The sequence below is a fragment of the Streptomyces sp. NPDC002680 genome, from assembly GCF_042889145.1.
Taxonomy (GTDB): Bacteria; Actinomycetota; Actinomycetes; order Streptomycetales; family Streptomycetaceae; genus Streptomyces; species Streptomyces adonidis.
This window is the reverse complement of sequence record NZ_JBIAQP010000006.1, coordinates 226298-283968: the sequence shown is the minus strand read 5'-3', so window position 1 is coordinate 283968 and position 57671 is coordinate 226298. Positions and strand designations below refer to the sequence as shown.

The 57671-nt window shown below is 71.0% G+C and carries 49 protein-coding genes and 1 pseudogene (2 of these 50 running past the window's edge); 29 read left to right on the top strand and 21 right to left on the bottom strand.

Features of this window, described 5'->3' with window-relative positions; genetic code table 11:
- The 3 genes in view from ACFYXF_RS18330 to ACFYXF_RS18320 are tightly spaced (each overlapping or abutting the next) and all read right to left on the bottom strand, a layout consistent with a single transcriptional unit that may run on beyond the window.
- Positions 1-145, bottom strand: the start of a protein-coding gene (locus ACFYXF_RS18330; protein ID WP_389350613.1) for a zinc-binding alcohol dehydrogenase family protein. 824 nt of this gene lie to the left of the window's left edge; the window shows 145 of its 969 coding nt (coding positions 1-145); the start codon lies at positions 143-145; its stop codon lies off the left edge, out of view.
- A complete protein-coding gene (locus ACFYXF_RS18325; protein WP_389350612.1) occupies positions 142-963 on the bottom strand; it encodes an ABC transporter permease in 822 nt (273 codons plus the stop codon). The genes ACFYXF_RS18330 and ACFYXF_RS18325 overlap by 4 nt, the downstream gene beginning before the upstream one ends.
- Entirely contained in the window at positions 960-1802 is an 843-nt protein-coding gene (locus ACFYXF_RS18320) for an ABC transporter ATP-binding protein (RefSeq protein WP_389350611.1), read from the bottom strand. Before ACFYXF_RS18320 ends, ACFYXF_RS18325 begins: the two co-directional genes overlap by 4 nt.
- 361 nt (positions 1803-2163) lie before the next feature.
- Here ACFYXF_RS18320 and ACFYXF_RS18315 point away from each other — a divergent pair, with 361 nt between their 5' ends.
- The 7 genes from ACFYXF_RS18315 to ACFYXF_RS18285 all read left to right on the top strand — a co-directional run bounded on the left by ACFYXF_RS18315 (position 2164) and on the right by ACFYXF_RS18285 (position 8589).
- Positions 2164-3408, top strand: a complete 1245-nt coding sequence (locus ACFYXF_RS18315) for a Rieske 2Fe-2S domain-containing protein (protein ID WP_389350610.1) — start codon at positions 2164-2166, stop codon at positions 3406-3408.
- Positions 3409-3520: 112 nt separating this feature from the next.
- The gene (locus ACFYXF_RS18310; protein WP_389350609.1) at positions 3521-4855 is read left to right on the top strand and encodes a M20 family metallopeptidase; all 1335 of its coding nucleotides are present in this window, start codon (positions 3521-3523) and stop codon (positions 4853-4855) included.
- Entirely contained in the window at positions 4852-5808 is a 957-nt protein-coding gene (locus tag ACFYXF_RS18305; protein WP_389350608.1) for a catechol 1,2-dioxygenase, read from the top strand. Before ACFYXF_RS18310 ends, ACFYXF_RS18305 begins: the two co-directional genes overlap by 4 nt.
- Positions 5805-6665 (top strand): alpha/beta fold hydrolase, encoded by an 861-nt coding sequence (locus ACFYXF_RS18300; protein ID WP_389350607.1) that lies wholly within the window; start codon positions 5805-5807, stop codon positions 6663-6665. The genes ACFYXF_RS18305 and ACFYXF_RS18300 overlap by 4 nt, the downstream gene beginning before the upstream one ends.
- A gap of 108 nt (positions 6666-6773) precedes the next feature.
- Positions 6774-7610, top strand: a complete 837-nt coding sequence (locus ACFYXF_RS18295; protein ID WP_389350606.1) for an IclR family transcriptional regulator — start codon at positions 6774-6776, stop codon at positions 7608-7610.
- The gene (locus tag ACFYXF_RS18290) at positions 7607-8170 is read left to right on the top strand and encodes a MaoC family dehydratase N-terminal domain-containing protein (protein WP_389350605.1); all 564 of its coding nucleotides are present in this window, start codon (positions 7607-7609) and stop codon (positions 8168-8170) included. The genes ACFYXF_RS18295 and ACFYXF_RS18290 overlap by 4 nt, the downstream gene beginning before the upstream one ends.
- Entirely contained in the window at positions 8167-8589 is a 423-nt protein-coding gene (locus tag ACFYXF_RS18285; protein WP_389350604.1) for an acyl dehydratase, read from the top strand. The genes ACFYXF_RS18290 and ACFYXF_RS18285 overlap by 4 nt, the downstream gene beginning before the upstream one ends.
- Here ACFYXF_RS18285 and ACFYXF_RS18280 read toward each other — a convergent pair.
- Positions 8558-9547: an ABC transporter substrate-binding protein gene (locus ACFYXF_RS18280; protein WP_389350603.1), complete on the bottom strand. Its 990-nt coding sequence runs from the start codon at positions 9545-9547 to the stop codon at positions 8558-8560. The genes ACFYXF_RS18285 and ACFYXF_RS18280 overlap by 32 nt on opposite strands.
- A 138-nt stretch (positions 9548-9685) precedes the next feature.
- Here ACFYXF_RS18280 and ACFYXF_RS18275 point away from each other — a divergent pair, with 138 nt between their 5' ends.
- Positions 9686-10714, top strand: a complete 1029-nt coding sequence (locus ACFYXF_RS18275) for an NAD(P)/FAD-dependent oxidoreductase (RefSeq protein WP_389350602.1) — start codon at positions 9686-9688, stop codon at positions 10712-10714.
- 1 nt (position 10715) lies between these two features.
- Entirely contained in the window at positions 10716-11057 is a 342-nt protein-coding gene (gene fdxA, locus ACFYXF_RS18270) for a ferredoxin (protein ID WP_389350601.1), read from the top strand.
- On the opposite strand, the gene ACFYXF_RS18265 is transcribed toward fdxA, so the two are convergent.
- Positions 11029-12165 (bottom strand): sensor histidine kinase, encoded by a 1137-nt coding sequence (locus ACFYXF_RS18265; RefSeq protein ID WP_389350600.1) that lies wholly within the window; start codon positions 12163-12165, stop codon positions 11029-11031. The two genes, fdxA and ACFYXF_RS18265, sit on opposite strands and share 29 nt — an antisense overlap.
- Entirely contained in the window at positions 12162-12848 is a 687-nt protein-coding gene (locus ACFYXF_RS18260) for a response regulator (RefSeq protein ID WP_389350599.1), read from the bottom strand. The genes ACFYXF_RS18265 and ACFYXF_RS18260 overlap by 4 nt, the downstream gene beginning before the upstream one ends.
- 277 nt (positions 12849-13125) lie before the next feature.
- On the opposite strand from ACFYXF_RS18260, the gene ACFYXF_RS18255 reads away from it, so the two are divergent.
- The 5 genes from ACFYXF_RS18255 (at position 13126) to ACFYXF_RS18235 (ending at position 18939) form a co-directional block, all read left to right on the top strand.
- Positions 13126-15234, top strand: coding sequence for a molybdopterin cofactor-binding domain-containing protein (locus ACFYXF_RS18255; protein WP_389350763.1), 2109 nt, complete (start codon positions 13126-13128; stop codon positions 15232-15234).
- Between the two features lie 44 nt (positions 15235-15278).
- Positions 15279-15740: a (2Fe-2S)-binding protein gene (locus ACFYXF_RS18250; RefSeq protein WP_389350598.1), complete on the top strand. Its 462-nt coding sequence runs from the start codon at positions 15279-15281 to the stop codon at positions 15738-15740.
- Between the two features lie 297 nt (positions 15741-16037).
- Positions 16038-16565 carry an RNA polymerase sigma factor gene (locus ACFYXF_RS18245; protein ID WP_389350597.1) on the top strand — a complete coding sequence of 176 codons (528 nt, stop codon included), beginning with the start codon at positions 16038-16040 and terminating at the stop codon, positions 16563-16565.
- Between the two features lie 91 nt (positions 16566-16656).
- Entirely contained in the window at positions 16657-17283 is a 627-nt protein-coding gene (locus tag ACFYXF_RS18240) for a hypothetical protein (protein ID WP_389350596.1), read from the top strand.
- 96 nt (positions 17284-17379) lie between these two features.
- Positions 17380-18939, top strand: a complete 1560-nt coding sequence (locus tag ACFYXF_RS18235) for an ABC1 kinase family protein (RefSeq protein ID WP_389350595.1) — start codon at positions 17380-17382, stop codon at positions 18937-18939.
- A 10-nt stretch (positions 18940-18949) separates the two neighbouring features.
- Here ACFYXF_RS18235 and ACFYXF_RS18230 read toward each other — a convergent pair whose 3' ends face one another.
- The 3 genes from ACFYXF_RS18230 to ACFYXF_RS18220 are packed head-to-tail and all read right to left on the bottom strand — an operon-like array spanning position 18950 to position 22577.
- Complete coding sequence (locus ACFYXF_RS18230) at positions 18950-20266, bottom strand: aspartate aminotransferase family protein (protein WP_389350594.1); 1317 nt, start codon at positions 20264-20266, stop codon at positions 18950-18952.
- On the bottom strand, positions 20263-21381 hold the full coding sequence (locus ACFYXF_RS18225; RefSeq protein WP_389350593.1) for an SDR family oxidoreductase: 1119 nt from the start codon (positions 21379-21381) through the stop codon (positions 20263-20265). The genes ACFYXF_RS18230 and ACFYXF_RS18225 overlap by 4 nt, the downstream gene beginning before the upstream one ends.
- A 56-nt stretch (positions 21382-21437) precedes the next feature.
- Positions 21438-22577 carry an acyl-CoA dehydrogenase gene (locus ACFYXF_RS18220; protein WP_389350592.1) on the bottom strand — a complete coding sequence of 380 codons (1140 nt, stop codon included), beginning with the start codon at positions 22575-22577 and terminating at the stop codon, positions 21438-21440.
- A 198-nt stretch (positions 22578-22775) separates the two neighbouring features.
- Here ACFYXF_RS18220 and ACFYXF_RS18215 point away from each other — a divergent pair, with 198 nt between their 5' ends.
- The 5 genes from ACFYXF_RS18215 (at position 22776) to ACFYXF_RS18195 (ending at position 26771) form a co-directional block, all read left to right on the top strand.
- Positions 22776-22895, top strand: coding sequence for a putative leader peptide (locus ACFYXF_RS18215; RefSeq protein WP_369037878.1), 120 nt, complete (start codon positions 22776-22778; stop codon positions 22893-22895).
- A gap of 89 nt (positions 22896-22984) precedes the next feature.
- Positions 22985-23854, top strand: coding sequence for a glutathione S-transferase C-terminal domain-containing protein (locus tag ACFYXF_RS18210; RefSeq protein ID WP_389350591.1), 870 nt, complete (start codon positions 22985-22987; stop codon positions 23852-23854).
- Entirely contained in the window at positions 23776-24117 is a 342-nt protein-coding gene (locus ACFYXF_RS18205; protein WP_389350590.1) for a putative leader peptide, read from the top strand. Before ACFYXF_RS18210 ends, ACFYXF_RS18205 begins: the two co-directional genes overlap by 79 nt.
- A gap of 47 nt (positions 24118-24164) precedes the next feature.
- The gene (locus tag ACFYXF_RS18200) at positions 24165-25373 is read left to right on the top strand and encodes an LLM class flavin-dependent oxidoreductase (protein ID WP_389350589.1); all 1209 of its coding nucleotides are present in this window, start codon (positions 24165-24167) and stop codon (positions 25371-25373) included.
- Positions 25374-25394: 21 nt separating this feature from the next.
- Complete coding sequence (locus tag ACFYXF_RS18195; RefSeq protein ID WP_389350588.1) at positions 25395-26771, top strand: NtaA/DmoA family FMN-dependent monooxygenase; 1377 nt, start codon at positions 25395-25397, stop codon at positions 26769-26771.
- A 152-nt stretch (positions 26772-26923) separates the two neighbouring features.
- Here ACFYXF_RS18195 and ACFYXF_RS18190 read toward each other — a convergent pair whose 3' ends face one another.
- Positions 26924-28009, bottom strand: coding sequence for a M12 family metallopeptidase (locus ACFYXF_RS18190; RefSeq protein WP_389350587.1), 1086 nt, complete (start codon positions 28007-28009; stop codon positions 26924-26926).
- Between the two features lie 100 nt (positions 28010-28109).
- On the opposite strand from ACFYXF_RS18190, the gene ACFYXF_RS18185 reads away from it, so the two are divergent.
- Positions 28110-29951, top strand: coding sequence for a LuxR C-terminal-related transcriptional regulator (locus ACFYXF_RS18185; RefSeq protein WP_389350586.1), 1842 nt, complete (start codon positions 28110-28112; stop codon positions 29949-29951).
- 19 nt (positions 29952-29970) lie between these two features.
- Here ACFYXF_RS18185 and ACFYXF_RS18180 read toward each other — a convergent pair whose 3' ends face one another.
- The gene (locus ACFYXF_RS18180) at positions 29971-32577 is read right to left on the bottom strand and encodes a CHAT domain-containing protein (RefSeq protein ID WP_389350585.1); all 2607 of its coding nucleotides are present in this window, start codon (positions 32575-32577) and stop codon (positions 29971-29973) included.
- Between the two features lie 186 nt (positions 32578-32763).
- On the opposite strand from ACFYXF_RS18180, the gene ACFYXF_RS18175 reads away from it, so the two are divergent.
- From ACFYXF_RS18175 to ACFYXF_RS18165, 3 genes are all read left to right on the top strand, one after another.
- A complete protein-coding gene (locus ACFYXF_RS18175) occupies positions 32764-34206 on the top strand; it encodes a S8/S53 family peptidase (RefSeq protein WP_389350584.1) in 1443 nt (480 codons plus the stop codon).
- Positions 34207-34248: 42 nt separating this feature from the next.
- Positions 34249-34893, top strand: a complete 645-nt coding sequence (locus tag ACFYXF_RS18170; RefSeq protein ID WP_389350583.1) for an RNA polymerase sigma factor — start codon at positions 34249-34251, stop codon at positions 34891-34893.
- Between the two features lie 65 nt (positions 34894-34958).
- On the top strand, positions 34959-35492 hold the full coding sequence (locus tag ACFYXF_RS18165; protein ID WP_389350582.1) for a hypothetical protein: 534 nt from the start codon (positions 34959-34961) through the stop codon (positions 35490-35492).
- 50 nt (positions 35493-35542) lie between these two features.
- Here the strand turns inward: ACFYXF_RS18165 and ACFYXF_RS18160 are convergent, their stop codons facing one another.
- The 6 genes from ACFYXF_RS18160 to ACFYXF_RS18135 all read right to left on the bottom strand — a co-directional run bounded on the left by ACFYXF_RS18160 (position 35543) and on the right by ACFYXF_RS18135 (position 42391).
- Complete coding sequence (locus tag ACFYXF_RS18160) at positions 35543-36571, bottom strand: ABC transporter ATP-binding protein (protein WP_389350581.1); 1029 nt, start codon at positions 36569-36571, stop codon at positions 35543-35545.
- 124 nt (positions 36572-36695) lie between these two features.
- Positions 36696-37715, bottom strand: coding sequence for an ABC transporter ATP-binding protein (locus ACFYXF_RS18155; RefSeq protein ID WP_389350580.1), 1020 nt, complete (start codon positions 37713-37715; stop codon positions 36696-36698).
- Positions 37708-38676 (bottom strand): ABC transporter permease, encoded by a 969-nt coding sequence (locus ACFYXF_RS18150; protein ID WP_369032146.1) that lies wholly within the window; start codon positions 38674-38676, stop codon positions 37708-37710. The genes ACFYXF_RS18155 and ACFYXF_RS18150 overlap by 8 nt, the downstream gene beginning before the upstream one ends.
- 4 nt (positions 38677-38680) lie before the next feature.
- Positions 38681-39712 (bottom strand): ABC transporter permease, encoded by a 1032-nt coding sequence (locus ACFYXF_RS18145; RefSeq protein ID WP_389350579.1) that lies wholly within the window; start codon positions 39710-39712, stop codon positions 38681-38683.
- Positions 39709-41436: an ABC transporter substrate-binding protein gene (locus ACFYXF_RS18140; protein WP_389350578.1), complete on the bottom strand. Its 1728-nt coding sequence runs from the start codon at positions 41434-41436 to the stop codon at positions 39709-39711. Before ACFYXF_RS18140 ends, ACFYXF_RS18145 begins: the two co-directional genes overlap by 4 nt.
- A 58-nt stretch (positions 41437-41494) precedes the next feature.
- Positions 41495-42391, bottom strand: coding sequence for a proline iminopeptidase-family hydrolase (locus ACFYXF_RS18135; protein ID WP_389350577.1), 897 nt, complete (start codon positions 42389-42391; stop codon positions 41495-41497).
- A gap of 266 nt (positions 42392-42657) precedes the next feature.
- On the opposite strand from ACFYXF_RS18135, the gene ACFYXF_RS18130 reads away from it, so the two are divergent.
- A complete protein-coding gene (locus ACFYXF_RS18130) occupies positions 42658-43425 on the top strand; it encodes a FadR/GntR family transcriptional regulator (protein ID WP_389350576.1) in 768 nt (255 codons plus the stop codon).
- 91 nt (positions 43426-43516) lie between these two features.
- Here ACFYXF_RS18130 and ACFYXF_RS18125 read toward each other — a convergent pair whose 3' ends face one another.
- Positions 43517-45736: an NADP-dependent isocitrate dehydrogenase gene (locus ACFYXF_RS18125; protein WP_389350575.1), complete on the bottom strand. Its 2220-nt coding sequence runs from the start codon at positions 45734-45736 to the stop codon at positions 43517-43519.
- Positions 45737-45947: 211 nt separating this feature from the next.
- Between ACFYXF_RS18125 and ACFYXF_RS18120 the strand changes: the two are divergent.
- Positions 45948-47506, top strand: a pseudogene (locus ACFYXF_RS18120) (M1 family metallopeptidase).
- Between the two features lie 7 nt (positions 47507-47513).
- Here ACFYXF_RS18120 and ACFYXF_RS18115 read toward each other — a convergent pair.
- Both ACFYXF_RS18115 and ACFYXF_RS18110 read right to left on the bottom strand, forming a co-directional pair.
- Positions 47514-48611 (bottom strand): mechanosensitive ion channel family protein, encoded by a 1098-nt coding sequence (locus ACFYXF_RS18115; protein WP_389350574.1) that lies wholly within the window; start codon positions 48609-48611, stop codon positions 47514-47516.
- A 343-nt stretch (positions 48612-48954) separates the two neighbouring features.
- Complete coding sequence (locus tag ACFYXF_RS18110) at positions 48955-49878, bottom strand: YbhN family protein (RefSeq protein WP_389350762.1); 924 nt, start codon at positions 49876-49878, stop codon at positions 48955-48957.
- 213 nt (positions 49879-50091) lie between these two features.
- Between ACFYXF_RS18110 and ACFYXF_RS18105 the strand changes: the two genes are divergently transcribed.
- The 4 genes from ACFYXF_RS18105 (at position 50092) to ACFYXF_RS18090 (ending at position 56437) form a co-directional block, all read left to right on the top strand.
- Positions 50092-52041 (top strand): ABC transporter ATP-binding protein, encoded by a 1950-nt coding sequence (locus ACFYXF_RS18105; protein WP_389350761.1) that lies wholly within the window; start codon positions 50092-50094, stop codon positions 52039-52041.
- A gap of 111 nt (positions 52042-52152) precedes the next feature.
- Positions 52153-54399, top strand: coding sequence for an MMPL family transporter (locus ACFYXF_RS18100; protein WP_389350573.1), 2247 nt, complete (start codon positions 52153-52155; stop codon positions 54397-54399).
- A gap of 116 nt (positions 54400-54515) precedes the next feature.
- A complete protein-coding gene (locus ACFYXF_RS18095; protein WP_389350572.1) occupies positions 54516-55760 on the top strand; it encodes a sensor histidine kinase in 1245 nt (414 codons plus the stop codon).
- Positions 55757-56437: a response regulator gene (locus ACFYXF_RS18090; RefSeq protein ID WP_389350571.1), complete on the top strand. Its 681-nt coding sequence runs from the start codon at positions 55757-55759 to the stop codon at positions 56435-56437. Before ACFYXF_RS18095 ends, ACFYXF_RS18090 begins: the two co-directional genes overlap by 4 nt.
- Positions 56438-56439: 2 nt before the next feature.
- On the opposite strand, the gene ACFYXF_RS18085 is transcribed toward ACFYXF_RS18090, so the two are convergent.
- Positions 56440-57671 carry the 3' portion of a Gfo/Idh/MocA family protein gene (locus ACFYXF_RS18085; RefSeq protein WP_389350760.1) on the bottom strand. The gene runs 91 nt beyond the window's last position, so 1232 of the gene's 1323 nt are visible here — the last part of the coding sequence; its start codon lies beyond the right edge, outside the window — the gene reads right to left on this strand; the stop codon is at positions 56440-56442.

The window sequence follows — 57671 nt, the reverse complement described above, 5'->3', positions numbered from 1 at the left end:
GGCCCACCTGCGCCGCCAGCATCCGTACGACGGTCAGCCCGGGCGCGGGCGTGGGCACCGGCCGCTCGACCAGCCGGGGCAGGGAGCCGAACTCCTCCAGAACCAGGGCGCGTGACGTGCCCGTCGTCGCGTACTCGCCGCTCACAGCTTCACTCCGTATCGACGCAGGATGCGGGACGCGACGATCCGCAGCACGCGGTCGAAGACGAACCCGAGGATGCCCAGGGTGATGATCCCGACGAAGACCCAGTCGATGCGGCCGTAGTTGCGGGAGGTCCAGATCAGCGAGCCCAGCCCCACCTGTGCGGCGACGATCTCCGCCGAGACGATGGTCAGGAAGCTGTTGCCCATCGCGAGGCGCGCCCCGGTGACGATGTGCGGCACCGTCGACGGCAGCACGATCCCGGTCAGGATCTGACGGCGGCCCGCGCCCAGGCTCGCGGCGGCCCGCAGCTTCGACTCGCTCACCGCCATCACCCCGGCACTGGTGTTGAGGATGACGATGAAGACCGACGTGTAGAAGATCAGGACGACCTTCGACGACTCGCCGATGCCCAGCCACACCACCGCCAGCGTCACGAAGGCGACCGGCGGGATGAACCGGAAGAACTCGATGTACGGCTCCAGGAGTTGGCGCACGATCCGGATCTGCCCGATGAGCAGCCCGACCGGTATGCCCACAAGGAGGCCGAGTCCCCAGCCGATCAGGATCCGGCGGCTCGACGCGATCACAGAGTTGGTGAGGGTGCCGTCGGCGGCCAGATCGCCGGCCGCCGACAGGGTCTCCCGGGGGGACGCCACGAGCGAGGGGCCGTAGCTCATCGCCAGCAACTGCCAGACACCGATGCCGAGCAGGACGGACACGACATAGAGGCCGGCCGTACGGAGCCCCAGCCGGGCGGCGCCCGCCGGACGGCGTTCGACGCGCGGCTTCGGGGCGGTGTCGAGGGTCGCGGTGGTCACAGGTCCTCCTCAAGGGCGAGCCCCTGGTCGCGCAGGGCCTTGCGTACCTCTTCGCCGATGTCCTGGCGGAGGCGGTGGCGCAGTTCGGCGGCGGACGGTTCGGTGACGTCCCGGGGCCTGGGCAGGCCCACCGGGTAGACGGACTTGATGGACGCGGCCGGGCCCGCCGTCATCACGGCGATCCGGTCGGCGAGGAGGATCGCCTCGTCGATGTCGTGCGTGACGAACACGACCGTGCAGCCCGACACCCGCCGGATACGGTCCATCTCCTCCTGCATCACCTGCCGGGTCTGCGCGTCCAGCGCCCCGAACGGCTCGTCCATCAGCACGACGCTCGGCCGGTTGGCCAGCACCCGCGCTATCTGCACGCGCTGTCGCATACCGCCCGACAGCTGGCTCGGGAACCGGTCCGCGCAGTGCCGCAGCCCGACCAGGCCCAGGTACTCGTCGGCCAGCGCGGTCTGCTCGGCACGTGAACTCCCGCGCATCCGGGGCCCGAACGCCACGTTCTGGCGGACCGTCATCCAGTCGAAGAGCGCCTCGCTGCTCTGGAACACCATCCCGAGGTCCGGGCCGGGGCCGGTCACCGGGGCGCCGTCGACGGTGAGGCCGCCGTCGTGCGGGGCGACGAACCCGGCCAGCGCGGACAGCAGGGTGGACTTGCCGCACCCGCTCGGTCCGAGCAGGCACAGGAACTCTCCGGCGGCGATGTCGAGCGACACGTCCCGTACGGCGTGGAAGGAGCCGAACCGGATGTCGATCCCCTCGACCCGAACGGCCGCACCGCGCCTGCCCGTTGCCGGGGCGCGCGCCGGTTCGGCCTCCATGGCCTTCGTCATCACGATCCCTTCGTCTGCCGGCGGCTGACCACCGGGTGTTCGACAGGTCATCGGCGGGGTGCGGGCCCCGGGCCCGGTCGTCGAACTCCCGCCCGCCTCGCGACGTCCGGCGCCCCCGGCGAGACCCGCCCTCCGGGCGGACGACGGGAGTTCGACAGGGAGTTCGACGACCGGGCCTGGCCGAACCGTAGGACAGCGCGCCGCCCACCCGCACGGGTGCGGGTCCGCTGAACGGGACGCCGGGGGACCGGGGCGCGGGCGGTCTGTTCAGCGGAACGGGTCCGTTGGCGGACCCGGCGCGACGGCCGATGCTCGACGCCATGTCCCGACGGCAGCAGACGCCAGCAGGAGGTCACGCACGATGACGACGGGTGAGACGACGGGTGGAGGATCGCTCGCCCCCCGCAGGACGGGCCGGGCGAAGCGCACGGCGACGGGCGCGCCCGGCCGGCAGGACTGGTCGACGTGGCCCCACTACGACGCCGCGGGCTCGGGCTTCCGCGGGTACTGGTATCCGGTCACGTGGTCCAGCCACCTGACCACCAAACCACTTCCGTTCACGATCTGCGGCGAGAAGATCACGCTGATCCGGGACGCGGGCAAGGCGTACGCGCTGCACGACCGCTGCCCCCACCGGGGCGTACCGCTCTCCGAGGGCGACCAGCAGTTCCCCGGCACCGTCAGCTGCCCGTACCACGGCTGGACGTTCGACCTGCCCACCGGCAAGCTGGCCGCGGTCATCACCGACGGCCCCGGCTGCCGGCTGACCGGCAAGGTCGAGGTACGGACGTACGCCGTCGAGGAGCGCCTCGGCATGGTGTGGGTGTACATCCCCGTCGCCGACGAGGAACCCCACCCCATCGACACCCAGCTGCCCGAGGAACTCGTCGGCAACGGCTTCGTGATGGGCGGCCGGATCGAGCCGCGCGGCGGCAACTGGCGCTTCGCCTGCGAGAACGGCTTCGACGAGGGCCACGCCAAGTACCTGCACCGCACGGCCCTCTGGCGGCTCTTCAAGCCGATGCCCACCTGGAACATCACCCGGATCGTGCCCAAGGGCCGCTGGATCTTCCGGGTCCAGGACGAGGTGTACTGGGAGGCCGACTTCCCCGGTGTGGGCCACTGGTCCAACAAGCGCTGGTGGAAGTACCGGCCGCCGAAGGAAACCTTCAACATCGGCAACACCGGCAAGGCGGACAGCGTCAACCCGACGATCGAGGCCCAGGAGTTCCCCGGCTTCGCGTCCCTGGCGATGCCCGGCATCCTGCGCATCGCCTACCCCAACTTCATCCACTACGAGTTCTACGTCCCCGTCGACGCCGACCACCACAACTACGTCGGCGTGATGGTCAACTTCACCGAGGGCTGGCAGACCCTCCGCTTCTACGCCAAGTACCTGGGCGCCATCCGCTGGCTGTTCCACGGCCAGTTCTCCGGCCAGGACGCCTGGATGGTCGACGTCACCGACGCGCCCCCGGAGAAGCTCTACCGCCCCGACATCTCGCTGACCGCCTGGCGGAACCTCAGCGAGGAGGAGTACGGCAAGAAACTGGCCGCGACGGGCGCCGACTCAGCTGCCGACTCAGCCACAGAGAAGGAGGCGTGAGCGTGCGTACCCTGCTCACCCTGCTGGCCGGAGCCGCGATCGCCATCGGGCTCCCCATCGCCAGGAAGCGCTTCGCGCGCACCACCATGACCCAGGTCCACAGGATCAACCAGTGAACCACGACGGTCTGAACGGCCTCGACACCCACCGCCGCGCCTGGACCGAGGATGCCTGGTCGCACATCACCGGCGACCGCCTCCGCGACCTGATCACCGGCCTCGTCGACATCCCGAGCCCCACCGGCGACGAGGCCCCGCTCGCCGCCCACATCGCCGACACGCTCAAGGCCTCGGGATGCGATGCCAGGGTCCAGCCGCTCGACGACCGCCAGGCCAATGCCCACGCCCGCCTCCCCGGCGACGGCACCGGCCCCGACCTCATGCTCTACGCGCCCATCGACACCCTCACCGTGGGCGAGGAGAGCGAGGATCTCCCGTGGATCGGCCCGGAGTTGAGGGACGACATGCGCCCCCGGGCCGCCGTCCAGGGCGACTTGGTCACCGGCCTCGGCGCCTCCAATCCCAAGGGGCACGCGGCCTGCGTGATGATGGCCGCCGAGGCGATCGCCCGCGCAGGACTTCCGCTCACCGGCGACCTGGTCGCGGCCTTCGGCGCGGGCGGCATGCCGACCAACGCCCGGCCGGGCAGTGCGCGGCTCAACACCGGGCAGGGCGTGGGCTGTTCGTTCCTCCTGGAGCAGGGCGTCTGGACCGACTACGCGGTCATCGCCAAGCCCGGCTGGACGGTCTCCTGGGACGAGGTCGGTCTCGTCTGGTTCGAGGTCACCGTCCGGGGCACGCACACCTACGTCGGCTCGCGCCACCGCCTCCCGTACGACAACGCCATCGCCCGCGCCGGCGAGGTCGTCCAGCATCTGGAGGAGTGGTTCGCCGAGTACGCCGAGCGGCACACCGGCGGCACGGTCTCCCCGCAGGGCATCGTCTCCTCCGTACGCGGCGGCTGGCCCCGCATGGCCGCCGTCACCCCGGCCGCCTGCACCCTGAGAGTCGACCTGCGCATCGGCCCCGACACGACGCCGATGCAGGCCAAGCGGGAGTTCGTCGCGGCCATCGACGCCGTACGGGAGAAGCTGCCGGGAATCGACATCGGCACGGAGATGATCCTCGCGATCCCCGGGACGCGCACCGACCCCGACAGCTTCATCTGCCGTACGGCCAAGGCGAGTTGGGCCGCCCTGGAGGGCCGGGAGCACGAGGTGATCGCGGGCAACAGCGGGGCCACCGACGCCAACATCCTGCGCGGCCGGGGCATCCCCACCGTACGGGTCGGCATGCCGAAGGTCGCCGACGCGCCCTTCGAGATCGACTTCGCCCGGGGCATGAACACCGTCTCCGTACGGGCCATGGAGAAGCTGACGCGGCATCTGGTCCGTACGGCGGTCGACACCGTCACCCGGACCCGCGCCGAGCTGGAGGGAACGGCATGACCGAGATCGTCCTGGGCGTCGGCGCCTCGCACAGCACGCTGATGAACACCCATTGGGAACAGACCCTCCACAAGGACCGGGCCGAGCGCTTCCGCGACGCGCTGAAGGCCGCGCGCGACGAACTCGCCGCCGCCCGGCCCGACACGGTGATCCTCGTCGGCTCCAACCACTTCCGCGGCTTCTGGCTCGACCTGATCCCCAGCTTCACGATCGGCGTCGGTGAGTGCGTCGCGAGCGGCGAGTCCGGCACCCCGAAGGGGCCGCTGCCGGTGGATGTGCCGCTCGCCCGGTACATCGCGGGGTCCCTCGTGGAGAGCGGCCGTTTCGACGCGGCCTTCTCCGCCCGGCTCCAGATCGACCACGGCCAGTCGCACGCCGTCCAGTACCTCCTGGAGGGACTGGACGTGGACCTCGTACCGATCGTCATCAACGTCTTCGCCCCTCCGCTGCCGACCCTCGACCGCTGCGAGCGCCTGGGCCGCGCGATCCGGGAGGCCGTGCTTGCCTTCCCCGGCAACCGCCGGGTCGCCGTCATCGGCTCCGGCGGACTCTCGCACCGGCTGCCCTGGCCCGACTGGCGTCAACCGCACGGCGACGACGAGGAGTTCATGGTCGGCGCCTGGCTCGACGGGCGCACCAACTGGCAGGAGTACGACGTCCGGCGCCGCGAGATCATCCGCGCCGCCGAGGCCGCGCTCAACCCCGGGTGGGACGACGAGTTCCTGTCCCTCGTCGAGCGCGGCGAGACCCACCAAGTCACCCGACTCACCACCGAGGACGTGGAGAAGACGGCCGGCAACGGCGCCCAGGAGATCCGTACCTGGCTGCTGATGACGGCCCTGCTCGACCACGCCCCCGGCCGGCGCCTGGCATACGAGCCCATGCCCGAGTGGCTCACCGGGATGGCGGTCGCCGTCCTGGACCCCGTACACACCGAGGAGAGGCAGCGATGAGCATCTGGACCGCACTGTCGGGCATCGACTACCGGCACACCTACGTCGAGACCGGCGACATCAACACCCGTGCCCTGCAAGCCGGTCCGGAGGACGGCGAGCACGTCGTGTTCCTGCACGGCACGACCGGCCATCTGGAGGCGTTCGTCAAGAACATCCCGGTGCACGCCTCGGCCGGCTACCGCTGCCACGCCATCGACATGCTCGGCCACGGCTACACCGGGAAACCGGACCGGCCCGGTGAAATCCCGGCGTACGTCGAGCACTTGATGTCCTACCTGGACGCCGTCGGCGCCGAACGGGCGCATCTGGTCGGCGAGTCGCTGGGCGGCTGGGTGTCGTCCTGGGCGGCGAGCGAGTACCCGGACCGGGTCGCCTCGCTCCAACTGCTGTGCATGGGCGGTACGAAGGTCAACCCGGCGGTGATGGAACGCCTGAAGACCTCGACGCGGGCCGCCGCCCTGGAGGACGACATCTCCCTCACCCGGGACCGGCTGCGCCTGCTGTGGGCCGAGTGGGACGACGACTTCGGCAACGAGCTGACCGAGGTGCGGTACGAGATCTACCACCAGCCCGAGTTCCAGCGGAACCTGCACAACCTGCTGGCCCTCCAGGAGGTGGAGACCCGGGAGCGCAACCTGCTCCGGCCGGACCGCATGGCCAGGATCAAGGCGCCCACACTCGTGGTGTGGGCCAACAAGAACCCGTTCGGTGACGTCCCGGAGGCCGAGGCCATCGCCGCCGCCATCCCCGGGGCCCGCCTGGAGATCTTCAACGAGTGCGGGCACTGGCCCCAGCACGAGAAGGCGGACCTCTACAACCCGCTCAGCCTGGCCTTCCTCGACGCGGCGCGTTGACGGGCTCCGGCTCCGGGTCACCGTGAATTAACAACCGACCATGGCCACCGTCCATGAGGCCATGGTTCCGTTCTCCGGAGGGCAACGAACGACCGGGAGGCACTTCCCATGACCGTGACCGCCACCACCCCGTCGAACACCGCGTCGACCATCTCGCCGAACCTCCCGTCGGGCATCCCGTCGGCCGTTCCCCGGGACGCGGATCCCGGCCCGGACCCCATGAACTCGGTCCTGGGCAAGGTCAGGCCGATCCTGGAGGCCTTCACCGCCGAGGACGACAGCCTCTCCCTCGCCGAACTGGTCCGTCGGACCGGTGTCGCCAAGGCCACCGTGCACCGGCTCGCCCAGGAACTGGTGGTGTGGGGCCTCCTGGAACGCGCGGGCTGCGACTACCGGCTCGGGCTGCGCCTGTTCGAGATCGGCCAGCGCGTGCACCGCCAGCGCATCCTGCGCGAGGTGGCCCAGCCGTACATGGAGGACCTGCTGCTGGCCACCCAGGAGACCATCCACTTCGCCATCCACGACAGCCTCGACGTCGTCTACCTGGAGAAACTCTTCCCGCACCGCGGGCTGAACCAGGAGTCCCGGGTCGCCGGCCGGCTCCCGCTGTACTGCACGGCCACCGGCAAGGCGATCCTCGCCTTCTCCCCGCCCACCCTCTTCGCCGAGGTCGTCAGAAACGGCCTGAAGCCCTTCACCCGGCACACGGTGACCTCGCCCGGCCGACTGCGCGCCCAGGTGGAACGCATCCGGGCCGAGCGCATCGCCACCGAGGCCGAGGAGATCCGCCTCGGCTACACGAGCATGGCCGTGCCCGTCTTCAGCCGCCAGGACACCCTGGTGGGCGCGCTGTCCATCACCGCTCCCACCTATCGGATGGATCCGCCCGGCCACGCGGTCGCGCTGCGCGCGGCGGCCCTCGGCATCAGCAGGTCGCTGCGGTGAGCGCGGCACTGGAGGAGGTGCTCGGGAGGGCCCGGAAGCTGATCGGGGAGTGGGAGCAGGACGACTGCGGTGTCCTGGCCGTCAAGGACTTCTGCCGGTACGCGGCCTCCCTCAACGACGCCGACTACATCCGCCGCGCCCGCGCCCAGGAGGCCGCCGGAGAACCCGTCGTCGCCCCGCCGCTCTTCCTCGCCGGGACGCTGAGCTGGCAGGACGGCCCGACCGAGGACGCCCTGCAACGCGACGGGCTCGCCGCCCGGGAGGCGCCCTGCACCGAAGGACTGCCGGTACGCCATGTGCACGGCGGCCAGTCCGTCCGGCTCGGCGGACCGGTGCTCGCGGGCACCCGGGTCACCGCGGAACGGGCCATCACCTCGGCCGACCACCGCAGCGGCCGGTCCGGCGAGTTCGTCCTGCTCGGCATCACGACCCGCTTCACAGCGGAAGACACAGGGGACGGAGTGGAACTCATGGCCATGGACGAGACGATCGTCGTACTCGACCTGCCCGACACACACTCGGAAGGCGACGCCCACCCCGCCGCTGGAGCCGCCGCATGACTCCTCCCACCGCGGGCCAGACCTGCCCGCGACAGACGTACCACCACAGCCATGTACAGCTGTTCCGGTTCAGTGCCGTCTCCTGGAACTCCCACCGCATCCACTACGACGCCGCGTTCGCCGCCACCGAGGGCTTCCCGGACGTCGTCGTCCAGTCCACACTGCACGGCGAGACCCTCACCCGGCACGCCCTCGACTGGGCCGGGCCCGAGGCCGAGTTGGCGTCGGTGAGCTGGCGCAACCGGGCCACCGCCGTGGCCGGTGAGCGGCTCACCTGGACCGCGACGGTACGCACGGCCGAGCCCTGCGACGAGGGAACGCGGGTCACGCTCGACGCCGCCGTGCTCAAGGAGGACGGCGCCGCCTGCGTCACCGGAAGCGTCGAACTCACTTGGCGTGCTGCTCGTACCAGCCCTTGAGCAGGGTGGTGTTCAGGTCCGGCGATTTCTTGAGCAGCTTCTGCTGGAGGAAGAAGTCGACGATCTTCTTCGACTCGGTGAGGTCCGAGTCGGTGATGCCGCGCGCGGCGAAGGTGATCTCCGGCAGGACCTTCACCGTCTGGTCCTCGGGCAGCTTGACCTGCGCGTTGGACGCCTTCGCCGCGGCGGCGGGATCGTCGGTGACCATCTTGTCCGCCTCGGCCACCACCTTGAAGATCTTGCCGGCGACGTCCTCGTTGTCCTTGAGCCAGCTCTGGTCGGCCAGCAGCCACTGCACGTACCGCACCCCGAAGTCGCCGATACGCCCGGCGATGTGACCGCCCGCCGCGTCGCCCCGGGCCGCCCAGGGCTCGTAGAGGATGTAGGCGTCGATCGAGCCCTGCTCCAGCAGGCCGGGGATCTCCGGCGGTGAACTCTCCACGATCTTCACGGAGTCGGGGTCGATGCCGTTGTGCAGCAGATACCGGTGCGTCGAGTAGAGGCCGAGGCCGCCGATCGACGCCATCGTCTTGATCTGCTTCGGGGATTCGATGCCGTCGCGCAGGACGACCTTGAGATAGCGGTCCGAGGTCTGGAAGACGCCCAGGGCCCGCAGATCGGGGTTGGTCACCATCAGGGGCAGGGCGGTGGAGTCGGAGTTGAGCCCGATCTGCGCGGTGCCCGCCGTCACCGCCTCGGACGCCGCCGGGCCGCCCTCGGTCTTCACCAGCTCGACGTTGACGCCCGCGTCCGCGAACATGCCGCGCTCCACGGCCAGATAGATGGGGGCGTACGAGGCGTCGACCCCGAGGGCGAGCCGTACCGTCGGCTTCCCCGCCGCCGACACTCCCGTCGAGTCGGTCGTGCCGGCCGTACAGGCCGTGGTGAGGAGCAGCGCCGCACAGGCGACGGCCGGGGCGCTCCTGGTACTGAGTCCGATTCTGGCTGCTGTCCGCATGTCGTACTCCCGTGCGTGGCCGGAAATCTCGTACCGCAGACGTTCCCAGCGCGCCGCCCGGTCCGTTAAGCGGGGCGTCCTGCTCACCGGACCGATCCCGTGGGACCGGACCGCGAACCGCTCGTACCGTCCGGAACCATGAGCGTTCTCACCGACCTGCCGACGACCACGGACGAGTCGCGCACGATCGAGACGGACATCCTGATCGTCGGCGCCGGGCCCGCGGGCCTGTACGGCGCCTACTACGCGGGCTTCCGTGGCCTTCGCGTGGCGGTCATCGACGTCCTGCCCCAGTGCGGCGGCCAGATCAGCGCCATGTACCCCGAGAAGCCCATCTTCGACATCGCAGGCTTCCCGGCCGTACGCGGCCGTGACCTGGTGGCCAACCTGGTCGCCCAGGCCGAGCCGTACGGCCCCCGCTACCTCCTCGGCGAACGCGCGGTGACCCTGACCCACGGCCCCGACGGCCGCCCGGTCGTACGCGGCGACCGGGGGAGCACGGTCCGGGCCGGCGCGGTCGTCGTCACCGGCGGCGTGGGCACCTTCACGCCCCGCGCGCTCCCGGCGGGGGAGGGCTATCTCGGCCGCGGGCAGGTCTACTTCGTCCCCGACCCCGCCGCGCACACCGACCACGACGTCGTGGTCGTCGGCGGCGGCGACAGCGCCTTCGACTGGGCCGCGACCCTCGCCCCGCTCGCCCGCTCCGTACGCCTGGTCCACCGCACCGACCGGTTCCGGGCCCACCGCGCCAGCGTGGACAAGGTCCGTGCCCTCGGCATCGAGATCATCACCGACTGCGAGGTGAGCGCCCTGCACGGGGACTCGTACGTCGAACAGGTCGAGGTCCGCCACCGCACCACCAAGGCCATCCGGCTGCTCCCGGCGCGCACGGTCGTCGCCGCGCTCGGCTTCCTCGCCGACCTGGGCCCGCTGACGGACTGGGGGCTGACGCTCCAGGCCCGGCGGATCGCCGTGGACACCCGGATGGCCACCAACCTGCCCCGCGTGTACGCCGCCGGGGACATCACCGACTACCCGGGCAAGGTACGGCTGATCTCGGTCGGCTTCGGCGAGGTCGCCACCGCCGTCAACAACGCCGCCACCGTCATCGACCCGGACGCGGCGCTGTTCCCCGGCCACTCGACAGAGAAAGAGAAGGAGAACTGACATGGCCTACGTCATCGGCCCGGCCTGCGTCGACATCATGGACCGGTCCTGCGTGGAGGAGTGCCCGGTCGACTGCATCTACGAGGGCGAGCGCAAGCTCTACATCAACCCGGCCGAATGCATCGACTGCGGTGCCTGCGAGACGGCCTGCCCCGAACAGGCGATCGCCGTCGACCGTCTCGCCGACCCCGAGCACCGCACCGACAACCGCCGCTTCTTCGACGAACCCCTGCCGGGCCGCGACGCCCCCCTCGGCTCCCCGGGCGGCGCGAACGCCTTCGGCCCCGTCGGCACCGACACCGCCCTGATCGGCTCTACTGCGCCGAGCCGGCCGGGATCCTGAGCCTGACCTGGTAGCCGCCCTCAGGAGTGGGCCCCGACCGGAAGGTGCCGTGCAGGAGTTCGGCGCGTTCCCGGAGACCGACGAGGCCCTGGTGGGAGCCGGGCAGGGGCAGGGACGGGCGGGTCGGGGGAGTGTTGGTGACGGTCACGCCGAAACCGGCGCCGTCCGGGGCACGCCACAGCTGGACCGTCGCACGGGCGCCGGGAGCGTGCTTGCGGACGTTGGTGAGGGCCTCCTGCACGGTCCGGTAGACGGCGCGCTGGGCCGGGGTGCCGATGTCCGGGGGGAGTTCACCGGTCAGCGCGGTCTCGATACCGCTCGTCGAGACGAGCCGGTGGAGGTCGGCCAGGGTGGGCTGCGGGGTCAGCTCGGTGGCCCGGCCGCCCGAGGCCCGCAACAGGGTGACCATATGGCGGAGTTCGTCCAGGGTGTCGACGCTCAGGGCGCGGATCGTCCGGGCGCCCTCCCTGAACTCCGGCTCCTTCGCCGCGACTTGAAGGGCTCCGGCCTGTACGGCGATCAGGCTGACCTGATGGGAGACCACGTCGTGCATCTCCCGGGCCAGCTGGGCGCGTTCCCGGGCCAGCACGGCCTGGGAGTGCAGCAGCCGTTCGTGCTCCCGCGCCTCCTCGATCTCGACGAGCCGCCCGGACAAGTCCCGCCGGGCCTGGAGGAGTTGGCCCAGGAGGACGGGGGCGGCGGCGGAGGCCAGGGTGTAGAAGAAGGAGACGACGGTCCAGGCGCGGTCGTGCGAGGACAGGTCGTCCAGCGGCCAGGGAGCGGCAGACGCCATCGCGAACAGCAGGGCGCAGAACGCGAGCAGACGGCGGTCCCGGGACTGCTCGGCGAGCGTGAACAGCGCGGCGAACGGGGCGAACACGACGTCCAGCATCAGGCTCGCGGGCAGGGTCAGCAGAAAGACCGACAGCGGGAACCGCCGACGGAACACCACTGCCCCGCAGGCGAGTACGGCGGCCGCGACCGAGGCGGGCGACTCCCCGAACAGGCTGATCAACGCGTCCACGGCCGCGACGGCGACCACCACGGCGTCGATGCCCCGGTCCGGGACCCGCGTCCACCAGGCCGGGCGGACGTCGGCCGCGCTCACCGCCCGGACTCCGGCCGGTTCCCCTCGCCGTACGGCCCGTCCAACAGCCCGGCCCGCTGGGCGAGCAGCGCGGCCTGGACCCTGCTGCTCACCCTCAACTTGGTGAGGATCGCACTGACATGGTCCTTGACCGTGCCCGCGCTGAGGTGAATGCGGGTACCGATGTCCGCGTTGGACAGCCCCTCCGCGACCAGCACCAGAACCTCGCGCTCACGCTCACTCAGCCGGCCCACCCGGGCGGCCTCGGGATCCTCGGCGCGGGCGGCGCCTCCGGGGTGGCTCTGCCAGACGGCACGGGAGGCCTTCGGCGACATGACGACCCCGCCCGCCGCCAAGCTCCGTACCAGCTGGGCGAGTTGATCGGGCTCGGTGTCCTTCAGCAGGAAGCCGGCGGCACCGGAACGCAGGGCGGTCAGGATGTACTCGTCGGCGTCGAACGTCGTCAGCATCGCCACCACCGGGGGCTCCGGCAGCTCCCGTACCTCCCGCAGCACGGTCAGACCGTCGACGTCCGGCATCCGGATGTCCAGCAGGACGACATCGGGGCGTTCCCGCCGTACGGTCTCGACCGCGCCGGCGCCCGCCGTGGTCGCGACGACCTCGATGTCGTCGGCCGCGCTCAGGATCAGCTTGAAGCCGGACCGCACCAGGGCCTCGTCGTCCACCACCACTACCCGGATCACGTACGTTCCGCCTTGCCGTCGAAGTCGTCCCCCGACCTTAGAACGGCGAAAGCCCCGGTAGAACGCCATCCCGGGACACTCCAGCCACCTGGGGGGAGGCTTCCGGCCGTCCGGGGGGAACCGCCGTGGACCGGACGGCACGGGCACGCAACCAGAAAGCCGCCCGGCCCCTCATACACAGGAGACGCACCGACAGCGGGCGCGGCGACGGACCGTCGGAGACCGACGGCAGGTGACAGGGGTGGCGATGGAACGGCAGTGGTCCCGTCGGAGGTTCATGGTCTACTCGCTGGCTGCCACCACCCTGACCGTGGCCGCGCCGATCGGCTGCGACACATCCTCGGCCGAAGGCGCCGAGCGCTCCACGGCGGACGCGAGCGCTCGGTCCGGTGTCGTGGTGACCGGTGACGACGACGAGATGCTGGTCCTGGAGGTCACCGCGGCGAACCGGGTCGTCGTCCGGCTGCCGCGCGTCGAGGTCGGCCAGGGCGTCACCACCGCCGTCGCCATGATGATCGCCGAGGAACTGGACGCCCGCCTCGCCGACGTCGACATCCCGCTCGCCGACGCCCGCACCAAGGGCAGCCAGTACACCGGCGGTTCGAGTTCGGTCAGCTCGCTGTACGGTCCCGCCCGGGCGCTCGCCGCCACCGCGCGGGCCCGGCTGGTGACCGCCGCCGCGCGGCGCTGGCGGCTCCCCGCGCGCACGCTCCGCACCCGCAACACGATGGTGGTCGCACCGGACGGCCGTACGGCCACCTACGGCTCGCTGACCGCGATCGCCGCGCAGGTCACCCGCCCGGCCGTGTCCAGCAAGCCCAAACCGGCCTCCCGGCACAAGGTGATCGGCAAGCCGACGACCCGGATCGACGCCCGGGACCTCGTCACCGGCAAGGCGCAGTACGCCGGTGACGTGCGGGTTCCGGGCGCGAAGCCGACCGTGGTGGCCCGGCCGCCGACGCTCGGCGGGAAGATCCGCACGCTCGACGACCGGGCGGCCCGTGCCATGCCCGGCGTCCGCGCGGTCGTCCGGGTCGCGGGCGGGGTCGCCGTCGTCGCGGACACCTTCCACCACGCCTTCAAGGCCCGCGACGCCCTGCGGATCACCTGGGCCCCGGGCCCGCTGGCCGCGCTCTCCGACGCCGTCATCAGATCCCGGCTGCGCGCCGCCGTGCCACCACTCGGCACCGCACCGAGCGGATCGACGCAGGTGACCGGCGAGTTCGAGTTCGCGTTCGTCAGCCATGCCCCGATGGAGGTGCTGACCACGGTGGCCGACGTCCGCGCGGACCGCGCCGAGCTGTGGTTCTCCACCCAGACACCGATGGACGCCCGCGACAGCATCGCCTCGGCGGTCGGACTTCCGGCGTCGAAGGTCAAGGTCCATGTCATGCGGGGCGGCGGCTCGTTCGGACGACGGCTCAACTACGACTTCGCACTCGAAGCCGCCCTCGTCTCCAAGGCGGCCCGCAGGCCCGTCAAGCTGATGTGGAGCCGCGTCGACGACCTGCGGCACGGCCAGATGCGCGCGGCCACCCACCACCGGATCCGAGCCAGCCACGCGGGCGGCCGGGTGGTGGCCTTCGTCCACTCCACGGCCTCGGTCAGCGAGTCGTACGAGGGCCTCGCCGCGAACGGCGGCGCCAGGCCCATGGCCGCGCGGGCGGGGCGCGCCCGGGACGCGGGCCCGCTGCCCAGCGACAGCGGGTTGTACAACTTCGGGCGGCTCGACGGGGATTCGGGCAGTGTGGAACTGGCGGCGATACCCCTCGGAGCCTGGCGCTCGGTGGACTCCGGGACGACCCGGACCGTCGAGGAGATCATGGTCGACGAGATCGCCCGCAGCCTCGGCAAGGACCCGGTCGCCTTCCGGCGCACCACACTCCGCAGCAAGACCGTACGCGCCGTGCTCGACAAGGCGGCGTCCGCCGGGAGTTGGGGACGTACCCTGCCCGCCGGACACGGACAGGGCATGGCCGTCCACGAGGAGTACGGCTCCTGCGTGGCCTGTCTGATCGAGATCGACGCCACCGACCCGAAGAACCCCCGCGTCACCAGGGCGGTCATGGCCGCCGACGTCGGAACGGCCGTGAACCCGCGCGGACTTGAGGCCCAGCTCATGGGCACCACGATCGACGGCATCTCCACGATCCTGCGGGCCGGCCTCCACATCGACCGGGGCGCCGTCCGCGAGGGCAGCTTCGCCGACTTCCACTACGCCCGCCAGCGCCACGCCCCCCTGCACTTCGAGGCACACATCATGCCGTCCAAGGGCGAGCCCGGCGGAGCCGGAGAACTCGGCGTACCGGCCGCGGCGGGCGCGGTCGCCAACGCCTACGCCCGGGCCACCGGCACCACGCCCCGCCGCTTCCCCCTCACCTTCTGACCGGCCGTCGACTCCGGCTCCTACTCCGCCCCCGAGAGGTACTGATGCCCAGCTACACCTTCGTCCTCAACGGCAAGCCGGTCACCGTCGAGGCCCCGGCCGACATGCCGCTGCTGTGGGTGCTGCGCGACCTGCTGCACGTGACCGGCCCCAAGTACGGCTGCGGGGTCGGGGTCTGCCGCGCCTGCACCAGCCATCTCGACGGCGCCGAGATCCAGCCCTGTGTCGTGCCCGTCGCCGACTGCGCCGACCGCAGGGTCACCACCATCGAGGGGCTGGCCGACGGCGACACCCTGCACCCCGTCCAACAGGCTTGGCTCGACCAGGACGTGGCGCAGTGCGGCTTCTGCCAGCCGGGGCAGATCATGGCCGCCGCGGCACTGCTCCGACGGACCTCCGAACCGACGGACGCGGACATCGACGCGATCGAGAACGTCTGCCGCTGCGGCACGTACTGCCGGATCCGCGAAGCGATCAAACAAGCCGCCGCGGCGACCGAGAACTGACCTGCGGGGCGAAAGCAGGTCGGCCGGTATTGGCGAGTTAAGTTCCCCGGTGGCCGAGATGGGTATGCTGCCGGGGAAGAATTATTCGGCCTGATCTTGCTGTGACGTTTCTGCGCAAATAAACCGCCCGGCATCCGTAAGGGTTTTTGTAGCATGATTTTCCGTGCGCCGGAGACGGTTCCTCTGTTTTCCATTCGGACGAGTGGTGCACAATCAGCTCGGTTTGTCCGTGAGTTGACCCGGACAGTCCTTTCCCGTCGAGTCGGGGAACAGGAAAATTTCGGGGCCGTGTACTGCATGAATTCGGAAGACCGCGCGGATGAATTAGTAATCTGGGAAGAGATCGCCGTCCATCGGGAACGGCTGATGCGGCTGGTCCGCCGGCGGCTCCCGACCGCCCAGGACGCGGAGGACTGCGTCCAGGAGGCGATGCTGCGGGCGGCGGCCCACGACAATCTGGACCCGGAGCGGATCGGACCCTTTCTGACCTCGGTCGCGCTGCGGCTGTGCGTCGACCACTACCGCGAACTGGAGCGCAGACGGCGTCTTGTGGGCCGTACCGCGCACGTCAGCAGGCCCGAGCTGCCGGACGAGGACGTGTGCGACGAGGACTTCGGGCGCTGGCTGCTGCGCCAGGTCCAGCAACTGCGGGGCCGTGAGCGCCAGGTCATGCTGGCCCGCGCCGACGGTATCTCCACGATGGAGTTCGCCCGTATGCACCAGATCTCGCTGAAGGCGGCCGAGGGTGCGTTCACGCGGGGACGGGCACGGCTGCGGCTCGTGTGCGCCCAGACGCTGGACGGGGTCGCGGCACATCCCAGGTAACGGACGGCCGAATTCATCCTCGGTTCACGTCCGGCCTCTTGTGAACGACTTCCGGATTACGGGAGTTGAGTCGACAGGGAAGGCAGTTTCAGTGGGCAGGAACAATACACAGGACACGATCAAGGACTTCATCGGCGATATCGCCGACAGTACGAAGAAGGCCTTCGATGACATTCTCGACCGAAGGAGCGACGACTCCCATGCCGTGGACTGGCTCACCGCGGCGAATCCCTACCAGGCGCTGAACGCATTGCCCGGGGATGTGCTGCGTACCGTCAGCGCGCTCTCGGCGCTGGGCGGGGTCGCCAATCCGGTGGCGGCACTGGCGAACGCCGCCAACGCCGCCGCCGGAGTCGGCGCCGCCAGCCCGCTGGCCGCACTGACGGGCGGCGCCCCCAACCCCTTGGCCGCCCTCACCGGCGCGGCCCCGAACCCCCTCGCCGCCCTCGCGGCCGGGGGCGCGAACCCGCTCGCCGCACTGGGCGGTATGGCCGGCGCGGCCAACCCGCTGGCCGCGCTCGGACAGGTGGCGGGCGGAGCCGCGTCGGCCGTGTCCGGAGCGGCCGACATGGCGGAGGGGCTGGCCGCGCTGCCACGGCAGATCGCCCAGCTCTCCGAACTGGTCGCCAACCTGGTCGGCGTACTGGAGAGCGTGCAGGGAGTCGCCGGAGCCGTGACGGGCGCCGGCAGCCGGCCGTCGGCGGCACGCAAGAGCTGACGCGGGGCGCGTGACACGGGGTGCGTGACGGCGGGGCGGGGCCGGACCCGCCCCGCCGGTCTCAGGAAACGCAGCACACACAGAAGGTCGTGACACATGGGTAGTGCCCTGCTCGGCAACCGGCTCCGGCTGGTGGTGAAGGTACTGGGAGGACTCGCGGCGGAAGAGGCCGGCCGACTGGCCCGGGACCGGCGCCGCACCCGGCGCGGAACCGACGGAGAGGCCACCGAGGACGGCGAGGAGAGCGGGGACGGCACCCGGCGCGCCAGAGCCGTACGGCACGCGCTCGAAAGTCTCGGCCCGTTCTATGTGAAGCTCGGGCAGATCCTCTCCACCCGGCCCGACATGGTGCCCGCCTCGATGATCGCCGAGCTGCAGAACCTGCACGACCAGGTCGACGTCCAGCCCTTCGCCGTCTTCGAACCCGTCCTCCGGGACCAGCTCGGCCCGGACTGGAAGCGCCGCTTCGACGACATCGACACCGTACGACCGCTCGGCGCGGCCTCCCTCGCCCAGGTGTACCGGGTCACCCTGCCCGGCGGTCGCCCGGCGGTGGTGAAGGTGCAGCGGCCCGGCATCCGGGACGCGGTCCGTGCGGACATGGCCCTGATGCGCAGGGCGTCCAGGATCCTCGCCCGCACCGCGCCCCGCTTCAACGAGGTCATCGACATGGAGGCGATGCTCGGCTCGATCTTCGACGCCATGGAACCGGAACTCGACTTCACCGGCGAGGCCCGCAACATGGACGAGGCCCGCGAACACATCCGCCGCTATCCGACCCTCGCCGTGCCCCGGGTCATCCATGCCACCCCCAAGGTGCTGGTGCAGTCCCTCGCGCCCGGCTCCTCCGTACGGCACCTGGACCGCGGGCAGTTCAGCGACCGCGAGCGCACGGACATCGGCAAGGACCTGCTGCGCTTCATGTACCGCGGCTACTTCGTCGACCGCATGTTCCACGCCGACCCGCACGCGGGCAACGTCTTCGCGCTGCCCGGCGGCCCCGCCACGCTCATCGACTGGGGCATGATCGGCCGCCTCGACCGCCGTACCAGCCTGCAACTCCTGCCCCTCCTCATGGCTTTGGCCCAGAACGACGGCCATGGACTCGCCTGGGCCTGGGCGGACATGGGGCGCGTCACGCCCTGGTCGAACCTGCCCGCGTTCGCCGCCGACATGGCCGCGCTGGTGCCCAAGGTCGCCACGGCCTCCCTGGAGGACATCAACTTCGGGGTGTCCCTGACGACGGTCCTGGAGAAGGCGACCAAGCGGGGCATCGGCTCGGCGCCCGCGATCTCCCTGCTGGGCAAGTCCTTCGCCAACCTGGAGGGTTCGGTGCGCTGCCTCGCACCGGACATCGCCCTCGCGGAGGTCTTCCGGGCGGAGGCACGGGGGATCGTCATGGCCCTCCTGCGCGAGTACTTCTCCCTCGACCAGGCGGCCCGCAACACCATGGACTTCCTGTCCTTCGCGGTGTCCGCCCCCGAGCAGCTGCGCAGCCTCCTCTCCGACGCCGCGGGCCGGCAGTTCGCGCTCCAGCTCCATGAACCGCACACCCCGGCGGGCATGGGCGGGCAGCGGCCCTGGACCCCCTCGCGGGGCCTGATGGCCCTCGGCGCAGCCGCCCTCCTCTTCGACCGCCGCCGCCCGCCCCACTGACGCGCCTGCCTCAGCCCACCCGCCGCGCCACATCGTGCAGGGACTCCGCCAGGGTCGTCAGGAACAGCCCCACCTCGTCGTCGCCGACGATCGCGGGCGGGGTCAGGCGCAGCACCCGGGAGGCGTTGAGGGAGTGGTTGACCAGGATGCCCCGGCCGACCAGTTCGAGGATCAGCTCGCCGACGGCCCGCTCCTCGGTGAACTCCAGGCCGATCAACAGCCCCCGCCCGCGCACCTCATGGACCAGCCCGCCGAAGTACGGCGCGCAGACGGCCCGTACGCCCGCGAGCAGCCGCTCCCCGAGCCCCCGGGCCCGGGCGACGACGTCCTCCCGGGCCAGCGCCTCGACCGCGGCCCGCGCCGCCGCACAGGCGATCGGCGAGGCGGCGAAGGTGGAGGTGTGGAGGTAGGGGTCGCGGGAGAACGGCCCGTACGCAGCCTCCGTCGCGACCATCGCCGCGACGGGCACCACTCCGCCACTCAGCCCTTTCCCGACGAGCAGGACGTCCGGCACGACCTCCCCGGCGCTCTCCACGCCCTCCTGCCCCTCCCCGTCCAGCCCCCACCACGAGCCCAGCCGTCCCAGCCCCGTCTGGATCTCGTCGACGATGAGGAAGGCCCCGTACGCCCGGCACAGCCGGCTCACCTCCGCCAGATATCCCGGCGGCGGAATCCGTACCCCGCCCTCGCCCTGCACCGGCTCGACGATCACACAGGCCCGTTCGCCGAGGAGGCGGAGCTTCGCTGCCAGGGCTTCCGGGTCGCCGTACGGGACGACCTCGGTGTCCGGGAGCAGGGGGCGGAACGGCTCCTGGTACTTGGCGTTGGCGGTGGCGGAGAGCGCGCCCAGGGTCTTGCCGTGGTAGCCGGAGGACATGCTGACCAGGGCCGTATGTCCGTGGGTGCGCGCCAATTTCAGGCCCGCCTCGGTCGCCTCCGCACCGGAGTTGACGAAGTGCACCCGGTCGAGGCCGGCCGGGGTGTGCGCGGTCAGGGCCTCGGCGGCGCGGGCCGCGACCGGCTCCAGGAAGACCCGGGAGGCCAGCGGATGGGCGTCCACCTGGCAGTGCACCGCCGCCGTCACGGCGGGGTGCCGGTGGCCCAGGATGAAGACCCCGTACCCGCCGAAGTCGAGGTAGCGGCGGCCGTCGTCGGTGAAGACCCACGCCCCGTCGGATGCCGTCTCCAGCATGCCGCCGAGGACGGTGCCCATGACGGCACGGCCGGAGGAGAGGCGTTCGCGGTAGAGCCGGGTGATGTGGGCGCGGTTGTCGGCCACGGTGTCGGTGTCCGGCCGGAGCGGGGAGTCGATCGGAACGGTGGTCATGATGCCAACTCCGTTGCGTGGACGGCCTCTTGAGCGGGGGTGTGCGCCGACTGGATGAGTTGTCGGCCGCGCATTCCGCCGGGGCGGGCGGCCCAGGCGACCAGATTGCGCACCAGGGCCTCGCGCAGTTCCTCCTTGGACACCGCCAGGCCGCAGTGCGGCGTACCGAGGGACGACTCGAAGGGCAGCGCCCGCTGGAAGACCAGCAGCAGTTCGGCGTACGTGTGGAAACGGCGCCGCAGCGACTCCGGAAAGGTCGGCCCCTCGATCAGCGGCAGCAGCAGCCGGTGCACCGACTCCAGCGGAATCAGCCGGGGCGGATGCGGCCGGGGCCCGTAGCGTTCGGCGAACTCCAGGCAGGTGTCGATCACTTCGGTCTGGAGCAGCACCTCCGAACCGGCCGTCAGCCAGTACTCGCCCCCGGTGACCCCGCCGCGCATCAGGTCGCCCACCGCACGGGCGACGAGATCCTGCGGCACCATGTCGATCCGTGAGTCGGGGCCACCCGGCATGACCGGAACCTGGCCCTTGACGATGGCTCCCAGCGCCCGCGTGAGCCCCTGCATCCCGGCGATCCGGCCGGTCACCGAGTCGCCCATCACCACCGACGGCCGCAGGATCACCCCGGGCACCGGCGCCTCCCGTACCGCCTGCTCGGCATCCCGCTTCGAGGCGAGATACGCGGCGGCGCCCGGGAACCGCTCCTGTTCCTCCGGGGCCAGCGGATTCGCTACGAAGGCGGTGCTCATGTAGAAGAAGGGCGCGTCGGTGAGGGCGGCGAGGTCGAGCATCGTGCGGGTGCCGTCGAGATTGGCGCGCCGGATCAGGTCGGGCTCCCACTGCCAGTTGGTGGCGGCGGCGGAGTGCAGCACCAGATCGACTTCGGCGGCGAGGCGAACGAACTCGGCTCCGGACAGACCGAGTTGAGGCTCCATCAGATCGGCTCGGAACTCCCGCACTCCGGGTTCGTGCACCGGGGTGCGATGCCGAAGACAGACGATGCGGAAGTCGGGCCGCAGCTCCTCGATCAGGGCTCTGCCGAGCACTCCGGTACCGCCGGTGAGCAGCACGGTGGGGCGGGTACCGGGTCGGTCACTGGGCCGGGATTTGGGCATGGCGAAGTTCCCCTCGTACGAAGTGCTAGTGCTAGTGCCAGTGCTGTGGGAGAGGTTCAGGCGATCGTCAGTGGCGCCTCGGCCAGATACGCGGCCAGCGGGCCTGTCATCCGGGACCGCGACGGCGGGTGCAGGGCGAGGCCGTTGGTGCAGGCGGCGAGGTAGCCGACCTCGTCCGAGGTCATGAAGCGGAGCCCGCCGAGGAGTTCCACCGCGCGCGGGACGATACGGGCGAGCGCGTCCTGCACGGTGTAGCGGACGTACAACGAGTCGGCGAGCGCGGACTCGTCGGGGGAGCCCTCGTCCACCCGCCTGGCCAGGCCCTCCACGGCGGCCATCGCGCCCTCCGCCTCCACCAGCAGCCGCACCCGTTCGGCGTCGGGCACCCGGTCGGCGCGCAGCACCCGCTCCACCAGGGCGCTCGCGGCACCGAGATAGCTGCCGGTCATCAGCAGCTCGAACCAGACGAGCCCGGCGGTCTGCACCTCGTCGAGCCGCGCCCCGGCCGGGGACGCGGTGCGCACCAGCAGTTCCGGTGGCACGAGTACGTTGTCCAGCGTGACCCGGTCGCTCTCGGCGCCCGCGAGGAAGCTGCTCGACCAGAAGCCGCTGACGCTCAGCCCCTCCGTCTCGGCCGGCACGAGCGCCACGGCCAGTTCCTCGCCCTCGCCGTGCTCACACGGCACCATGACGCTGGCGGTGAGCAGATCCATGGAACGGGCCAGACTGCACGGCTGTTTCACGCCGGTGATGCGTACGCCCTCGGGGGTCACCGTGGCGGACATCGCGGGGGAGAGGATGCCGGTTCCGCTGCGGCCCTCCGCGAAGCCGGACGCCATCAGCCGGTTGTCCGTCGCGACGCCCTGGACGAGCATCCACTCCAGACCCTCGCCCCCACCGGACTCGCTCAGCCCGACGAGCGTGGCCATCGAGAAGTGGTGCATGGTCGTCGCCACCGCCAGCGAGGGCGACCGGCTGCCCAGCGCCCGCTGCACCCGCACCGCTTCGAGGGCGGTGGCGCCCCGCCCTTGCAGGGCCGTCGGCGCCAGCAGCCCCGGGCCCCCGCACTCCCGGAACAGCCCGATGCCCGGACTCCCCGGGCTCTCCAGAGTCATCAGCGGCAGGGCCCGCAGTCCCTCGTCGAGGTCGGGCAGCAGCTTGGTGAGGGCCGCGCGCTCGCGCTCCAGGAATCTCATGTCGTCCCCTGCTTCCTTGGTCCTCGGATGCCGTAAGCGCTTCGTTTCTCTCTTCACGAGCTTTACGAGCCCACCGCGAGGACCCCTCGCCCGGGAGATCGGGACCGGCGCCGTCCGCCGTACGAGACGCCCTTGACGTGGGGCGCGAGCCGATCGACACTCCCCATGGGAATCCTAGTGAAAAGGTAGGGAAACGTGATGCGCGTGGAGTCGAACGCCAGTCGGGTGGTTTCCGCACCCCGGCCGACCCCGCTGCTGACCTCCCGCCGTCACATCGACCTCCAGCGCCTCCGCAGCGCCATCCGCCGCCTGCGCTGAGCCCGGCCGTCACCCACGCCGCCGGACCGACGGGCCCGACTACGCCTTCCGCCGCGCGTACGTCTGCGCACCACACCCTGGGGAGACTCATGACCGTCACACCACTGGCCGCCACCGCCGCCCGCCCCACCCCGGCCTTCCGCGGCCGGCTCGGCCGGGACGCGCGCAGCGGCCACTACGCCGTGCCGCGCCGCTACCGCCTCCACCTGTCCCCGGCTGACCCCGACTGTCTCCGGATCGCCGTCACCCACAGCCTGCTCGGTCTCGACGCGGCCTGTCCGGTGACCGAGCTGCCCGCCGTGCCCGACGGGCCCGGCGGCGAACACTCCGCACTGCGTCCGCTGTACGAGGCGAGCGCGCACCGCTACTCCGGTGCGGCGACCGTCCCGGTGCTGAGCGACGACTGGTCGGGGCGGATCGTCAGTACGTACACCCCGGACATCCTGCGTGATCTGGCCCGGCACTTCGGCGGTGGCCGGCCCGCGCTGTACCCGTGCGGGCTGGAAGGGGAGATCGAGGCGGTCGAGCGGTTGTGCGCGCAGGGGATCGACGCGGCGGCGCAGCGTGCGGGAGACGCCGGCGGTGAGGATGCCGACCGTGTTGACGCTCTTGCCTCGCTGCTGCGGACGCTGGGGTCGTTGAACGCGCGGCTCGCTGCGGATCCGTATCTGCTGGGTGAGCAACTGACCGCGGCGGATGTGGAGTTGTGGGTCGGTCTGGTGCGGCTCGACACGGTGCACCGGTGGCACCTGGATGCTGCGGCTGTGCATCGGGTTGCCGATCATCCGGCCTTGTGGGCCTATTCGCGGCGGCTTGCGGCGCATCCGGCGTTCGGGGTGCATCTTGATCTCGATGCGATTGCTCGGCGGCATCATGCGGGGTGCCGGGGGCTGGAGGCTGCGGGGGCGGCTGTGCAGATTCTGGACTGGGCGGCTCACGCGGGGCGCTCCGCGGGATAGGCGGTTCTTTTGCTGCGGGCCGGTGGGGGCAGGTCGCGCAGTTCCCCGCGCCCCTTTGGGGCGCGTTGCCGGGCCGCCGATCAATCCGTGCGGCCCGGTTGGGCCCGGCCGGATTTCATCCGGCCGACACAAAGTGGCGGAACACGCGATCTCATCCTCTTGTTGACGACGTCGTGCCGAAGCCCATTCCCTGTCGTCCGAGGTTGTACTCGCGGCGGCACATCGACCTGTTGCGTGTGGCAGGCGCGCTCTGTTGTTCCTGACCTGCTGTCTCGTTCCTTCGTACGGTCGATCAGGAAGGCGCTGTTTCGTGTCCTCGTCTTTTTCTCCTTTGCATCTTGCCGTCGCTCTGGACGGTGCCGGTTGGCATCCGGCTGCCTGGCGTGAGCCTGTTGCGCGGCCCCGGGAGTTGTTCACCGCCCGTTACTGGGCCGATCTGGTCGCCGAGGCCGAGCGCGGGCTGCTCGACTTCGTGACCATCGAGGACGGTCTCGGTCTGCAGTCCTCGCACCCCGTCGACCCGGACGGGGGTACCGACCAGGTTCGGGGCCGTCTCGACGCCGTTCTGATCGCGGCCCGTGTCGCGCCGCTGACCCGGCACATCGGGATCGTCCCGACAGTGGTCACGACCCACACCGAGCCGTTCCATCTCTCCAAGGCGATCGCCACTCTCGACTACGTGAGCGCCGGCCGCGCCGGCCTGCGCGTCCAGATCACGGCCCGGCAGAACGAGGCCGCCCACTTCGGCCGCCGCCAGATACCACCGCTCGGCCCGCTGAACGACCCGCGCACCTGGGAGTCGGTGGGCGATCTCTTCGACGAGGCCGCCGATTACGTGGAGGTGGTGCGTCGGCTGTGGGACAGCTGGGAGGACGACGCGGAGATCCGCGACGCCGTCACCGGCCGTTTCATCGACCGGGAGAAGCTGCACTACATCGACTTCGAGGGGCCGCACTTTAGCGTCAAGGGACCCTCGATCACGCCTCGCCCGCCGCAGGGGCAGCCGGTCGTCACGGCCCTGGCGCATGCGACGGTTCCGTACCGGCTGGTGGCCCGTTCGGCCGACGTCGGGTACGTGACCCCGCACGATGCCGGTCAGGCGCGTGCCATTGTCGAGGAGATCCGCAGCGAGCAGTCGGCGGCTGGTCGTGCCGGTGAACTCCTGCACGTCTTCGGCGACTTGGTCGTCTTCCTTGACGACACGACGTCCGCCGCGACGGCCCGCCGGGAGCGGCTCGACACCCTCGCCGGGAACGAATACACCAGCGACGCCCGCATCTTCGCGGGTACGGCGGTTCAACTGGCCGATCTGCTCCAGGAGTTGGCGTCGGCCGGGCTGTCCGGTTTCCGGCTGCGGCCCGCTGTCGCCGGGCACGATCTCCCGGCGATCACGCAGAAGCTGGTGCCCGAACTTCAGCGTCGGGGTGTCTTCCGGGAGGCGTACGAGGCCGACACCCTGCGCGGGCTCCTCGGCCTGTCCCGTCCCGCCAACCGCTACGCCAGCTCTGCCGCCGTCTGAGCGGGAAGGATCCCCGACATCATGAGCAAGCCGTTGAAGCAGGTCCATCTGGCCGCGCACTTCCCCGGTGTCAACAACACCACCGTGTGGAGTGACCCGAAGGCCGGCAGCCATATCGAGTTCAGCTCCTTCGTCCACTTCGCGCAGACCGCCGAACGCGCCAAGTTCGACTTCCTGTTCCTCGCCGAGGGCCTGCGACTGCGCGAACAGGGCGGGAAGATCTACGACCTGGACGTCGTCGGCCGCCCCGACACCTTCACCGTCCTGACCGCGCTCGCCGCCGTCACCGACCACCTCGGCCTGACCGGCACCATCAACTCCACCTTCAACGAGCCGTACGAGGTGGCCCGCCAGTTCGCCAGCCTCGACCACCTCTCCGACGGCCGTGCCGCCTGGAACGTGGTGACCTCCTGGGACGCCTTCACCGGCGAGAACTTCCGGCGCGGCGGCTTCCTCCCGCAGAACGAGCGCTACTCCCGCGCCAAGGAGTTCCTCCAGACCGCCGCCGAACTCTTCGACTCCTGGCAGGGCGATGAGATCCTCGCCGACCAGCAGAGCGGCACCTTCCTGCGGGACGCCAAGGCCGGAGCCTTCGTCCACTCGGGGCAGCACTTCGACATCGAGGGCCGGTTCAACGTGCCCCGCTCCCCGCAGGGCCGCCCGGTCATCTTCCAGGCCGGCGACTCCGACGAGGGCCGCGAGTTCGCCGCCTCCACCGCGGACGCCATCTTCAGCCGGTACGCCACCCTCGACGAAGGCCAGGCCTTCTACACCGACGTCAAGGGACGTCTCGCCAAGTACGGGCGCCGCGCCGACCAGTTGCTGATCCTGCCCGCCGCGAGCTTCGTCCTCGGGGAGACGGATGCGGAGGCGGAGGAACTCGCCCACGAGGTGCGCCGCCAGCAGGTCAGCGGCGCCACCGCCATCAAGCACCTGGAGTTCGTCTGGAACCGTGACCTCTCGGCGTACGACCCGGACGGCCCGCTGCCCGACATCGACCCCGACCTCGGCGAGCACACCGTCGCCCGGGGCCGCGCCCAGGTGCGGATGTACCGCGACCCGCTCGCCACCGCCCGCGAATGGCGCGAGCGCGCGCAGGCCAACAACTGGTCCATCCGCGACCTCGTCATCGAGACCGGCAACCGGCAGAACTTCGTCGGCTCCCCGGCCACCGTCGCCGCCACCATCAACGACTTCGTCCAGGCCGACGCCAGCGACGGCTTCATCCTGGTGCCGCACATCACCCCGGGCGGCCTCGACGGCTTCGCCGACACGGTGGTCCCGCTGCTCCAGGAGCGGGGCGTCTTCCGTACGGAGTACGAGGGCACGACCCTCCGCGATCACCTCGGCCTCGCCCACCCCGACGCCGAGACGGCGGGGGAGCGGGCGGCTTCCTAGGGACCTAGGGATCTAGGGACGTACGGGCATGGCGTGGTCGAGGACGTCACCCTCCCCCATGAAGGTGACGTCCTCGACCGCTCCCCCGGGAGCCCGAAGGTGGTCTGATTCGTCCGCGTCGGGCCGTCATGTGCTGGTCTCTGCCCCCAGCATCACCAGCACATGACGGCCGTCTCCCCCGATCCCCACGTGGAGTAGAGCCTGACGCGGACGAAGTAGTGGCGGCCCTTGACGAGCCGGACCCTGACATGGGCGTTGTGCGGAGTGCCGCCGTCGTCCTCGGCGGAGAGGTAACGGGGCTCGCCGTCGATCTCCTCGAAGACCGCGACGACCGTGTCGCTCTCCCCGAAGGTGCCCACGGTGTAGTCGCGGGTCTCCGGCGGCGCGATACCGAAGTCGGCCTGCTCACCCGCCCCGAGCCGCAGGGGCGCTGACCGGAACGGCACGAGCTCGGCCGGCCTGCCCGTGCCCGTCGGCGGATACCAGCGGAGCACGAACTCCTTGTCGGCCGGGGAGAGCGTCCCCGGAGGCACGACCCCCGACCGGAACTGCTCCGGTTCCAGGATCAGCCCCGCCGAGAACGGATACTCCATGATCGACAGCGGGTCCCAGACGGAGCCGTTGACCTCGTCCGGGTCGAGCTTGCGCAGGATGTTGAAGTAGGTCTTGTCGCGGCCCCAGAAGTTCGGCGGCCCCGCCAGGTCGTCGTACACCGCCTCGTCGTCCCAGTGGATGCCGGCGAACGGGTTCTGGTGCTCGTGCAGCAGGCCCAGGGCGTGCCCGATCTCGTGCAGGGCCGTCGCGCGTTCCCCCGGCGCGGTCAGGTCCCACCCGAAGTTCATCGTGCGCCGCCCCAGGCCCACCGACAGTGCGTCCCGCCCGACCGTGGAGTACGAACCGTCACCGGTCTGGAACCCGATGCGCAGTTCGGCCTCCGAACGGTCGCGCACCTCCACGAAGGACAGCCCGATCCCCAGGTCGAGCCACTCCCGGAAGCAGTCACGGACGACATCGCGCTGTGCCTCGGCGCCGACCCATGACTCCCACCGGGTCTCCCCGGTCCCCGGCAGGGGGATGACCGAGCCGTCGCTGTCGCGGTCGAAGAAGTAGTAGTGGAGCACGGTGCCGTTCACCCACATCAGACGCCCGGAGAGGAGCGCGCTGAGCCGCTCGGCCGGCAACCCCGGGGCGAACGTGGGGGCCGGTTGCTGCGGGAGTGAGCAGAACCGTGCGTTCATGGGGAACAGGTTGCAGGTCACCGGCCCTCGGGCGCCTGAGTCGGGGGCTACTCAAGTCGGCCTGTATCAAAGCTGAGTAGCCCGGCTCTTGTTCAACGTGATGACTTTCGAACGGGACGCGAAGACCCTGGAACTGCCCTGGCCGTTCACCGGCCGGGACGACGAACTGGAGCTGCTCCGCCGGTCGTTGGCGGCGGAACGGCACGGCGTCGTGGTGACGGGTCCGGCCGGACACGGCAAGACCCGTCTCGTCACGGAGGCCGTCCGGGGCACCGACTGCGCCAAGGTGAGCGGTACGCCCGAGACCCGGGACATCCCCTTCGCCGCGTTCGCCCACCTCCTCCCGGAACAGGTCTCCCTGCACCGTGCGGTCCAACTCCTCTCCGGCGTACGGACCTTGCTGGTCGACGACGCCCATCTGCTGGACGACTCCTCGGCGGCTCTGGTCCACCAGCTGGCGGTGCACGGCCGCACCCGGCTCCTGGTGGTGGCGACGGACGGCGCCCCGGCACCCGGCGCGGTGTCCCGTCTCTGGACGGGCGAGGTGCTGCCACGCCTGCCCCTGAAGCCACTGCCCCGTGAGGAGACCGCCCAACTGATCGCCGCAGGCGCGGGCGCCCCGGTCGAGCTGCTCACCGCACGCCGACTGCACCACCTTTGCCAGGGCGACCTGCGCCTCCTGCGCGACCTGGTCGCTGCGATCCGCGAGAGCGGCGAACTCACCCTGACGTCCGACGAGTTGATGTGGCGCGGCCCGGTTCCGGTGACACCTGCGGTACGGGAACGGGTGGGCGAGGCACTGAACCGCACCACCACCGAGGAACGGGACGCTCTCGAACGCCTGGCGTTCAGCGAACCACTCCCACTGGATCTGGCCGACCTGGACCTGCGCGCGCTGGAGAGCCTGGAAGCCGACGGCCTGATCGAGGTGGACGCCCGGTCGGAGGTCCGCCTGGCCCACCCCCTGCACGGCCCCGTGCTCCGCGCGGGCGCGGGCCAACTCCGCGCGAGGCGACTGTCCCGCCCCTCGTCGGAGTGCGAGTCCGCCCTGGACGCCGAGCAGGCGGAGTTGACCGACCGGATCGAGCGCACGGACGTCCAGGACCCGGCGGGCCCGACAGGAGACTGGCTGGCGGCCGAAAAGACGGTCCCCGCCTCCTACGCGACCGTCCGCTCCCGCTTCGCCCGACTGCGCGGAGAACTGCGCGAGGCCATGTCCTGGGCCAGGGAGGGCCTGCGCGGCACCCCGGACGACCCGTCCTGCCGTACGGAACTGGCGCTGGCGGCAGCCCAGTTGAACGAGGTCGCGACCGCGGACGAGACGCCCCCCGGCCGGGCGACCACCTGGCTGCGCGCGGCACACGGCGACACCGCGGGCGCACTGCGGTCGGCCACGGCCCCCGAAGCCAGGGGTGAGGGGGAGGCGTACGTCCTGTACGACGCCGTACGCCTGGGAGCCCCGCACCTGGTGGCGGACCGGCTGGCCCAACTACCCGCCGAGGAGGCGGAACCCCTGGCCCGCCACGCGGACGCGCTGGTCCGCCAGGACGGCCCCGCGCTCGACCGGGCCGCCGAACTCCTGGAGCGCCGGGGCCTGTTGCTCTTCGCCGCCGAGGCACACGCCCAGGCCGTCCCGGTGCACCGCGACCCACGCGCGGCCCGCAGGTCCCGCTCCCGGGCGATGACCCTGGCCCGCCGCTGCCAGGGCGCCCGAACCCCGGCCCTGTCCGCGCTGACCCTGGGCGAACTCACCGCCCGCCAACGCCAGATCGTCACCCTGGCGGCGGCAGGCCTGAGCAACCGCGAGATCGCGGACCGCCTGACCCTGTCCATCCGCACGGTGGGAAACCATCTGTACAGCGCCTACACCCGCCTCGGCGCAAGCGACCGAGCCGCCCTGCCCTGGCTCCTGGACGAGACCCCGACGACACGGTCGGCGTGACCGACGTCAGGGAGTGGGCTCACGCCGACCCGAACGCCGAGAACGCCCACCCCGTCGCCTGATGCGTCGCGTCGCCCGGTAGTGCCGCCCGCGCGTCCCGCAGGGCCTCGGCCAAGGAGAGGCCCGCGCTGAGGCCTTTGTGGAGGGCCAGCATCAGGGGGACCACCGCCGCGTCGTTGACCGGTGCGCTGCTCGCCACCACGCCCGCCGTGCCCAGGGGGAGCAACGCCGTCACCAGGCCCAGGAGTTCGTCCGCGCCCACTGTTGCCAGGCGGCCGGTGTCGCAGCTCGACAGGATGATTCGGTACGGGCTGCGGTCCAGGCGTTCGAAGTCGTGCACGATCAGGGGACCGTCGGCCATGCGGAGCGACGAGAACAGCGGGCTGTCCGCGCGGAACGTGCCGTGGGCCGCGATATGGGCCAGTGCGGCCCCGTCCAGGGCGTCGAGCACCGCCGGGACCCGTGCGCCCTCGTGCTCCAGGACCGTCGGTCTGCCGTACCGGTCGACCAGGTCGGGCACCTCCGCGCCGCCGCTCGCCAGGCCGGGGCCCCGGACGAGGACGTGCCGGCCGCCCGGCGGGGGGCCGGTCTCCTGTGCGCGCAGCCAACTGCTCGCCGACGGGGACACGCTGAGCACCCGGTCGCGGAGGGAGGGGAGCAGGGCCCAGGGGACCCGGTGGAGCCTTCCCGGCGGGACCACGACCACCGGGCCCGTGCCCAGGTGCGGTACCGCCGCGCCCAGCAGCAGTTCCTCCAGCTTGCGGCCCGACGCCTCCAGGATCGGAAGCCTGCCCTCCGCCCCCGGGTGCGCGAGCCGTCGGAGTCCGGCTTGTACATGCTCGGCCTCCGTCACCGCGTCCGCCAGCCGGCCCGCCTCGAAGCGGCGTACCTTCCCCTCGCCGCACAGCAGCACCTGCACCCGGCCGTCGACCACCGCGATCTCGATCAACCGCCCACCGCCGCCGAGGCGTTCGAGCAGTCGGGCCGGGTCGAAGCGGTGCCCGTCGCCGCCGGACTCGCCCCGGATGTGCAGGGTGCGGGAGCGCACCTCCCGTTCCAGGCGCCGCTGTTCGCGCTCAAGGGCCGGCACCGGGCGGCCGTCGACCCGGGCCTCCTCCGCGCGGGCGGCGATCTCCCGGAACGCCGTGAGGCTCTGCCCGAGCGCCGGGTCGTCGGGCGGCCTGGTCGGCGGCGCCGACAGGACCGTGGCCCGCCACCGCTCGCTCCACACCAGCAGCCGCCGAGGACCGCCGGACTCCAGCGACGCCCGCTGGGCGAGAGCCGCCAGTTCGGCGCCCTGCGCGGTGGCCCGGGCCCGCAGCTCCGAGGCGCCGAGCGTCATCCGGTGGTCGTCCAGGACGGCGAGCCCGCGCCGGCAGGCCTCCAGCACGCCCCGCGCCGACCCGGCCGCCTCCGCGCGCAGCGCCTGCGCCGCCCAGCCCGTCATCCGCGCCAGCGGCGGACCGACGCGCCGGCTGCGCGCGGCGACCTTCAGATGCTTCTCCGCGTCCTCGGTCCAGCCCAGCGCGAGCGCGATCCGCCCCGCGAGCAGCGACGCCTCGGGCGCGGACGGCGACCCGAACGCGGCCAGCCGCTCGGCCAGCGCCGCCGCGTCCGCGACCAGCCGCCCCGACTTCCGCCCGGTCGCGACCCGCGCCTCGATCAGCACCAGCCGCGCGTGCGCCTCCCACCAGCTGCGCCGCTGCCCGGCGAACAGCCGTACGGCCACGGCCGCGCGCGCGATCGCGGTGTGCGGATCGTCCGCGAGCCGCGCCGCCTTCGCGGCCGTCAGCAGCAGCTCCGCCTTGCGGGTGCTCTGCCCGCCGATCCCGTCGAGCACACCGAGCGCCGCGTCGGCCTCCGTGACCGCCTCGCGGGCCAGTCCGGCCGCCATCAGCACCTCGCAGCGGCGGATGTAGAACACGAAGATCGGCGTGCCCAGCCGGGCGTACCGCTCCGCCGCCTCGTCGAACAGCCGCAGCGCCGCCGGGATGTCACCCGCCCGGTACGCGGCCAGCGCCCGGCTCTCCACGACGTCAGCCTTGTCGTGGTCCTGGCCGGTGGTGTCCCACATCTGCTCGGCGGCGGTGAAGTCCGCGTCGGCCCGCTCAGGACGCCCGAGCGCCAGATGCACGGTCGCCCGCAGGGTCAGCGCCCGCGCCGTCCAGATGACGTCGTCCGCCTGCCGCAGCACGGGAATGGCCCGCCGTACGTCGTCCAGCGCCTCGCGGTGATGCCCCAGCACCCACCACGCGTACGCCCGCCGGTACAGCACACGCGCGCGGGTGTGCCCCGTACCCCGGTCGACGCCCTGCTCGAACGCCTCCAGGCCCTGTCGGGTACGGCCCGCGTGGACCAGGGCCACCCCGAGCGTGCCGAGGACGTCCGCCTCGCGCTCCGCCGACCCGGCGTCCGCCGCGAGATCGCGGGCGCGCCGCAGATGACGCAGGGCGATGCGCATGTCGCCGAAGTCCCGCTGCCACATACCGATCACCTGATGGGCGACGGAGGCGTGCAGCGGCGTGGGATCGTTGCCGAGGACATTCTCCGCCCGCGCGAGCGCGTCCTTCGGGCGGGCGAACACCATGGGCAGGAGTTCGAGAACCGTGTCGCTTCCCGCAGTCACTTAACGGATGGTAGTGCTCCGCGCCCCGCGTCACACAGGTTTGGCCATGGACAACTCACTGTCCAACGCCGATCGATCCCTGTATCAGGAAATGTGCCGCGGCCCCTGTATCACGCGGCGGCCCCGTGGCTCTCAATATCGGCAACAAAGGCAAGAAGGGGATCGTTTCCAGGGGGAGGACATTCCATGGCACCGCAGCGTTTCCAGGAGCAGTTCGACCACATCCAGCGTTCCATGCCCGGCGTGGAGCTGGCGACGGGGCCGGACGACGCGGCCGAGTTCATCTACGAGAAGGGCGTGGTCCTGGCCCGCGACGGCGAGGAGGCACGCCTCGTCGAGGACACCGTACGCGCCCACTTCACGACCTTCGCCGGCCTGACCGCCGACGAGGTGCGCCGCGACAGCCCGGAGACCAACCGCTCGGGCATCACCCGCATCCGGGTCGGCGACCCCGGCCGGGGCGACCGGCGCGGCGACCGCGCGGTGGCGGGCGCGTTGCGCGCGCTCCGGGAGACGGAGGGCAACGCGCGGCGGCGCCTGGTCAGCCGTAACCACGTGGTGCACATCGCCCCCGTCAACGCCTGCCCCGGCGACGAGCCCGTACCCGTCTCGCACAGCGCGGGACCCAACCCGGCCGTGGCCGAGAGCGGCTACGACGTGGACAGCGCCGTCGGCGTCCTCGTCATCGACACCGGCCTCATGCACGACTACGCCTCCTACCCGGCGATGGCCCATGTCCAGGGCGACACCCAGATCGACGAGTGCGGCGCGGACGGCGTGCTCCAGCAGTACGCCGGGCACGGCACGTTCATCTCGGGGCTCGTCGCGGCGGTCGCCCCCAACACGAACATCGTCTCCCGCAACACTCTCAACGACGCCGGCGCGATCCTGGAGTCGGAATTCGGCGACAAGCTCTTCGAGGCCGTCGAGCGCGACGGCTGGCCGCCCCTCATCAGCCTCTCCGCGGGCACGTCGAACGGCAGCACGGAAGGCCTGCTCGGCCTCGCCGCGTTCATGGAGGCCCTCCGTGAGCAGCCGCGCACCCTGCTGGTCGCCGCCGCCGGCAACAACGCCAGCGCCACCCCCTTCTGGCCCGCCGCCTACGCGGACAAGCCCGAGTACGCCCAGTCCGTGATCTCGGTCGGCGCCCTGCGCAGCGACGGCGAGTTCGGCGCCTGCTTCAGCAACCACGGCCCCTGGGTGCGGGTCTACGCCCCCGGCGAGCGGCTCACCGGCCCGCTCACGGGCTTCCAGACCCCGGTGCCGTACATCTACCAGCACAGCACGTACGACTCCTGCCGCCACGAGTTCACCTACGCCTGCACCTGCCAGGCCCCCCAGCACCTCGGCGTGCTGACGGGGGAGTACGAGACAACCTCGGGCACCCCGGACCAGGCGCAGTTCGAGGGGTTCGCGCAGTGGAGCGGCACCTCGTTCGCCACCCCGCTGGTCGCCGCGATGATCGCCGCCCACATGACCGCCCACAAGGAGACCGACCCGCGCGCCGCCCGACAGCAACTCCTCGCGGCGAACACCGAGTTCGCGGAGGTCCGGGGCGCGGTCGTACCGGCACTGATCCCGCCCACCTGGAGCCCGGTGCCGGTCGTGAACATCCCGCCCGCCGTATAGAGGTCAACCGGCCTCCGTACAAGGATCAATCGAGTGAGGACCATGCGCAGGACGAGTGGAGCACCCCCTTCCACGGCGTACGATGACTTGCCGTACACGAGGGGTGGGGACGTGGACCGAGCTGCGGTCGGCGCATTGGTCCAAGCCGCCGTCGACGGCGACGCGGCGGGCTGGAAAGCGCTGGTGGAAGGGCTGAGCCCACTGGTGTGGTCGGTGGCGCGCGCCCACCGGCTGTCCGACGCGGACGCGCACGAGGTGTACTCGACCGTCTGGTTCCGTTTCGCCCAGCATCTGGGCCGTATCCGTGAACCGGAGAAGGCCGGTTCGTGGCTCGCGAGCACCGCACGGCACGAGTGCCTCAAGGTCATCAAGAGCACCCACCGGATGACCCCGACGGACGACGCCCAGCTGCTCGACCGGATCAGCGACGACCGTACGCCCGAGCAGTGGGTGATCGAGTCCGAGGAGTCCTCCGCCGAGGCGGAGCGCATCCGGAAGTTATGGCAGGAGTTCGAGGAACTGGGCGCCCGGTGCAGGCAGTTGCTGCGCATCCTGATGTCCGCGCCGCCGCCCAGCTACCAGGAGATCTCCGCCGGCCTCGGCATCGCCGTGGGCAGCATCGGCCCCCTGCGCCAGCGCTGTCTGCGCCGGCTGCGGGTACGGCTCGCGGCCCGGGGGGTGCTGTGAGCGGCGACGCGCACGACAGCGACGGATTACCCCACGACTCCGACGACTTGGACGACACGGCCGACATGAACAGCACTGATGACACAGATGACACGGACGGCTTCCGTGCCGAACTGGACGGCGAAGCCGACGACTTAGCAGAGTTCGAGGGCGACGACTCGCTCGACAACGACCTGCTGGAGGAGACGCTGCGCCAGGCCGCCGCCATCATGGACCCGGTTCCGGCGCAGCTCCAGCAGACCGCCGTCGAGGCCTACACCCTCTACTCGCTCGACACCCAACTGGCCGAGCTGACCTTCGACTCGCTCGTCCACGGCATCCCCGTCAGAGGAGTCGTGGACGCACCCCGCATGCTCACCTTCCGCACGGGGGAGCTGACGGTCGACGTCGAGGTGTCCGCGCACGGTCTGATGGGCCAGGTGCTGCCGCCCCAGGAGGCCAGGATCGAGGTGCTGAGCGGCCCGCAGCTTGCCTCGCCGCCCACCCTCACCGCCGACGACATGGGCCGCTTCACCGGCGAACTGCAGGTCAGCGGCCCGTTCGCGCTCCGGCTGCGGACGGACGCGGAGGTCGTCGTCACGGAGTGGCTGCGCGCCTGACGCACGGTTGACGGGGGCGGGTCCAAGCGGGCCCGCCCCCGCCGCTGTCCTCAGGCGGCGGCGACCAGCGGATAGTGGCAGGCGACAGCGCGCCCGGAGGCCGTCGTGGTCAGCGGGGGCCGCTGCACCGCACACACCTCCCGCGCGTACGGACACCGTGTGTGGAACGCGCAACCGGCCGGTCTGGACGCTGGATCGGGTACGTCCCCGGTGAGGACGATCCGCTCCCGGCGCGGCGCGTCCGGGTCGCCGGTCCCGTCGTCGATCTCCGGCACCGCCGACATCAGCGCCTCGGTGTAGGGATGCGCGGGAGCCCCGTACAGCGTCTCCGTGTCCGCGAGTTCGACGATCTCGCCGAGATACATGACCGCGATCCGGTCCGAGACATGGCGGACCACACCCAGGTCGTGCGCGATGAAGACGTACGTCAGCCCGAACTCGTCCTGGAGATCCGCGAACAGGTTCAGCACCTGCGCCTGGATCGACACATCGAGCGCGGACACCGGCTCGTCGGCGACGATCAGCTTCGGGGAGGTCGCCAACGCCCGCGCGATACCGATGCGTTGACGCTGGCCGCCGGAGAACTCGTGCGGGTACCGGTCCAGATGGGCCGCCGACAGCCCCACCACGTCGAACAGCTCGGCCACCCGGTGCCGGACGGCGGCGGCATCCCCGTACCGGTGGATGAGCAGCGGCTCGGCGACGATGTCCCCGGCTCGGCGGCGCGGGTTGAGGGAGGCCTGCGGGTCCTGGAACACGAGCTGCATCCCGGGCCGTACGGGGCGCAGCCGGCGCGCGGACAACGTGGTGATGTCCTGCCCGTCGAACTCGACCCGGCCGCCCGTGATGTCGGTGAGCCGCACCAGACAGCGCCCGAGCGTCGACTTCCCGCACCCGGACTCGCCGACGACGCCGAGGGTCTCACCCCGGCGCACCTCCAGCGAGACCCCGTCCACGGCCCGCAGCACCTTGTGGCGCCGGGTGAGGGAGTCGCCGCGCAGGCGGTAGTGCTTGGTGACGTCGGTGGCGCGCAGCAGCACATCGGCGTCGCCGGTCCGGGCCTGGGGGTCCGTGGTCACGGCGCCGCCTTCCTGTCGAATGTGTCCGGCGTCGAGTGCGCCGTACGGGCCGGTCCGCGCTCCCCGGCCGGGAGTCCGCAGCACCTTTGTCCGGCGTCGCCGGTTCCGGTCCGGGCTTCCGCAGTCATGGCGCCGCCTTTCGGTCCGGTGCCGAGTGCGCCGCCGTACGGGCCGATTCGCGCTCCCCGGCCGGCAGCCAGCAGGCGTCGAGGTGCCCCGACTCGCCGCTCAGCACCGGGCGTTCGTCGCACCGGTCGTGCCGGGCCGGGCAGCGCGGCGCGAACGCGCAGCCCTCAGGCACGCTGTCCGGCGACACCGGTACGCCCGCGATGGTGGGCAGTCGGCGCAGGCGAGGTCCGCCGACCCGGGGCACCGAGTCGAGCAGCCCCCAGGTGTACGGGTGTCGGGGACCGTGGAACACGGCCCGGCGCGGACCCTCCTCGGCGGCCCGTCCGCCGTACATGACCAGCACCCGGTCGGCGACCTCGGACACCACACCCATGTCGTGGGTGATGATGACGACCGCTGAGCCGCGCGCGTTCAACTCCCGCATCAGGTCCAGTATCTGGGCCTGGATCGTCACGTCGAGCGCGGTGGTCGGCTCGTCGGCGATCAGCAGTGCCGGACCGCAGGCGAGGGCCATCGCGATGACCGCCCGCTGCCGCATCCCGCCCGAGAACTCGTGCGGGTAGGAGTTCACGCGCGAACCGGCGTCCGGGATGCCCACGTCCGACAGCAGTCCGACCGCCCGCGCGAGCGCCTCCTTCTTGGACACCTTCTCGTGCGCCCGGATCTGCTCGGCGATCTGCCAGCCGACCGTGTAGACCGGGGTCAGCGCGGTCATCGGGTCCTGGAAGACCATGGCGATCTCCCGGCCGCGCACCGACCGCATCTCCTTGTCGGGGAGAGTGAGCAAGTCCCGCCCACGGAAGATGACTTGGCCCGTGACGGTGACGTTCGGACTGGTCAGCAACCGCAGTACGGCCAGCATCGAGACGCTCTTGCCGGAGCCCGACTCGCCGACCACGCCCAGGATCTCGCCGGGCGCGACGGAGAAGGAGAGCCCGTCCACGGCGGTGACGGTGCCGCCGCGGGTGCGGAAGGAGATCCGCAAGTCCCGTACATCGAGAAGGGGTTCAGGCATGGCGGGCCCTCGGATCGAGTCGCGCGTACAGGATGTCGACCAGGGCGTTGGCGAGGACCACGAAGAACGCCGCGTACATGACCGTCCCCATGATCACGGGCAGGTCCAGGTTCTGGAGCGCGTCGAAGGTGAGCTTGCCGACGCCGGGCAGGCCGAAGACGACCTCGGTGAGCAGGGCCGCACCGCCCACCAGAGCGCCGAAGTCCAGGCCGAACAGCGACACGATCGGGATGAGCGAGCAGCGCAGCGCGTGCCGGACCAGGATCCGCCGCTCGGACAGCCCCTTGGCGCGGGCGGTGCGTACGTAGTCCTCGCCGAGTGCGCTGACGACCTCGCCGCGCAGCAGCCGGGCGTAGATGCCGGCGTACAGCAGCGCCAGGGTCAGCCAGGGGAAGAGCAGATGCAGGGCCCACTGGCCAGGGTCCTTGCCCAGTTCGACGTACCCGGGTGGCGGTACCCAGGAGAACACAGAGTCGTGCAGCCGCTTCTGGGTGAGGAGGTTGACGACCTCGCCGAGCCAGTAGGCGGGCAGCGAGACACCGACGACACCCACCAGCATGATCACCGGGTCTGCGGCCGTACCGCGCAGAGCGGCGGCGGCCGTACCCATGAGGATGCCGACCGTCATCCAGATGACCGCCGCCCCGATCACGAGCGACAGCGTCACGGGCATGGCCTGCACGATCTGTGGGACGACCTTCGAGCCTCGGTTGACGAACGACTCCAGGTCCCGGTCGATCAGGAGGTGCCGCATCATCAGCAGATAGCGGACGGGCAGCGGCCGGTCGAGGCCGAAGGAGTGGCGTACCTGGGCGAGGGTGGCCGGGTCGGCGTTGCGGCCCGCGATCCGTGCGGCGGGGTCGACTCCCGGGGTGGCGAAGAAGATCAGGAACACCAGCACACTGATCGAGAACATCACCAGCAGGGCGGAGAGGAAGCGCCGGAGCGCGAAGTACAGCATCGGATCACACCCCTCCCCGCAGCCGGGCGCTCGGGTCGAGCGCGTCGCGCACCCCGTCGCCGAGGACGTTGAGGGCCGCCGTCGTCAGCGCGATGAGCAGCCCGGGCGCGATGGTCACGGTCGGGCGGGTGTACAGCAGCCCGAGGCCGTCCTCGATGATCGTGCCCCAGCTGGCGTCGGGCGGCTGGACGCCGACCGACAGGAAGGACAGCGCCGACTCCGTCAGCATCGCGAGCGCGGTCATCAGCGGCAGGAACACGATCGCCGTGGGCAGCACGTTCGGCAGCACCTCCCGGCGCATCACGCGCAGCGCGGGCGCGCCCGACCCGATGGACGCCTGGATGAACTCCTTGTTCCGCAGCACCAGCACCTGCCCACGCATCGGCCGGGCCACGTACGGAACGTAGATCGCCGCGATGATCACGACCGGCAGCCACAGACTCCCGGCCTCGACGGTGACCGGTCCGAGGCTGAGCCCGTCGGTGAGGAGGACGACGGACAGACAGATGGCCAGCAGATACACCGGGAAGGCCCAGATGACGTCCAGGACACGGGAGATGACCGCGTCGACGACCCCGCCCGCGTACCCGGCGAGGACCCCGACGGCCGTACCGACGACACAGCACAGAAGCGCCGCCGTGACCCCGATGAACAGGCTCGTGCGGCCGCCGTACAGCAGCCGCGCCATCACGTCCCGCCCCTGGTTGTCGGCGCCGAGGAAGTAGTGGCCGAAGTCCCAGGTGGGCCCGATGGGCGTGACGCCGAGTCCGAGCCCGGTGGTGCTGGGTGTCAGCACGGGCACTTTCCTGCCGTCCACGACCGTCGTCCCGGAGACATGGGACTGGAACGGGTCGGTGTGCGCGATGTGGTCCGCGTACAGCGGGGCCAGCAGGGTAACCGCGAGGACGGCGAGCAGGACGAGGGCCGCGGCCACCGCCGACCTGTTGCGCAACAGGTCGGCGGCGGCGGTCCGCCAGGGGCCCGGCGAACGACGCCGGGCCTCGGCGGGGGCCAACTGGGCTGTCGCGCCGCTCACTTGACCCACAACTGCCCGACGAGCATGTAGAACTGCTTGCTGAACTGGTAGTTGCCGACCCGCTTCGACGTGAAGTCGATGATCTTCGGGTTGATCACCGGGACGACCGGGGACTCGGTCATGATGTCCTGGTCGATGGTCGCCCACTGCTCGTCGGCGGCCTTCTGGTCGGTCTGCCCGGTCTTCAGCGCGGTCTGCATCTTCGCGTCGATGCCCTTGTCGCAGAACCCGGAGATGTTGATGCTGGAGTCGCTGCCCGGGTGGAACGAGGCGCAGGACAGCAGCACGTTGAGGAAGTCGGAGGCCGCCGGATAGTCCTGGTACCAGGACGTCAGCGCCAACTGCACCTTGTTCTTGGTGTTCTGGATGTACGTGAACTGGATGTTCCCGGACAGCGGCTTGAGCGTCGCCTTGTAGCCGAGCTGGGTCAGCAGACTCTGCAGGTACTGCCCGATCGATTTGTTCACCTCGTCGTCGCTGACGACGATGCCGACCTCCTGGCCGGCCGTCCCCGACTGCTTGATCAGCGCCTTCGCCTTCGCGAGGTCGGGCGCCGACCAGGTCTTGCCGTCGCCCTTGGTGTACTGGCACTTGTCAACGTGGCCAGGGAAGCCCGGCGGCAGGATCGTGCACGCGGGAGAGGCGAGGTTCTTGCCTCCGTACAGCCCGACCACCGCCTCCCGGTCGATCGCCCAGTTGATGGCCTGGCGCGCCAACTTGTTGTTGAACGGGGCCGAGTTGACGTTCAGGGTCACGTACCAGAACGCGGTCAGCGGATTGACGTGCGCCTGGGAGGCGTACTGCGTGCCGATCTCGCTCAGCCGGTCGGCGGGCGGCGGGTCGTACATCCAGTCCGCCGAGCCGTTCTGCACGGCGGTCACCTCGGACTCGACGGTCTGCCCGAAGGTGTAGTCGACGTCGTCGGCGTAGGCCTGCGGCTGCGCCTCGCGCGACCACTCCTTGAAGTACGGGTTGCGCACCAGCTTCAGCGCCCGGTTCGGGTCGTACGAGGCCGCCATGTACGGGCCGGTCGTCGGCAGCGGCTTCGTGCCCGCGTCCTTCGTCGGCGAGTCCTTCGGCAGCACGCTGGCGTGCGGGACGGCCAGCTTGTACGGGAACTCCGGGTCCGGCGCGGTCAGGTTGACGGTGACCGTGCCGGCCGCCGCGTCACCGACGACGCCCTTCGCGAGCGTGCAGGACGCGGGCGTCTTCAGACAGGCGTCCGCGCCGACGATGCCGTTGTAGAAGGTGCCCGCGGTGGGGCTGGACACCTTGAAGATCCGCTGGAAGGACGCCACCACGTCGTCGGTGGTCACCGCCTTGCCGGTGGAGAACTTGATGCCCTTGCGGAGCGTGAACGTGTACGTCTTCCCGCCGTTGCTCACCACTGGCATCGCCGCCGCCAGATCCGGCACGACGGTGAACGACTGCTGCCCGCCGGTCTTCTTGAACGCCAGCAGACCGTCGTACATCGACTGGTACAACTGCCAGTACTGGAGCGTGTAGTTGACCTGCGGATCGAGGCTTCCGGCGGCCGCGTGGGCGACCAGCTTCAGCGTGCCGCCCTTGTGCGCGGGCTGGAAGGCGCTCGACTGGGCGCCGCCGGTCGCGGTCGAGGTCGGGTCGGACGAGCCGCCGTCGTCGGAGGACGAACAGGCGGTCGCGGTGAGGGCGAGGGCTGCGGTCACGGCGGCGAGGACGGTACGTCTGGTGGTCCGGGGCATCGGGGAACTCCCGTCGGTGGAGCGGGTGTCGAAGACGATGAAGGGTGAGGGGGGTGACTCAGTCGGTGGAGTCGAGGAAGTCGCCGACGACCTGGAGGTACAGCTCCTCCTCCTCGACGTGCGGCATATGGCTGGAGTGCTCGAACATGTGCCAGCGCACATCGGGGATGTGGTCGGCGAAGGGCCGCAGCGTGTCGGGCGTCGCCTCGTCGTAACGGCCGGACACCAGCAGGGTCGGCACGTCGATCAGATGCAGCCGGTCGACGACCGACCAGTCCTTCATGGTGCCGACCACATGGAACTCGTTCGGCCCGTTCATCGTGTGGTAGACGGTCGGGTCGGCCGCGATGTTGTCCCAGGTGGCCTGGACCTCGGCGGGCACCGGGACCGTACGGCACACATGGCGCTCGTAGAAGACCTGCTCGGCCGCCTGGTAGTCGGGGTGGTCGGTGGTCCCGGCCGCCTCGTGGGCGAGCAGGGTCTTCTGGACCTCGGGCGGGAGCGCGGAGCGGAGTTCGGCGGCGCCCGCCAGCCAGAGCTCCATGGAGGCGGGGGAGTTGGCGATGACCAGCCCGCGAAGCCCGGCCGGACGGCGCACGGCGTGCTCGGCGGCGAGCATGCCACCCCACGACTGGCCGAGCAGGTGATAGCCGTCGGCGATGCCCAACTTCCGCAGCACGTTGTCGAGTTCGTCGAGAAAGAGCTGCACGGTCCAGAAGTCGGCGCCCTCGTCGGGCAGATGGGTGGACCGTCCGATGCCGAGCTGGTCGTAGTGGATCACCGGGCGGCCCTGCCGGGCGATGCCCGCGATGCGGAGCGTGTAGTCGTGCCCGGCGCCCGGGCCGCCGTGCAGGACCACCAGCGGTGTCCGGCCGGGTTCGCCGGTGATCCGGTACCAGGTGGACCAGCCGTTGAAGTCGATGGTCCCGGTGTGGTTCGGTTCGGGGATCGCCACTGAGGAGCCTCCGGGGGCAGGCAGAATCAGGCCAGTCCGTGTCTTAAACGGGTTGGGTGTCTGTGGATGGCTGACATACTGTTTGGGTAAATGCTCAGTCCACAAGACCTTTTAAGGCCTTTTAGCGCAGGCCCGGCAGAAGTAACTGCGCGTTTACGCGCCCGGAACCCGCGCCCGACCGGGGAGGACCGCTGACCGTCGCACGAGAGCCACTGGAGCCGCAGGAGCCGTCCGAGTCGTCGGGCCACGCCGACGAGTTCTCGAGGGTGCTCGACCGTGCCCTGTCAGGGGCCGGCGCCCCCTCTCCCGAGTTGCGCCCGGTGCGGGTGGCCTCGGCGGTCGACGAGGTCTCCGACCGGCTGCTCACCGCGATCGCCGTCGGCGACTTCCTGCCGGGGGAGCGGCTGCCGGTCGAGCGCGAGCTGATCACGCTGCTAGGGGTGAGCCGCCCCACGGTGCGGGAGGCGGTCGGTCGGCTCCAGGCGGTCGGTGTCATCGAGATCCGGCGCGGCCGCAACGGCGGCGCGTACGTCCGCGACAGCTGGACCGAGTCCTCCGGCGCCGCCGTCCGGCGCACCCTGGTGCCGCGCTGGGCGGAGCTGGAGCAGCTCTTCGACCTGCGCGGGCTGGTGGAGGGCATGGTGGCGGCGACAGCGGCCCGGCGTAGACGCCCCGAGGACCTCGTACCCATGCGCGAGGCCCTGACCGCCTACCTCTCCGCGAGCGACCCCCGCGAGGAACACGCCGCCGACAGCGCCTTCCACCGCAGCATCTGCGACGCCACCCACAACCCCCAGATCGCCATGCTCAGCCGCGACCTCCTGGCCCGCGCCAGCCTGGGCTTCCCGGTCGAACCCTGGGGCAAGGGCGAGAGAACCCACTTCCACAGGGGCGGCGAGGACCACAAGTCCCTCTACGAGGCAATCGCCTCCGGCGACCCCGAGCGGGCGGAACAGATAGCCCGCGAACACTTCACAATCAGCGCGGACATGATCCGCGAGGTACTGGCAAGGGTCAGGAACACAACGCCGTAAAGACGAACCCCGCGCCCCAAAGGGGCGCGGGGAACTGCGCGACAAGCCCCCACCGGCCTGAGGCCAGTGAACTACCTGGGGGCTGCAGGCATTAGCTCAGGGTCGCCAGCGTCTCATTCCACGTGGCAGAAGGCCGCATGACCGTCTTCGCCTTCTCGACGTCCGGCTGGTAGTACCCACCAATGTCCGCGGGCTTGCCCTGAACGGCGATCAGCTCACCGACGATCGCGTCCGCGTTGGCGGTCAACGCCGACGCGAACGACGCGAACGACTTCGCCAGCTCCGCGTCATCGCTCTGCGCAGCCAACTCCTGCGCCCAGTACAGCGACAGGAAGAAGTGACTCCCCCGGTTGTCGATCCCACCGACCCGCCGGGTAGGCGACTTGTCCTCGTTGAGGAACGTCGCCGTGGCCCGGTCGAGCGTGTCGGCAAGAACCTGCGCACGCGCGTTACCGGTCGTCGTCGCAAGGTGCTCGAAGCTGGCCGCAAGGGCGAAGAACTCACCCAGGCTGTCCCACCGAAGGTAGTTCTCCTTGACGAGCTGCTGGACGTGCTTGGGCGCGGACCCACCCGCACCCGTCTCGAACAGCCCGCCACCCGCCATCAGCGGCACGACCGACAGCATCTTGGCGCTGGTGCCCAGCTCCAGGATCGGGAACAGGTCGGTGAGGTAGTCACGCAGCACGTTGCCGGTGACGGAGATCGTGTTCTCACCGCGCCGGATCCGCTCCACCGACAGCTTGGTCGCCTCGACCGGGTTCAGGACACGGATGTCCAGGCCCTCGGTGTCGTGCTCCGGCAGGTACGCGTTGACCTTGGCGATCAGGTTGGCGTCGTGCGCGCGGGTCTCGTCCAGCCAGAACACGGCCGGGTCACCGGTGGCACGCGCACGCGTGACGGCCAGCTTCACCCAGTCCTTGATCGGCGCGTCCTTGGTCTGGCAGGCGCGGAAGATGTCACCGGCGGCTACGGCCTGCTCGATGACCACGTTGCCGGCCTGGTCGACGAGGCGGACCGTACCGGCGGCCGGGATCTCGAAGGTCTTGTCGTGGCTGCCGTACTCCTCGGCCTTCTGCGCCATCAGGCCGACGTTCGGGACGGAGCCCATGGTCGACGGGTCGTAGGCGCCGTTGGCGCGGCAGTCGTCGATCGCGACCTGGTACACGCCGGCGTAGGAGGAGTCCGGGAGGACAGCCAGGGTGTCGGCCTCGGCGCCGTCCGGGCCCCACATGTGGCCGGAGGTGCGGATCATGGCCGGCATCGAGGCGTCGACGATGACGTCGGACGGGACGTGCAGGTTGGTGATGCCCTTGTCGGAGTCGACCATGGCCAGCGCCGGGCCCTCGGCCAGCTCGGCGTCGAAGGACGCCTTGATCGCGGCACCGTCGGGGAGGGCCTCCAGGCCCTTGTAGATGCCGCCGAGACCGTCGTTCGGGGACAGCCCGGCCGCGGCCAGCGTCTCGCCGTACTGCGCGAACGTCTTCGGGAAGAAGGCGCGTACGACATGACCGAAGATGATCGGGTCCGAGACCTTCATCATCGTGGCCTTGAGGTGTACGGAGAACAGCACGCCCTCGGCCTTGGCGCGGGCGATCTGCGCGGTGAGGAACTCACGCAGCGCGGCGACGTGCAGCACGGAGGCGTCGACGACCTCGTCCGCGAGGACGGGTACGGACTCGCGCAGGACGGTGGTTGAGCCGTCCTCGCCCACCAGCTCGATGCGCAGCGAACCGGCCTCGGAGATCACCGCGGACTTCTCGGTGGAGCGGAAGTCGTTCTCGCCCATGGTCGCCACGTTGGTCTTGGACTCGGGGGTCCAGGCGCCCATGCGGTGCGGGTGGGTCTTGGCGTAGTTCTTCACCGAGGCGGGGGCGCGGCGGTCGGAGTTGCCCTCGCGCAGCACCGGGTTCACGGCGGAACCCTTGATCTTGTCGTACCGGGCGCGGATGTCGCGCTCCTCGTCCGACTTCGGGTCGTCCGGGTAGTCCGGCAGCGCGTAGCCCTGGCCCTGCAGCTCGGCGACGGCGGCCTTGAGCTGGGGGATGGACGCCGACACGTTCGGCAGCTTGATGATGTTCGCCTCGGGCGTCTTCGCCAGCTCACCCAGCTCGGTGAGGGCGTCCGCGATGCGCTGGCCCTCCTCCAGGTACTCCGGGAAGACGGCGATGATGCGGCCGGCCAGCGAGATGTCCCGGGTCTCGACGTTCACCCCGGCCTGCGAGGCGTACGCCTGGATCACGGGCAGGAACGAGTGGGTCGCCAGGGCGGGCGCCTCGTCAGTGTGCGTGTAAATGATGGTCGAGTCAGTCACCGGGTGCTCCGCTCCACGTCTGCAACATTGCTCGACATCAAGATATCTCGTGATCGGGTCTCACTCGACAGCGGTCTGTACCGAACTCGATCGCAGTCCGTTCGGACAGGCGTGCAACCGATTCGGCCGATCTTGTGGTCTAGGTGGTAGACCCGCACACAAGATCCGGCGGCCGGCCTTGACCACCCGGCCGCCCGAGCGAAAGCGAATCATGAGATATCGCACCAGACTGACGGCACCGGCGGCTGTTCTGCTCGGCACGGCCGCGGCGACGACCCTGGCTCCCTCGGCCCACGCGGCGTCCGGGGGGACGTCCAAGGCGACCACGGGGAAGGACGCGGCCCCGGGTCCCGAGACTCTCGGTGACCCCGTCTACCCGAGCCTGGGCAACGACGGCTACCGCGTCTCCAGCTACCACCTCGACCTCGCCTACGACGCCACGACCAAGCTGGTCGACGGCAAGGCGACCCTGCGCATCCGCACCACCCAGGCTCTGACCCGGCTCTCGCTCGACTCCCTCGGCCTGGACATCCGCTCCGTCCGCGTCGGCGGTCGCACGGCCACGTACGAGCAGGTCGACGAGAAGCTGAGGATCACGCCCGCCCGTACGCTGCGCGAGGGCACCTGGACGACGGTCTGTGTCGAGTACGGCGCCGACCCGCGCCGCGTCCTGAGCCACACCCCTGGGTCGCCACCCCCGACGGCTTCGCGGTGTGCCCGCAGCCCAACTCCGCGCACACCGTCTTCCCGTGCAACGACCACCCGGTCGACAAGGCCGACTTCACGTTCCGGCTCACCGTCCCGAACAACTTGCGCGGAGTCGCCAGCGGCGCCCTCGTCCGTACCGAGAGCCTGAGCGGCGACCGGACCGCGTACACCTACCGCTCGCGCTCGCCGATCGCCACCGAGATCGTGCAGATCACCGTCGGCGACTACGTGATCAAGGACCGACAGGGCCCGCACGGGCTGCCGCTGCGGGACGTCGTCCCGGTCGCGCGCGCCGCGGCCCTCGAACCGGCGCTGGCGCTCACCCCGAACCTGGTCGCGTGGGTCGAACAGCGGCTCGGCGCCTACCCGTTCGAGACGTACGGTCTGCTGCCGTGCAACTCCGACGACCCGGCCGCCTTCGACTTCACCGGCCTGGAGACACAGACCCTCACGCTCTACAAGCCGAACTACCTCCTCCAGGAGGAGTCGAAGATCGGCTCGCACATGATGCACGAGCTGGTCCACTCCTACTTCGGAAACAGCGTCAGCCCCGGCACCTGGGCCGACCTGTGGATCAACGAGGGCCACGCCGACTTCTACGGGCTGCTCTACCGCTACGAGCGTGGCTGGGCCGACTCCATCGGTCTGACGACCATGGAAGCCCGGATGAAGAACACCTACGCACGCGGCGACCAGTGGCGCCACGACTCCGGGCCGGTCGCGGCGCCCAACGAGGCCAACCTCTTCGACAGCCAGCGCTACCTGGGCGGTGTCCTCGTCCTCTACGCGCTGCGCCAGTACGTCGGCGAGACCACCTTCACCGCGATCGAGCGCACCTTCCTCGACCGCTACCGCAACGCCTCGGCGACGACCGAGAACTACATCTCGGTCGCCTCCGAGGTCTCCGGCCAGGACCTCTCCGGCTTCCTGCGGGACTGGCTGTACGGCACCACGACACCGCGTATGCCCGGCCACCCGGACTGGACGGTCACACCGGTGACGGCGCGGCTCGCGCCACAGAACCGTACGGCCGGTCATCACGACAACTCGGCGACCCTCTGACGCACTCTCAGTCGAGCCGGGCCGAGGACATCTCGCCCGGCTCGACCTCGGTGCCGCGCTGCTGCGGGATCACCACCGCACCGTGCTGCAACGCCACCGTGCGGGTGGGTGCCGGGATCCGGATGCCCTCCGCGCGGTAGCGCTTGTGCAGGCGCTTGATGAACTCGTGCTTGATCCGGAACTGGTCGCTGAACTCGCCGACGCCCAGGATGACGGTGAACCCGATCCGCGAGTCGCCGAAGGTGTGGAACCGGACGAGCGGCTCGTGGTCGGGGACGGCGCCGGTGATCTCGGTCATCACCTCGGCGACGACCTCGATGGTCACCCGCTCGACGTGCTCCAGGTCGCTGTCGTACGCGACCCCGGCCTGGACCAGGATCGTCAGCATCTGCTCGGGACGCATGAAGTTGGTCATGTTCGTCTTGGCCAGCTCCCCGTTGGGGATGACGACCAGGTTGTTCGAGAGGTTGCGGACCGTCGTCTGCCGCCAGTTGATGTCCTCGACGTACCCCTCCTCGCCGCTGCTCAGCCGGATGTAGTCACCGGGCTGGACGGTCTTCGAGGCGAGGATGTGGATGCCCGCGAAGAGGTTGGCGAGGGTGTCCTGGAGGGCGAGCGCGACGGCCAGACCGCCGACTCCCAGGGCGGTGAGCATCGGCGCTATGGAGACGCCCAGCGTCTGCAGCACGACCAGGAAGCCCAGGGCCAGGATGACGACCCGGATGATGTTGACGAAGATCGTCGCCGATCCGGCGACCGCCGACCGGGACTGGGTGACCGTCCGCACCAGGGTGCTGACCACTCTCGCGACCGTCAGCGTCGTGACGCCGATCAGCAGTACGGTCAGCGTCTGGTTGACGTTGTGTCCGACGGTCTTCGTCAGCGGCAGCGCCGCGGCGGCCACCGCCACGCCGGCGGTGAAGGCCGACCAGGGCACCACCGTACGCACCGCGTCCACGATGACGTCGTCCCCGCTCCAGCGGGTGCGGTCCGCGTGCCTGCCCAGCCAGCGCAGCAGCATCCGCAGCAGGAAGGCCGCCAGCAGGCCCACGGCCACGGCTATGCCCGCGACGACCAGATCGTCCACGGTGAGTTCTCGCTTCACCGGTCACCTCCGAGGAGTGGATCCGCGGCGCCCCGCGCCACCGACGGCCGGATGTGAAGTCTCGTCACGTGCCACCTGTTCGAAACGTCTTGAGAATGCGATCAAAGTCCGGACGTCTGTGCGAAGTCCGGTGATCACTCATCCTGCCCCATCCGACCGACCGCTCGGCACCGAGCGGTACGGAACCCGCCATCGAGCAGCTCGGACGGGGAGCGCATCGCAGACGTCCGCAGGGTGCACCTCCCCTGCGGGGAAGGGGTCCTCGTACGCAATGTGTGCCAAGTCACCTGCGTACATGGCCAGTTCCGCCTCCGTCAACAGGGCGTGAACTCCGAGGTGGCCCTCAGATCACCTTGAGCCGCACCAGCGCCCCCAGCGTCAACGCCCCCGGCAGCAGCGGCACCCAGACGGTGATGATCCGGAACGCCAGCACCACCGCCGTCGCGACGGTCACCGGCGCGCCCACCGCGACCAGGGCCACGATCAGCGCCGCCTCGACCGAGCCGATACCGCCGGGCGTGGGTATCAGCGCCACGGCGACCGTCGCGGCGAGGTAGGCGAGCGCCATGTGCCAGGGCGGCACCGGCAGCCCCAACGCCATGCCCACGGCGGCCAGTCCGGCGGCCTGCAACGCCGGGAACGCCAGCGAACCGCCCCACAGCGCCAGCGCCCGGGACGGCCGCATGTGCACGGAACGGGCCTCGCCGAGCGCCGTGCGCAGGAAGGAGATCATGGCCGTGCGCAGCCGTCGTACGCAGGCCAGCGCGCCCGCCGCCACCAGCAGGACCGTACAGATACCGATGACCAGCGGGCCGAGCGCCGTGTCGGGGACGAGGCCGCCGAGTTTCAGGGCGTGCGGGAACGCGATCAGCAGGGCGGCCAGCAGGCCCAGCCGGCCGACGACCTCCGCGAGCAGATACAGGGCGAGCGCCGCCGAGGAACGGGCCAGCGGCAGACCGCACACCGTCATGAACCGCAGATTGACCGCGCTCGCGCCGAGCCCGGTCGGCAGCAGATGGTTGGCCGAGCCCGCCGCGAACTGCGTGGCGAGCAGCCGCAGTCTGGGCAGCCGCTCGACGACGGCACCCTGCCTGCTGACGGCGGCGGCCACCCAGGTCAGACAGGTCGCGCAGGCCGCGGCAAGCAGCCAGGGCCACTTGGCGGTCGCGAGATGGCCGAAGCCCGCGGCGAGCACGTCCCGGTGGCGCACCGCCACCACGGCGACGAGTACGAGGGGGAGCAGGCACAGGATCTGGCGCACCGGTATGCGCCGACGCCGGGGCGGAGCGGGGGAGGGCGGCGACGGGGAGGACGGGGAGGGAGAAACCGCAGTCACGTTCGGAGAGGTTTTCCGCACCGCACCAACATCGGGTTGCGGGAGCACGACCTGGGGCTGTCCACCCGGGCAACGGCGGAGAGGAGTGGACCGCCGACGCTTGACCTCAACATTGCTTGAGGTCCTATGGTCGCTGCCATGAGCATGGAAACCACCGCCTGGACGCAGCTGCAGAGCGTCATGACCGCCCATCAGGAGCGGCGCCCCTTCGCCCGCGCGACCCTGCGCCGTATCGCGGAGTTCGCGCGTCCGCACCGCCGCCGCATCACGCGTTTCGTCGTACTGAGTGTGCTGACCGCGCTGCTCGCCGTCGCGACCCCCGTCCTCGCGGGCCGTGTCGTCGACACGATCGTGTCGGGCGGCGACGAGAGCACGGTCGTCCGGCTCGCACTGCTGATCGCGCTCATCGCGGTCGCCGAGGCGGCCCTGGGGATTCTCGGCCGCTGGCTCTCGGCGAAGCTCGGGGAAGGACTCATCCTCGATCTGCGGACGGCCGTGTTCGACCATGTGCAGCGCATGCCGGTCGCCTTCTTCACCCGCACCCGTACGGGAGCACTGGTCTCCCGCCTCAACAACGACGTCATCGGCGCGCAGCGCGCGTTCAGCAACACCCTGTCCGGGGTGGTGAGCAACCTGGTCACGCTGGTGCTCACGCTCGCCGTGATGCTCACCCTGTCCTGGCAGATCACCCTCCTCGCCCTCGTCCTGCTGCCGGTGTTCGTCGTCCCCGCCCGGCGGATGGGCAGCCGGATGGCCCGGCTCCAGCGCGAGGCCGCCGACCTCAACGCGTCGATGGGCACCCGGATGACCGAGCGCTTCTCGGCCCCCGGCGCCACCCTCGTCAAGCTCTTCGGCCGGCCCGACGAGGAGTCCGCCCAGTTCGCGGCCCGCGCCCGCCGGGTACGGGACATCGGCGTACGGACGGCCCTGGCGCAGTCGGCCTTCATCACCGCCCTCACCCTGGTCTCGGCCCTGGCACTCGCCCTGGTGTACGGGCTCGGCGGCTGGTTCGCGCTGCGCGGCACCCTGGAACCGGGCGCGGTCGTCGCGCTCGCCCTGCTCCTGACCCGGATGTACGCGCCGCTCACGGCGCTCGCGGGAGCGCGCGTCGAGGTGATGAGCGCCCTGGTGAGCTTCGAGCGCGTCTTCGAGGTGCTCGACCTGAAGCCCCTCATCGAGGAGAAACCGGATGCCCGCGAGGTCCCCGAGGGCCCGGTCGCGGTGGAGTTCGACAACGTCCGCTTCGCCTACCCCGCCGCCGACCGCGTCTCCCTCGCCTCCCTGGAGGAGGTGGCCGCCCTGGACACCCGAGGCGGCACGGAGGTCCTGCACGGCGTCAGCTTCCGCGCCGAACCCGGCCAGACCATCGCCCTGGTCGGCTCCTCCGGCGCCGGAAAGTCGACCATCGGACAACTCCTGCCCCGCCTGTACGACACCGACGAGGGCGCCGTACGCATCGGCGGCGTCGACGTCCGCGACCTGAGCGCCGCCTCCCTGCGCGCCACCCTCGGCATGGTCACCCAGGACGGCCACCTCTTCCACGACACCGTGCGCGCCAACCTGGCCCTCGCCCGCCCCACCGCGACGGACGACGAGCTGTGGGAGGCCCTGACCCGGGCCCGCCTCGACGACCTGGTCCGCGCCCTGCCCGACGGCCTGGACACGGTGGTCGGCGAACGCGGCTACCGGCTCTCCGGCGGCGAACGCCAGCGCATGACCATCGCCCGGCTGCTCCTTGCCCGCCAGCGCGTCGTCGTCCTCGACGAGGCGACGGCCCACCTCGACAACACCTCGGAGGCGGCGGTCCAGGAGGCCCTGGCGGAAGCCCTGTCCGACCGCACGGCCGTCGTGATCGCCCACCGCCTCTCGACGATCCGCGCGGCCGACCTGATCCTCGTGATCGAGGCCGGCCGGATCCTGGAACGCGGTACGCACGACGAACTCCTGGCCCTGGACGGGCGGTACGCGCAGCTGTACCGGACGCAGTTCGTCGACCGGACGGAGACCGGCCCGTCGGTGCCGGACGTACCGGAGGACGCGACGGCATACCTGAGCAGGAGATCGACCGCCACCGATGTACTGCCGTTTCGGTAGGCGCTCCTCCCGTTTCGGTAGGTCCAAGTGCCCCTACTGGGACGACGACCGGAGGGCCCTCGGCGGGACAGCCTGTTCGGGTACGCGAAACCCGAGGTGAGGTCCCCTTACGTGGCTACTTTCCTGTATCGACTGGGCCGTCTGGCCTTCCGGCGGCGCGGATACGTCGTCCTGGCCTGGCTGGCCGTACTGACCGCCGTCGGGCTGGGCGCCCTGCGGGCGCCGGGGGCCGCCGACGAGGAGTTCTCGATGCCCGGCATCGAGTCGCAGAAGGCGTTCGACCTGATGGGAGAGCGTTTTCCCGGCACCGCCGCCGACGGGGCCACCGCCCGGGTGGTGTTCGTCGCCCCGGACGGACAGAAGGTCACCGCCACCGAGAACAGGGAGGCCGTCGAGGAGGCCGTGGACGCCCTGGGCGACGGCACCCAGGTCGCCGGTGTCGCCGACCCGTTCGCGTCGAAGGCGGTGAGCAAGGACGCCTCGACGGCGTACGCGACCGTCACCTACAAGGTGAAGTCGTCCGAGATCACCGACGCCAGCCGGACGGCCGTCGAAAAGGCCGCCGACCAGGCCCGGGAGGCCGGTCTGACCGTCGAGGCGGGCGGCGACGCGATGGACGGCGGAGCCGGACCGGGCGGTGTGGCCGAGATCATCGGCATCGCGATGGCCGCCGTGGTGCTCCTGATCACCTTCGGCTCGCTCGCGGCGGCCGGGCTCCCGCTGCTCACGGCGGTCCTCGGCGTCGGCATCACCATGTTCACGATCACGGTCCTGGCCGACGCCCTCGGCCTGTCCACCAACACCGGCACCCTCGCGATGATGCTGGGCCTCGCGGTCGGCATCGACTACGCCCTGTTCGTCGTCTCCCGCTACCGCGAGGAACGCGCCAAGGGACACACCCCCGAGGAGGCGACCGGGCTGGCCGTCGGCACGGCCGGATCGGCGGTCGTCTTCGCGGGCCTCACCGTGGTCATCGCCCTGGCCGGGCTCGCGGTGGTCGGCATCCCGATGCTCACCAAGATGGGCCTCGCGGCGGCCGGCGCGGTCGTCGTCGCCGTCGTCATCGCCCTGACCGTCGTCCCGGCGGTGCTGGGCTTCTGGCCGCGTGCCGTGCTGCCGAGGGCGGCACGCAAGCGGCAGGAGAAGGTGGCCGCCACTCAGAAGGGGGCCGCGTCCCGGCCGGACGACGAGAGCAACCTAGGGACCCGCTGGGCCCGCTTCGTGCTGCGCCGCCCGGTCCCCGTGCTGATCCTGGGCGTCCTGGGCCTCGGCGCCCTGGCGATACCGATGACGTCCCTGCAACTGGGCATGCCGGGCGACGAGGCCAAGTCCACCTCGACCACCGAGCGCCGCGCCTACGACGCCCTCGCCGACGGCTTCGGCCCCGGCTTCAACGGCCCGCTGACCATCGTGGTCGACGCCAAGGGCGTGGCCGACCCGGAGACGGCCGTGGCGGGCATCGACGAGAGGATCGGTGCCACGAAGGGCATCGTCTCCGTCACGAAGCCGCGCTTCAACGAGGCCGGGGACACCGCCGTGTTCACCGCGACCCCGTCCACCAGCCCCACCGACGAGCGGACCAAGACCCTCGTCACGACCATCCGCGACGCCCGTCCCGCGACCGAGGCGGCGGCGGACGGGGCCACCTTCGAGGTCACCGGCACCACGGCCCTGAACATCGACATCTCCGCGAAGGTCCAGGCGGCGCTGGTCCCGTACCTGATCACCGTGGTCGGCCTGGCGGTCGTCCTCCTGCTGGTGGTCTTCCGGTCCCTGCTCGTCCCGCTGAAGGCGGCCCTCGGCTTCCTCCTCTCGGTCCTCGCGGCGCTCGGCGCGGTCGTCGTGGTCTTCCAACAGGGCCACGGGGCGGGCCTGTTCGGCGTCGAGCAGACCGGGCCGATCATGAGCCTGATGCCGATCTTCCTCGTCGGTATCGTCTTCGGTCTCGCGATGGACTACGAGGTCTTCCTCGTGTCACGCATGCGGGAGGCGTACGTCCACGGCGAGTCGGCCGAGCGGGCGGTCGTCTCGGGGTTCCGGCACAGCGCCCGGGTCGTCGTGGCCGCCGCACTGATCATGATCGCCGTCTTCGCGGGCTTCATCGGCGAGCACGACTCCATGATCAAGATGATCGGGTTCGGCCTGGCCACCGCCGTACTCCTCGACGCGTTCGTCGTCCGGATGGCGCTCGTGCCCGCCGTCCTCGCCCTGCTCGGCGACAAGGCCTGGTGGCTGCCCCGCCGACTCGACCGGCTGCTGCCCCGCGTCGACGTGGAGGGCGAGGCGCTCACTCGTCGCCCGGGAGCCACCCCCGTACCGGACCCGTCCCCGGACGAGCCGGTCGAGGCCCGCGTCTGACCGGGCCGGCCCCGGCCCCTCCCAGGGCCGCCCGTGGCGAAGGCCACGGGCGGCCCACGCGGCATTTCGTGCCGCATCGTCCACCATGGGCTCAGGCCTCTCACCCGGAGAAACAGATGACCACCAGCCTGGAGCGCCATCTGGGGCGCCGGCCCACCGCCACGGACGTCCTCATGGTCCTGGGCCTGCTCGGCACAGTGAGTCTCGGTGCCTCGATCGCCATTCCCGGCGTCAGCCAACCGGGCCACGACTGGCCCGCCGTAGCGCTCGCGGTGGTCGCCTGTCTCGCCCAGCTGAAGTCGCGTACGCATCCGCGCAGCGCTGTCGTCGCGGCCACGGTCTGCACGGTGGTCACCCTGGCCCTGGGCTTTCTGCTGACACCGCTGCTGCTCGCGCCCCTGATGATCGCCCTGTTCCGGCTGGCCGCCGCCACCGACCCCAGAACGACGCGCGTGTACGGCGCCCTGACCATCGCTGTGGTGGTCGCGTCCGGCGTGTTCGACGCACCCTCGACCGGGATACTCCTGCTGCGCACCATCGGCCCCGTGCTGTGGCTGATGCTGCCCCTGGTCGGCGGGAGCCGGGACCGGCTGCGCCGCGACTACACGGACTCCGTGCAGGCGCGGGCCGCGTACGCCGAGCGCACCCGTGAGGAGGAGGCCCGGCTGCGGGTCGCCGAGGAACGGATGCGTATCGCCCGCGAACTCCACGACGTCGTCGCCCACCACATGGCCGTCGCCAACGCACAGGCAGGCACTGCCCGGCACCTCGCACCCACCCACCCCGAACAGGCACAGAAGCTGCTCGACGAGCTGAGCGCCACCACGTCCTCCGCGCTGCTCGAACTCCGTGCCACGGTAGGGGTGTTGCGCCAGACCGGCGATTCCGACAGCGACTCCCTGGAACCGGCCCCCGGCCTGGACCGCCTCCCCGAGCTGATCGCGACCTGCGAGACCGCGGGCATCGAGGTCACCGTCACGACCGACGGGGAACCCCGGTCCTTGTCACCGGGCGTGGACCTGACCGCGTACCGGATCATCCAGGAGGCCCTCACCAACGTCACCAAGCACGGCGCCGGCAAAGGGGCCCGCGTCGGGCTCACGTACTCCGCCTCCCGGCTGCTCGTCTCGGTCACCAACGACGCTGCGGCCACGACTCCGTCGGTACCGGGCGGCGGTTACGGTCTGATGGGCATGCGCGAGCGAGCCCACTCCGTCGGCGGCGACCTGTACGCCGGGCCCCGCCCCGACGGCGGCTTCGAAGTCACCACCGCACTCCCGCTGCACCCCCTCGCCCCGGACGAAGAGCCGCACTCACGCGCCCCGGGAGCAGACCGGAAAGAAGACGAGGCCACCGCGTGACGATCCGAGTCCTGCTCGCCGACGACCAGGCCCTGCTGCGCGGCACGTTCCGCCTGCTGATCGACTCCTGCGCCGACATGGAGGTGGTCGGCGAGGCAGCCAACGGCGACGAGGCGGTCGACCTCGCCCGCACCCACCGCCCCGACATCGTCCTCATGGACATCCGGATGCCCGGCTCGGACGGTCTCGCCGCCACCGCCGCGATCTGCGCCGACCCCGAACTGGCCGGCACCCGCGTCCTCATCCTCACCATGTTCGAGACCGAGGAGTACGTCGCCCAGGCACTGCGCGTCGGCGCCAGCGGCTTTCTCGGCAAGTACGTCACCACCGACGCCCTCCTCACCGGCATCCGCACAGTCGCCTCAGGCGAGGCCCTCCTCTCGCCCGGTGCCACCAGTGCCCTCATCACCCGGTTCCTCACCGCACCCGCCCCCGGCGGCCTCCTCGCACCCCCGGAACGCCTCGCCGACCTCACCCCGCGCGAACGCGAGGTCACCGCCCTGGCCGCCCAGGGCAAGTCGAACGCCGAGATCGCCGAGGACCTGGTCCTCAGCGTGCTCACCGTCCGCACCCACATCCAGCGCTCGCTGACCAAGCTCGGCGCCCGCGACCGCGCCCAGCTCGTGGTCATCGCCTACCAGACCGGACTCGTCCGGGCCGCCGTGCGCGACCTCTGACGTCAGAGGTCCAGCAGATCCCGGGTCCGCACCGGAAGCCCCGTCTCGAAGGAGCGGTTCGCGGCCAGGCCGGTGACCAGGGAACGGGCGCCGTCGGCCGCGTCCGCCGCACGGTGCAGAGGGTCGTGGACCCGGGCGCCGAACACGTCCTGGAGCATGCGCACATCGCCGCCCCCGTGCCCGCCCTCACCGGTGGCGATCTTGACCTCGCGCGGCTCCGCCCAGAAACGGCGCAGCGTCAGCTCGGTACGGCCGACGGTGTCGGCCACCTCTACGCCGTGCAGCACGGAGCCGCTTGCTGCGCCCCGGGGAGGGGTCCACGTCGACTCCTCGACCAGCAACTCCAGCCGCCCCTCGCTGCCGTTGAAGGCGATGCGGTATCCCTCCCAAGGGGCGTACGCGGTCAGGTGATAGGAGAGTATGGCACCGGTCGCGTACCGCACCAGGACCGCCATGTCGTCCTCGATCGTCACTCCCGGCCCGAAGACGTTCTGGTCGCGGTGGTAACCGTCCTCGGCCTCCGCGTCCAGGTACAGCGCGCTGAGCACGGGCGAGTCCTTGAGGTGTACGGCGAACGGGTCGTCCTCGGCGGCGGGGGAGCCGTGGGCTCGGGTGTAGTCCCGGGCGAGGCCACGGCGCCGGCCGGCCTCGGCGCCGTAGAAGAACAACCCGCCCTGCGCGTACACGGTTTCGGGCTCGGTGCCGAGCCACCAGTTGACGAGGTCGAAGTGGTGGGTGGCCTTGTGGACCATCAGGCCGCCGGAGTCGGCCTTGTCGCGGTGCCAGCGGCGGAAGTAGTCGGCGCCGTGGCGCAGGTCGAGCAGCCACTCGAAGTGCACGGAGCCGACCTCGCCGATCTCCCCGGCCGCGAGCAGCTCCCGTACGGCCGAATGCACCGGGTTGTAGCGGTAGTTGAACGCGACCCGCACCTCGCGCCCGGTGCGCCGGACGGCGTCCAGGATGCGGCGGGCCTTTTCGGCGCCGGTCGTCATCGGCTTCTCGGTGACCACGTCGCAGCCCGCCTCCAGGGCGCGCACGATGTAGTCGTCGTGGGTGCGGTCCACGGAGGTGACCACGACGAGGTCGATCCGCTCGCGACGCAGCATCTCGTCGAAGTCCCCGGCGGCGTACGCGGGTACGGGCGCCCGGCCCGGGTCGGAGTCCGCGAGCCAGCCGTTGTGGACCGCCATCCGGTGGGAGTTGACATCGCAGAAGCCGGCCAGCTCGAACCGGT

What these genes read in the sequence shown, in the direction of transcription:
- ACFYXF_RS18300 (WP_389350607.1), top strand. Translation starts at nt 5,805, where the DNA reads ATGAGCATCTGGACCGCACTGTCGGGCATCGACTACCGGCACACCTAC.
- ACFYXF_RS18255 (WP_389350763.1), top strand. Translation starts at nt 13,126, where the DNA reads ATGGTCTACTCGCTGGCTGCCACCACCCTGACCGTGGCCGCGCCGATC.
- ACFYXF_RS18185 (WP_389350586.1), top strand. Translation starts at nt 28,110, where the DNA reads ATGACTTTCGAACGGGACGCGAAGACCCTGGAACTGCCCTGGCCGTTC.
- ACFYXF_RS18155 (WP_389350580.1), bottom strand. Translation starts at nt 37,715, where the DNA reads ATGCCTGAACCCCTTCTCGATGTACGGGACTTGCGGATCTCCTTCCGC.
- ACFYXF_RS18095 (WP_389350572.1), top strand. Translation starts at nt 54,516, where the DNA reads ATGACCACCAGCCTGGAGCGCCATCTGGGGCGCCGGCCCACCGCCACG.
- ACFYXF_RS18285 (WP_389350604.1), top strand. Translation starts at nt 8,167, where the DNA reads ATGACTCCTCCCACCGCGGGCCAGACCTGCCCGCGACAGACGTACCAC.
- ACFYXF_RS18295 (WP_389350606.1), top strand. Translation starts at nt 6,774, where the DNA reads ATGACCGTGACCGCCACCACCCCGTCGAACACCGCGTCGACCATCTCG.
- ACFYXF_RS18315 (WP_389350610.1), top strand. Translation starts at nt 2,164, where the DNA reads ATGACGACGGGTGAGACGACGGGTGGAGGATCGCTCGCCCCCCGCAGG.
- ACFYXF_RS18245 (WP_389350597.1), top strand. Translation starts at nt 16,038, where the DNA reads ATGAATTCGGAAGACCGCGCGGATGAATTAGTAATCTGGGAAGAGATC.
- ACFYXF_RS18210 (WP_389350591.1), top strand. Translation starts at nt 22,985, where the DNA reads ATGACCGTCACACCACTGGCCGCCACCGCCGCCCGCCCCACCCCGGCC.
- ACFYXF_RS18275 (WP_389350602.1), top strand. Translation starts at nt 9,686, where the DNA reads ATGAGCGTTCTCACCGACCTGCCGACGACCACGGACGAGTCGCGCACG.
- ACFYXF_RS18305 (WP_389350608.1), top strand. Translation starts at nt 4,852, where the DNA reads ATGACCGAGATCGTCCTGGGCGTCGGCGCCTCGCACAGCACGCTGATG.
- ACFYXF_RS18105 (WP_389350761.1), top strand. Translation starts at nt 50,092, where the DNA reads ATGGAAACCACCGCCTGGACGCAGCTGCAGAGCGTCATGACCGCCCAT.
- ACFYXF_RS18320 (WP_389350611.1), bottom strand. Translation starts at nt 1,802, where the DNA reads ATGACGAAGGCCATGGAGGCCGAACCGGCGCGCGCCCCGGCAACGGGC.
- ACFYXF_RS18150 (WP_369032146.1), bottom strand. Translation starts at nt 38,676, where the DNA reads ATGCTGTACTTCGCGCTCCGGCGCTTCCTCTCCGCCCTGCTGGTGATG.
- ACFYXF_RS18220 (WP_389350592.1), bottom strand. Translation starts at nt 22,577, where the DNA reads ATGAGATTCCTGGAGCGCGAGCGCGCGGCCCTCACCAAGCTGCTGCCC.
- fdxA (WP_389350601.1), top strand. Translation starts at nt 10,716, where the DNA reads ATGGCCTACGTCATCGGCCCGGCCTGCGTCGACATCATGGACCGGTCC.
- ACFYXF_RS18250 (WP_389350598.1), top strand. Translation starts at nt 15,279, where the DNA reads ATGCCCAGCTACACCTTCGTCCTCAACGGCAAGCCGGTCACCGTCGAG.
- ACFYXF_RS18195 (WP_389350588.1), top strand. Translation starts at nt 25,395, where the DNA reads ATGAGCAAGCCGTTGAAGCAGGTCCATCTGGCCGCGCACTTCCCCGGT.
- ACFYXF_RS18165 (WP_389350582.1), top strand. Translation starts at nt 34,959, where the DNA reads ATGAACAGCACTGATGACACAGATGACACGGACGGCTTCCGTGCCGAA.
- ACFYXF_RS18225 (WP_389350593.1), bottom strand. Translation starts at nt 21,381, where the DNA reads ATGCCCAAATCCCGGCCCAGTGACCGACCCGGTACCCGCCCCACCGTG.
- ACFYXF_RS18230 (WP_389350594.1), bottom strand. Translation starts at nt 20,266, where the DNA reads ATGACCACCGTTCCGATCGACTCCCCGCTCCGGCCGGACACCGACACC.
- ACFYXF_RS18190 (WP_389350587.1), bottom strand. Translation starts at nt 28,009, where the DNA reads ATGAACGCACGGTTCTGCTCACTCCCGCAGCAACCGGCCCCCACGTTC.
- ACFYXF_RS18140 (WP_389350578.1), bottom strand. Translation starts at nt 41,436, where the DNA reads ATGCCCCGGACCACCAGACGTACCGTCCTCGCCGCCGTGACCGCAGCC.
- ACFYXF_RS18215 (WP_369037878.1), top strand. Translation starts at nt 22,776, where the DNA reads ATGCGCGTGGAGTCGAACGCCAGTCGGGTGGTTTCCGCACCCCGGCCG.
- ACFYXF_RS18175 (WP_389350584.1), top strand. Translation starts at nt 32,764, where the DNA reads ATGGCACCGCAGCGTTTCCAGGAGCAGTTCGACCACATCCAGCGTTCC.
- ACFYXF_RS18280 (WP_389350603.1), bottom strand. Translation starts at nt 9,547, where the DNA reads ATGCGGACAGCAGCCAGAATCGGACTCAGTACCAGGAGCGCCCCGGCC.
- ACFYXF_RS18170 (WP_389350583.1), top strand. Translation starts at nt 34,249, where the DNA reads ATGCGCAGGACGAGTGGAGCACCCCCTTCCACGGCGTACGATGACTTG.
- ACFYXF_RS18235 (WP_389350595.1), top strand. Translation starts at nt 17,380, where the DNA reads ATGGGTAGTGCCCTGCTCGGCAACCGGCTCCGGCTGGTGGTGAAGGTA.